This window comes from Stenotrophomonas maltophilia (assembly GCF_002799245.1).
Taxonomy (GTDB): domain Bacteria; phylum Pseudomonadota; class Gammaproteobacteria; order Xanthomonadales; family Xanthomonadaceae; genus Stenotrophomonas; species Stenotrophomonas maltophilia_S.
This window is the reverse complement of sequence record NZ_NEQV01000007.1, coordinates 114,194-169,649: the sequence shown is the minus strand read 5'-3', so window position 1 is coordinate 169,649 and position 55,456 is coordinate 114,194. Positions and strand designations below refer to the sequence as shown.

At 62.0% G+C, this 55,456-nt stretch carries 56 protein-coding genes and 1 pseudogene (2 of these 57 cut by a window edge); 32 read left to right on the top strand and 25 right to left on the bottom strand.

Translation table 11 applies throughout. The annotated features are described in order from the left end of the window. The 4 genes in view from B9Y64_RS19230 to B9Y64_RS19215 are tightly spaced (at most 8 nt apart) and all read left to right on the top strand, a layout consistent with a single transcriptional unit that may run on beyond the window. Positions 1-1,045, top strand: partial view of a TolC family protein gene (locus B9Y64_RS19230; RefSeq protein WP_043033510.1) — the 3' portion only. It extends 233 nt beyond the left edge of the window; 1,045 of the gene's 1,278 nt are visible here — the last part of the coding sequence; its start codon lies off the left edge, out of view; the stop codon is at positions 1,043-1,045. Beyond that, positions 1,042-1,992 (top strand): efflux RND transporter periplasmic adaptor subunit, encoded by a 951-nt coding sequence (locus tag B9Y64_RS19225; RefSeq protein WP_021201906.1) that lies wholly within the window; start codon positions 1,042-1,044, stop codon positions 1,990-1,992. The genes B9Y64_RS19230 and B9Y64_RS19225 overlap by 4 nt, the downstream gene beginning before the upstream one ends. Before the next feature lie 8 nt (positions 1,993-2,000). Beyond that, complete coding sequence (locus B9Y64_RS19220; RefSeq protein WP_049402758.1) at positions 2,001-5,192, top strand: efflux RND transporter permease subunit; 3,192 nt, start codon at positions 2,001-2,003, stop codon at positions 5,190-5,192. Then, positions 5,189-5,464: a hypothetical protein gene (locus B9Y64_RS19215; RefSeq protein WP_019184735.1), complete on the top strand. Its 276-nt coding sequence runs from the start codon at positions 5,189-5,191 to the stop codon at positions 5,462-5,464. The genes B9Y64_RS19220 and B9Y64_RS19215 overlap by 4 nt, the downstream gene beginning before the upstream one ends. A gap of 15 nt (positions 5,465-5,479) precedes the next feature. On the opposite strand, the gene B9Y64_RS19210 is transcribed toward B9Y64_RS19215, so the two are convergent. Further along, positions 5,480-6,577: a UvrD-helicase domain-containing protein gene (locus B9Y64_RS19210; protein ID WP_043033512.1), complete on the bottom strand. Its 1,098-nt coding sequence runs from the start codon at positions 6,575-6,577 to the stop codon at positions 5,480-5,482. Next, the gene (locus tag B9Y64_RS19205; RefSeq protein ID WP_026070029.1) at positions 6,555-8,135 is read right to left on the bottom strand and encodes an ATP-dependent nuclease; all 1,581 of its coding nucleotides are present in this window, start codon (positions 8,133-8,135) and stop codon (positions 6,555-6,557) included. The genes B9Y64_RS19210 and B9Y64_RS19205 overlap by 23 nt, the downstream gene beginning before the upstream one ends. A 274-nt stretch (positions 8,136-8,409) precedes the next feature. On the opposite strand from B9Y64_RS19205, the gene B9Y64_RS19200 reads away from it, so the two are divergent. Further along, positions 8,410-9,462 carry a DNA-binding protein gene (locus tag B9Y64_RS19200; protein ID WP_021201903.1) on the top strand — a complete coding sequence of 351 codons (1,053 nt, stop codon included), beginning with the start codon at positions 8,410-8,412 and terminating at the stop codon, positions 9,460-9,462. 20 nt (positions 9,463-9,482) lie between these two features. Here B9Y64_RS19200 and B9Y64_RS19195 read toward each other — a convergent pair whose 3' ends face one another. Further along, a complete protein-coding gene (locus B9Y64_RS19195) occupies positions 9,483-10,241 on the bottom strand; it encodes a hypothetical protein (protein ID WP_238379941.1) in 759 nt (252 codons plus the stop codon). A gap of 121 nt (positions 10,242-10,362) precedes the next feature. Here B9Y64_RS19195 and B9Y64_RS19190 point away from each other — a divergent pair, with 121 nt between their 5' ends. From B9Y64_RS19190 to B9Y64_RS19130, 14 genes are all read left to right on the top strand, one after another. After that, positions 10,363-10,713, top strand: coding sequence for a helix-turn-helix domain-containing protein (locus tag B9Y64_RS19190; RefSeq protein ID WP_043033515.1), 351 nt, complete (start codon positions 10,363-10,365; stop codon positions 10,711-10,713). A 174-nt stretch (positions 10,714-10,887) separates the two neighbouring features. Continuing rightward, entirely contained in the window at positions 10,888-11,307 is a 420-nt protein-coding gene (gene copL / locus B9Y64_RS19185) for a transcriptional regulator CopL (protein ID WP_012480218.1), read from the top strand. A 113-nt stretch (positions 11,308-11,420) separates the two neighbouring features. Then, positions 11,421-13,289, top strand: coding sequence for a copper resistance system multicopper oxidase (locus B9Y64_RS19180; protein ID WP_012480217.1), 1,869 nt, complete (start codon positions 11,421-11,423; stop codon positions 13,287-13,289). After that, positions 13,286-14,554: a copper-binding protein CopB gene (locus B9Y64_RS19175; RefSeq protein ID WP_005413421.1), complete on the top strand. Its 1,269-nt coding sequence runs from the start codon at positions 13,286-13,288 to the stop codon at positions 14,552-14,554. The genes B9Y64_RS19180 and B9Y64_RS19175 overlap by 4 nt, the downstream gene beginning before the upstream one ends. Positions 14,555-14,566: 12 nt before the next feature. Further along, complete coding sequence (locus B9Y64_RS22340) at positions 14,567-14,995, top strand: c-type cytochrome (protein WP_238379940.1); 429 nt, start codon at positions 14,567-14,569, stop codon at positions 14,993-14,995. Continuing rightward, positions 14,985-15,338 carry a hypothetical protein gene (locus B9Y64_RS22335; protein ID WP_235651439.1) on the top strand — a complete coding sequence of 118 codons (354 nt, stop codon included), beginning with the start codon at positions 14,985-14,987 and terminating at the stop codon, positions 15,336-15,338. The genes B9Y64_RS22340 and B9Y64_RS22335 overlap by 11 nt, the downstream gene beginning before the upstream one ends. Beyond that, positions 15,322-15,867: a nuclear transport factor 2 family protein gene (locus B9Y64_RS19165; RefSeq protein WP_223224792.1), complete on the top strand. Its 546-nt coding sequence runs from the start codon at positions 15,322-15,324 to the stop codon at positions 15,865-15,867. Before B9Y64_RS22335 ends, B9Y64_RS19165 begins: the two co-directional genes overlap by 17 nt. 14 nt (positions 15,868-15,881) lie before the next feature. Then, positions 15,882-16,406 carry a DUF411 domain-containing protein gene (locus B9Y64_RS19160; RefSeq protein WP_012480214.1) on the top strand — a complete coding sequence of 175 codons (525 nt, stop codon included), beginning with the start codon at positions 15,882-15,884 and terminating at the stop codon, positions 16,404-16,406. 70 nt (positions 16,407-16,476) lie between these two features. Beyond that, positions 16,477-16,827 carry a four-helix bundle copper-binding protein gene (locus B9Y64_RS19155; protein ID WP_012480213.1) on the top strand — a complete coding sequence of 117 codons (351 nt, stop codon included), beginning with the start codon at positions 16,477-16,479 and terminating at the stop codon, positions 16,825-16,827. Positions 16,828-17,005: 178 nt separating this feature from the next. Continuing rightward, entirely contained in the window at positions 17,006-17,389 is a 384-nt protein-coding gene (gene copC, locus B9Y64_RS19150; RefSeq protein WP_005413416.1) for a copper homeostasis periplasmic binding protein CopC, read from the top strand. Positions 17,390-17,399: 10 nt separating this feature from the next. After that, positions 17,400-18,329, top strand: coding sequence for a copper homeostasis membrane protein CopD (gene copD, locus B9Y64_RS19145; RefSeq protein WP_017354978.1), 930 nt, complete (start codon positions 17,400-17,402; stop codon positions 18,327-18,329). Positions 18,330-18,576: 247 nt separating this feature from the next. Next, complete coding sequence (locus B9Y64_RS19140) at positions 18,577-20,712, top strand: copper-transporting P-type ATPase (protein ID WP_024957401.1); 2,136 nt, start codon at positions 18,577-18,579, stop codon at positions 20,710-20,712. Then, entirely contained in the window at positions 20,681-21,016 is a 336-nt protein-coding gene (locus B9Y64_RS19135; RefSeq protein WP_232528349.1) for an EF-hand domain-containing protein, read from the top strand. The genes B9Y64_RS19140 and B9Y64_RS19135 overlap by 32 nt, the downstream gene beginning before the upstream one ends. A gap of 74 nt (positions 21,017-21,090) precedes the next feature. Continuing rightward, positions 21,091-21,642 carry a DUF305 domain-containing protein gene (locus B9Y64_RS19130; RefSeq protein ID WP_031269107.1) on the top strand — a complete coding sequence of 184 codons (552 nt, stop codon included), beginning with the start codon at positions 21,091-21,093 and terminating at the stop codon, positions 21,640-21,642. Positions 21,643-21,671: 29 nt separating this feature from the next. Here the strand turns inward: B9Y64_RS19130 and B9Y64_RS19125 are convergent, their stop codons facing one another. After that, positions 21,672-21,860, bottom strand: a complete 189-nt coding sequence (locus B9Y64_RS19125) for an arginase family protein (protein ID WP_187756563.1) — start codon at positions 21,858-21,860, stop codon at positions 21,672-21,674. Positions 21,861-21,933: 73 nt separating this feature from the next. Between B9Y64_RS19125 and B9Y64_RS19120 the strand changes: the two genes are divergently transcribed. Together B9Y64_RS19120 and B9Y64_RS19115 are read left to right on the top strand one after the other, a co-directional pair. Beyond that, positions 21,934-22,236, top strand: coding sequence for a TonB-dependent receptor (locus B9Y64_RS19120; RefSeq protein ID WP_223224793.1), 303 nt, complete (start codon positions 21,934-21,936; stop codon positions 22,234-22,236). 26 nt (positions 22,237-22,262) lie between these two features. After that, positions 22,263-23,093 (top strand): DUF4198 domain-containing protein, encoded by an 831-nt coding sequence (locus B9Y64_RS19115; protein ID WP_005413408.1) that lies wholly within the window; start codon positions 22,263-22,265, stop codon positions 23,091-23,093. 104 nt (positions 23,094-23,197) lie between these two features. On the opposite strand, the gene B9Y64_RS19110 is transcribed toward B9Y64_RS19115, so the two are convergent. From B9Y64_RS19110 to B9Y64_RS19090, 5 genes are all read right to left on the bottom strand, one after another. Then, positions 23,198-26,338, bottom strand: coding sequence for an efflux RND transporter permease subunit (locus B9Y64_RS19110; protein ID WP_005413407.1), 3,141 nt, complete (start codon positions 26,336-26,338; stop codon positions 23,198-23,200). Continuing rightward, the gene (locus tag B9Y64_RS22435; RefSeq protein WP_005413406.1) at positions 26,335-27,849 is read right to left on the bottom strand and encodes an efflux RND transporter periplasmic adaptor subunit; all 1,515 of its coding nucleotides are present in this window, start codon (positions 27,847-27,849) and stop codon (positions 26,335-26,337) included. The genes B9Y64_RS19110 and B9Y64_RS22435 overlap by 4 nt, the downstream gene beginning before the upstream one ends. Further along, a complete protein-coding gene (locus B9Y64_RS19100; RefSeq protein WP_170935783.1) occupies positions 27,846-29,150 on the bottom strand; it encodes a TolC family protein in 1,305 nt (434 codons plus the stop codon). The genes B9Y64_RS22435 and B9Y64_RS19100 overlap by 4 nt, the downstream gene beginning before the upstream one ends. 73 nt (positions 29,151-29,223) lie before the next feature. Next, on the bottom strand, positions 29,224-29,619 hold the full coding sequence (locus B9Y64_RS19095; RefSeq protein WP_005413404.1) for a hypothetical protein: 396 nt from the start codon (positions 29,617-29,619) through the stop codon (positions 29,224-29,226). A 137-nt stretch (positions 29,620-29,756) separates the two neighbouring features. Then, positions 29,757-29,999 carry a heavy-metal-associated domain-containing protein gene (locus tag B9Y64_RS19090; RefSeq protein WP_224482004.1) on the bottom strand — a complete coding sequence of 81 codons (243 nt, stop codon included), beginning with the start codon at positions 29,997-29,999 and terminating at the stop codon, positions 29,757-29,759. A 315-nt stretch (positions 30,000-30,314) separates the two neighbouring features. Here B9Y64_RS19090 and B9Y64_RS19085 point away from each other — a divergent pair, with 315 nt between their 5' ends. The 5 genes from B9Y64_RS19085 (at position 30,315) to B9Y64_RS19065 (ending at position 34,605) form a co-directional block, all read left to right on the top strand. Further along, positions 30,315-30,608 (top strand): BPSL0761 family protein, encoded by a 294-nt coding sequence (locus B9Y64_RS19085; RefSeq protein ID WP_223224794.1) that lies wholly within the window; start codon positions 30,315-30,317, stop codon positions 30,606-30,608. Positions 30,609-30,610: 2 nt separating this feature from the next. Then, positions 30,611-31,552: an SseB family protein gene (locus tag B9Y64_RS19080; protein WP_049401588.1), complete on the top strand. Its 942-nt coding sequence runs from the start codon at positions 30,611-30,613 to the stop codon at positions 31,550-31,552. Positions 31,553-31,724: 172 nt separating this feature from the next. Then, positions 31,725-32,357 carry a hypothetical protein gene (locus B9Y64_RS19075; RefSeq protein WP_021201832.1) on the top strand — a complete coding sequence of 211 codons (633 nt, stop codon included), beginning with the start codon at positions 31,725-31,727 and terminating at the stop codon, positions 32,355-32,357. Between the two features lie 88 nt (positions 32,358-32,445). Then, positions 32,446-32,877 carry an NIF family HAD-type phosphatase gene (locus B9Y64_RS19070; protein WP_031269101.1) on the top strand — a complete coding sequence of 144 codons (432 nt, stop codon included), beginning with the start codon at positions 32,446-32,448 and terminating at the stop codon, positions 32,875-32,877. A 1,098-nt stretch (positions 32,878-33,975) separates the two neighbouring features. Next, on the top strand, positions 33,976-34,605 hold the full coding sequence (locus B9Y64_RS19065; RefSeq protein WP_306341171.1) for a cyclin-dependent kinase inhibitor 3 family protein: 630 nt from the start codon (positions 33,976-33,978) through the stop codon (positions 34,603-34,605). Between the two features lie 314 nt (positions 34,606-34,919). On the opposite strand, the gene B9Y64_RS19060 is transcribed toward B9Y64_RS19065, so the two are convergent. From B9Y64_RS19060 to B9Y64_RS22060, 3 genes are all read right to left on the bottom strand, one after another. Beyond that, the gene (locus tag B9Y64_RS19060; RefSeq protein WP_005413401.1) at positions 34,920-35,594 is read right to left on the bottom strand and encodes a helix-turn-helix domain-containing protein; all 675 of its coding nucleotides are present in this window, start codon (positions 35,592-35,594) and stop codon (positions 34,920-34,922) included. A 242-nt stretch (positions 35,595-35,836) separates the two neighbouring features. Further along, positions 35,837-36,364, bottom strand: a complete 528-nt coding sequence (locus B9Y64_RS22595) for a DUF6988 family protein (RefSeq protein WP_395760189.1) — start codon at positions 36,362-36,364, stop codon at positions 35,837-35,839. A gap of 436 nt (positions 36,365-36,800) precedes the next feature. After that, entirely contained in the window at positions 36,801-37,061 is a 261-nt protein-coding gene (locus tag B9Y64_RS22060; RefSeq protein WP_049401600.1) for a hypothetical protein, read from the bottom strand. Between the two features lie 61 nt (positions 37,062-37,122). Between B9Y64_RS22060 and B9Y64_RS19055 the strand changes: the two genes are divergently transcribed. Next, positions 37,123-37,323: a hypothetical protein gene (locus B9Y64_RS19055; RefSeq protein ID WP_032966765.1), complete on the top strand. Its 201-nt coding sequence runs from the start codon at positions 37,123-37,125 to the stop codon at positions 37,321-37,323. Here B9Y64_RS19055 and B9Y64_RS19050 read toward each other — a convergent pair. The 8 genes from B9Y64_RS19050 to merT all read right to left on the bottom strand — a co-directional run bounded on the left by B9Y64_RS19050 (position 37,320) and on the right by merT (position 45,023). Then, positions 37,320-40,286 carry a Tn3-like element TnAs1 family transposase gene (locus tag B9Y64_RS19050; RefSeq protein WP_005413400.1) on the bottom strand — a complete coding sequence of 989 codons (2,967 nt, stop codon included), beginning with the start codon at positions 40,284-40,286 and terminating at the stop codon, positions 37,320-37,322. The genes B9Y64_RS19055 and B9Y64_RS19050 overlap by 4 nt on opposite strands. 3 nt (positions 40,287-40,289) lie before the next feature. After that, positions 40,290-40,850 (bottom strand): recombinase family protein, encoded by a 561-nt coding sequence (locus tag B9Y64_RS19045; protein WP_010921730.1) that lies wholly within the window; start codon positions 40,848-40,850, stop codon positions 40,290-40,292. Between the two features lie 175 nt (positions 40,851-41,025). Further along, positions 41,026-42,015, bottom strand: a complete 990-nt coding sequence (locus B9Y64_RS22315) for a DUF3330 domain-containing protein (protein ID WP_003132006.1) — start codon at positions 42,013-42,015, stop codon at positions 41,026-41,028. Then, a complete protein-coding gene (gene merE, locus B9Y64_RS19035; protein WP_003132004.1) occupies positions 42,012-42,248 on the bottom strand; it encodes a broad-spectrum mercury transporter MerE in 237 nt (78 codons plus the stop codon). The genes B9Y64_RS22315 and merE overlap by 4 nt, the downstream gene beginning before the upstream one ends. After that, the gene (merD, locus tag B9Y64_RS19030; RefSeq protein WP_000995360.1) at positions 42,245-42,610 is read right to left on the bottom strand and encodes a mercury resistance co-regulator MerD; all 366 of its coding nucleotides are present in this window, start codon (positions 42,608-42,610) and stop codon (positions 42,245-42,247) included. The genes merE and merD overlap by 4 nt, the downstream gene beginning before the upstream one ends. A gap of 17 nt (positions 42,611-42,627) precedes the next feature. Beyond that, positions 42,628-44,313 (bottom strand): mercury(II) reductase, encoded by a 1,686-nt coding sequence (gene merA, locus B9Y64_RS19025; RefSeq protein ID WP_003156770.1) that lies wholly within the window; start codon positions 44,311-44,313, stop codon positions 42,628-42,630. 71 nt (positions 44,314-44,384) lie between these two features. Then, complete coding sequence (merP, locus tag B9Y64_RS19020) at positions 44,385-44,660, bottom strand: mercury resistance system periplasmic binding protein MerP (RefSeq protein ID WP_003131987.1); 276 nt, start codon at positions 44,658-44,660, stop codon at positions 44,385-44,387. 12 nt (positions 44,661-44,672) lie between these two features. Beyond that, positions 44,673-45,023 carry a mercuric ion transporter MerT gene (merT, locus tag B9Y64_RS19015; protein ID WP_003131974.1) on the bottom strand — a complete coding sequence of 117 codons (351 nt, stop codon included), beginning with the start codon at positions 45,021-45,023 and terminating at the stop codon, positions 44,673-44,675. A gap of 71 nt (positions 45,024-45,094) precedes the next feature. Between merT and merR the strand changes: the two genes are divergently transcribed. Both merR and B9Y64_RS19000 read left to right on the top strand, forming a co-directional pair. Continuing rightward, a complete protein-coding gene (gene merR / locus B9Y64_RS19010; RefSeq protein WP_005413387.1) occupies positions 45,095-45,529 on the top strand; it encodes an Hg(II)-responsive transcriptional regulator in 435 nt (144 codons plus the stop codon). Between the two features lie 2,453 nt (positions 45,530-47,982). Continuing rightward, positions 47,983-48,759 carry a hypothetical protein gene (locus tag B9Y64_RS19000; protein WP_032966761.1) on the top strand — a complete coding sequence of 259 codons (777 nt, stop codon included), beginning with the start codon at positions 47,983-47,985 and terminating at the stop codon, positions 48,757-48,759. Here the strand turns inward: B9Y64_RS19000 and B9Y64_RS22490 are convergent. From B9Y64_RS22490 to B9Y64_RS22310, 3 genes and pseudogenes are all read right to left on the bottom strand, one after another. Continuing rightward, positions 48,756-49,082 carry an HNH endonuclease gene (locus B9Y64_RS22490; protein ID WP_323162603.1) on the bottom strand — a complete coding sequence of 109 codons (327 nt, stop codon included), beginning with the start codon at positions 49,080-49,082 and terminating at the stop codon, positions 48,756-48,758. The two genes, B9Y64_RS19000 and B9Y64_RS22490, sit on opposite strands and share 4 nt — an antisense overlap. Before the next feature lie 253 nt (positions 49,083-49,335). Then, positions 49,336-49,518, bottom strand: a pseudogene (locus tag B9Y64_RS22485) (hypothetical protein); the annotation flags it as partial. Positions 49,519-50,370: 852 nt separating this feature from the next. Then, a complete protein-coding gene (locus B9Y64_RS22310; RefSeq protein WP_238379939.1) occupies positions 50,371-50,640 on the bottom strand; it encodes a hypothetical protein in 270 nt (89 codons plus the stop codon). A 551-nt stretch (positions 50,641-51,191) separates the two neighbouring features. Here B9Y64_RS22310 and B9Y64_RS18980 point away from each other — a divergent pair. Together B9Y64_RS18980 and B9Y64_RS22055 are read left to right on the top strand one after the other, a co-directional pair. Continuing rightward, positions 51,192-52,124, top strand: a complete 933-nt coding sequence (locus B9Y64_RS18980) for an RHS repeat-associated core domain-containing protein (protein ID WP_238379938.1) — start codon at positions 51,192-51,194, stop codon at positions 52,122-52,124. A 64-nt stretch (positions 52,125-52,188) separates the two neighbouring features. Beyond that, positions 52,189-52,728: a hypothetical protein gene (locus B9Y64_RS22055; protein ID WP_155029538.1), complete on the top strand. Its 540-nt coding sequence runs from the start codon at positions 52,189-52,191 to the stop codon at positions 52,726-52,728. A gap of 280 nt (positions 52,729-53,008) precedes the next feature. Here B9Y64_RS22055 and B9Y64_RS18975 read toward each other — a convergent pair whose 3' ends face one another. Both B9Y64_RS18975 and B9Y64_RS18970 read right to left on the bottom strand, forming a co-directional pair. Continuing rightward, positions 53,009-53,968: an SDR family NAD(P)-dependent oxidoreductase gene (locus B9Y64_RS18975; RefSeq protein WP_100442037.1), complete on the bottom strand. Its 960-nt coding sequence runs from the start codon at positions 53,966-53,968 to the stop codon at positions 53,009-53,011. A 255-nt stretch (positions 53,969-54,223) separates the two neighbouring features. Continuing rightward, on the bottom strand, positions 54,224-55,228 hold the full coding sequence (locus B9Y64_RS18970) for a LysR family transcriptional regulator (protein WP_100442036.1): 1,005 nt from the start codon (positions 55,226-55,228) through the stop codon (positions 54,224-54,226). A 121-nt stretch (positions 55,229-55,349) separates the two neighbouring features. On the opposite strand from B9Y64_RS18970, the gene B9Y64_RS18965 reads away from it, so the two are divergent. Continuing rightward, on the top strand, positions 55,350-55,456 hold the 5' end (the start) of the coding sequence (locus B9Y64_RS18965) for an alpha/beta hydrolase (protein ID WP_100442035.1). Its footprint extends 811 nt past the window's final position; 107 of the gene's 918 nt are visible here — the first part of the coding sequence; the start codon lies at positions 55,350-55,352; its stop codon lies beyond the right edge, outside the window.

Here is a 55,456-nt window from a genome sequence, read left to right as displayed (position 1 = left end):
GGGCGCGGCCCGTGGCCTGGACAGCGCGGAGTTGACCTTGAGCCTGAGCTCGGTCCTGGAGCGCGGCGGCAAGCTCGACGCCCGCCGCACCTTGGCCCAAAGCCGGATTGATGCACTGGCCGTGCAGCGCGAGACCAGGCGGCTGGACCTGCTCGCCGAGACGGCGCAGCGCTATTTGGCCGTTGTCGGTGCCGACCGGCAACGCAGCCTGACGAACATGGATGTCGGCCAGCGCCAGCGGACCGTCGCCGCTGCCCGGCAGCGCCTGCAGGCTGGCGCGTCTCCCGAATCGGTGATGCTCACCGCACAAGCAGCACTGGCGAGAGCAGAGTTGACCCGTGATCGGGCCGAGCAGCAGCGCATTGCCGCCCGGCAGCACCTTGCTGCCCTCTGGGGCGAACGTGCTCCGAGCTTCGAGGTGGCCGCGGCGGATCCCATGACCCTGCCGGCGATCGCGTCCATGCAGTCGCTGGCCGAGGAATTGGAGCGCACTCCCGAGTTGGCGCAGTTTGCCGATGCCCGCCGGATCGCGCAGGCACGACTGCAGCTGGCGCGTTCGGCGGCCTCGCCGGACTTGTCGTGGCAGCTGGGCGTGCGCCGCCTGCAGGAGACTGACGACACCGCGCTGGTGGCCAGCCTGTCCATGCCACTGGGCAGCCGCAGCCGCGCGCAGCCGGAGATCCGCGCCGGCGAAGCCGAGCTGGAGGTTCTGACGATCGAGCGCGAGGCCAAGGGCCTGTCGCTGTATTCCACGCTGGTCGAAGCCCATGGTCGCTACACCGTGGCGCAGGCCGAGGTGGCACGGCTGCAAGGCGAGGTGCTGCCGAAGTTGGCCCGGGCTGAGAAGGCCGCCGAGCGCGCCTATCGCGCCGGCGCGATCAGCTACCTGGAATGGGCACAGCTGCAGTCCGAACGCACGGCCATGGCCCAGCAGCAGCTGGACGTGGCGCTCGATGCGCAGCGCGCCCTGATCGAAATTCAACGCCTGACCGGCCAAGCGCTTGTCGCGCCGCCGGCGGCTGCTTCCACCGGAGAGACCCCATGAATCGCTTTTCTTGGACCGCACTGGGCATGGCCCTGATGATGCTGGCCGCCTGCAACGCGTCGGCCCCCAACGAAGCGTCCGAAGGCGGCGCCGCCGCTGAGGGCGAAGAGCACGGCGAGCACGAGGAAGCGCCGCTGGAAACCAAGATTGCCGCCAAAGCTGCGCAGGCAGCGGGTATCCAGGTCGCACCGGCAGGCCCCGGTGAGATTGCTGACGAGCATGAGGTGCAAGGGCTGTTGACCCCGATTGACGGTCGCATCGCGCAGGTCACGGCACGCTTCCCCGGACCGGTCCGCTCCGTGCGTGCGGGCGTGGGTGATCAGGTACGGGCCGGCCAGGCACTGGCCACGGTAGAGAGCAACCTGAGCCTGACCACCTATACCGTCACCGCGCCGATCAGTGGCGTGGTCATGGCGCGCACGGCCGCCGTAGGCATGGCCGCCGCTGAGGGCGCGCCGCTGTTTGAGGTCGCCGACCTGTCCACGCTGTGGGTGGACCTGCACATCTTCGGCGCCGACGCCCAGCACATCGGTGCTGGCGTGCCGGTGACGGTTACCCGCTTGAGCGATGGCGTCACCGCACAGACCACCTTGGAGCGCGTCCTGCCCGGCACCGCCACCGCCAGCCAAAGCACCATTGCGCGCGGCACGGTGGCCAACACCGATGGCCTGTGGCGGCCGGGGTCGGCGGTCAAGGCGCGGGTCACCGTGGATCGCCAATCGGCAGCGTTGGTGGTGCCGATCACGGCGCTGCAGACCGCAGAAGACCAGGACGTGGTCTACGTGCAGCAGGGCGAAACCTACCACACCCGGCCGGTGAAGCTGGGGCGCCGCGACGCCGAACGCGCCGAAGTGCTGGAAGGCCTCAAGGCCGGTGAACAGGTGGTGGTGGCCCAAAGCTTCCTGATCAAGGCCGACATCGAAAAGTCCACCGTGGAAGAAGAATGAGGCCCGCCATGCTCGAACGCCTCATTGGGCTGTCCATCCGCCATCGCTGGCTGACGCTAGTGCTCACCGCTGCGCTGGTTGCGCTGGGCGTGTGGAGCTACCGTCACCTTTCCATTGACGCCACACCCGACATCACCAACGTCCAGGTCCAGATCAACACCCAGGCCCCGGGTTACTCGCCGCTGGAGGCCGAACAACGGGTCACCTTTGCCATCGAAACGGCCATGGCCGGTCTGCCCAAGCTGGACTACAGCCGCTCGCTGTCGCGCTACGGGCTTTCGCAGGTCACCGTCGTCTTCAAGGACGGCACCGACCTGTACTTTGCCCGCCAGCAGGTCGCCGAGCGCCTGCAGCAGATCGCCTCCCAGCTTCCCGAAGGGTTGGACCCGGAAATGGGGCCGATCTCCACCGGGTTGGGCGAGATCTTCATGTACACCGTGGAGGCCGAGCCCAACGCTCGCAAGCCCGACGGCACCCCGTACACGGCCACGGACCTGCGCACCCTGCAGGACTGGGTGATCCGGCCGCAGCTGCGCACCACGCCCGGCGTCACCGAGGTCAACACCATCGGCGGCTTCGAGCGGCAGATCCACATCACTCCCGATCCAGCTCAGTTGGTGGCGCTGGGCTTCACGTTGAACGACGTGGTCGCCGCGGTCATGCGCAACAACCAGAACATCGGCGCCGGCTACATCGAGCGCAACGGACAGCAGTTCCTGGTGCGCGTGCCGGGCCAGCTAGCCAATCTGGAGGCAATCGGCAACATCGTGCTGGACCGGCGCGATGGCGTGCCCATTCGGGTGCGCGACGTCGCTAGCGTGGGCGAAGGCAAGGAGCTGCGCACGGGCGCGGCCACCCAGAATGGCCACGAGGTCGTGGTCGGTACCGCCTTCATGTTGTTCGGCGCCAACAGCCGGGAAGTCTCCCAGGCGGCCGCGGCCAAGCTGGATGCCGCCAACGCCAGCCTGCCTGCCGGCGTCCATGCCAAGGCCGTCTATGACCGCACCGCGCTGGTGGATCGCACCATCGGCACGGTGTCCAAGAACCTGATCGAGGGCGCGCTGCTGGTGGTGGTGGTGCTGTTCCTGCTGCTGGGCAATGTGCGCGCCTCGTTGATCACCGCGGCGGTGATCCCGTTGGCGATGCTGTTCACCATCATCGGCATGGTGCGTGGCGGCGTGTCGGGCAACCTGATGAGCCTGGGCGCGCTGGACTTCGGCCTGATCGTGGACGGGGCGGTGATCATCATCGAGAACTGTCTGCGCCGGTTCGGCGAGGCGCAGCACGCGCTAGGCCGCCAGCTCAACGATGAAGAGCGCTATGACCTGACCGCCTCGGCCACCGCCGAGGTGATCCGTCCCAGCCTGTTTGGCCTGGGCATCATCGCCGCGGTCTACCTGCCGATCTTCTCGCTGTCCGGGGTAGAAGGAAAAATGTTCCACCCGATGGCGATCACGGTGGTGCTGGCCCTGACCGGCGCCATGGTGTTGTCGCTGACCTTCGTGCCGGCGGCGATCGCCAGCTTCCTGCGCGGCCGTGTGGCTGAGCACGACAACCGCCTGATGCGCTGGTCGCGTGCCCGTTATACGCCGCTGCTGGATTGGGCCCTGCGTCGGCGCGTGGTGGTGCTGGCCGGCGCGGCCGTGCTGGTGGTGGGCTGTGGCGTGCTGGCCACCCGCTTGGGTTCGGAGTTCGTGCCGAGCCTGGATGAGGGCGACATCACCTTGCAGCCCATGCGTATTCCCGGCACCAGCTTGGAGCAGTCGGTGGCCATGCAGGAAACGCTGGAGAAGCGCCTGGCCCAGTTCCCGGAGGTGGCCAACATCTTCTCAAAGATCGGCACCGCCGAGGTGGCCACCGATCCTATGCCGCCGTCGATGGCCGACACCTTCCTGATGCTCAAGCCCCGCGACCAGTGGCCCGACCCGCGCAAGCCCAAGGCCGAGCTGGTGGAAGAGCTGGAGGCGGCGGCCAAGGAAATCCCGGGCAGCAACTACGAGTTCACCCAGCCCATCCAGATGCGCACCAACGAGTTGATCTCCGGCGTCCGTTCGGACGTGGCGGTCAAGGTCTACGGCGACAACCTTGACCAGTTGACGCGCCTGGCCAGCCGGGTCGAGCGGGTCATGCGTAGCGTCCCCGGCGCCGAAGACGTCAAGGCCGAGCAGGTCTCCGGCCTGCCGCTGCTGACCATCACGCCAGATCCGGCGGCATTGGCACGGTATGGCCTGAACCCGGGCGATGTGCAGGAAACGGTGGCCACCGCCATTGGGGGCAGTGTTGCCGGCCAGTTGATCGAGGGCGACCGCCGCTTCGACCTGGTCGTGCGCCTGCCCGAAGCGCAGCGCCAAGACCCCGCTGTGCTGGCAGATCTGCCCATTCCGCTGCCGGCAAGCACCAGTGTCGATGAGTCCAGCCGTCTGGCCGCCGGCGCCAATGGGGGGCCTCGCACGGTGCCGCTGCGGGAAGTGGCGAAGATCCAGGTAGAGCGCGGGCCCAATCAGATCAACCGCGAGAACGGCAAGCGCCGCGTGGTGATCACCGCCAACGTGCGCGAGCGCGATCTGGGCGGGTTCGTCGGCGAGTTGCGCACACGCATCGGCCAGGATGTCGCGCTTCCAGAGGGCTACTGGATCGATTACGGCGGCACCTTCGAGCAGCTGATCTCGGCCACCCAACGCCTGGGCGTGGTCGTTCCGGTGACACTGGCGTTGATCTTCGCTCTGCTATTCATGGCCTTCGGCTCGGCCAAGGATGCGGCCATTGTGTTCAGTGGCGTGCCGCTGGCGCTGACCGGCGGTGTGCTGGCACTGGCTCTGCGCGGGATTCCGTTGTCGATCTCTGCCGGCGTGGGCTTCATCGCGCTGTCGGGCGTGGCCGTACTCAACGGGCTGGTCATGATCGCCTTCATCCGCCGTCTGCGCGAACAGGGCGATCCGCTAGACGACGCTGTGCGCGACGGCGCCCTTGGACGCCTGCGACCGGTGTTGATGACCGCCCTGGTAGCCTCGCTGGGCTTCCTACCCATGGCCTTGAATGTCGGTGCTGGCTCGGAAGTGCAGCGGCCGCTGGCCACTGTCGTCATCGGCGGCATCGTCTCATCCACCGCATTGACCTTGTTGGTGCTGCCGGTGCTCTATCGTTGGCTGCATCGCGACCGAGCTCCCCGCGCCGGTAGCACTGCTTTGGAGTCCCCATGAACGAGCTCAACCTGGAACAGGTCCGTGCGGCGATGTTTACCGACCCGGGCGTGAAAGCGGTGGACGACCTGCGCCTGGTCGCCGGTGAGCATGGCCGTGCGATCGCGGCCACCATCACGGTCGCGGCGCCCTCGGTCGACCTGGACCTGGTGCATGCTGTGATTGCCCAGGTCCTGGCCGATCAATTCGGCATCGATCAGATCATGCTGTGTTTCAACGACCCGGGCCCGGTACCGCCGCCGCCCACCGCGGCGCCGTTAAAGAAGATGTGATCGCAGCCCCTGGCTCTATGCGTCTGCGCTGGCAGGCGCATAGAGCTGATGACCCGGCAACGCGCACGCGCCGGCATACACAAAGGCCACGCTTTGCCGCGCCCGGGTGAAGGCCACGTAGTATTTCGGCGGCGCGGTGATACGCGCTGCATCGGCCGTGCGCAGGTACTGCGTCAACGGCCCGTTCGGAAAGATGAGGACCCGACTGTAGGTGCGGCCCTTGCACTGCCCAAAGTTCACCGCCGGCAGTCCGTCGCACGCCTGCCGCCGGTCATGCCGGAGCACGGTGGGGGCGAACTCCTGCATGTACGCGGCCACATCCCCTGGAGCGACGAGGTAGATGCCATCGTGTCCGGTGACCTCGCCATTGCCTGATTGGGTCCGCGGCATCTGCGGATAGAGCGTGTCAGCCATATCGCACAGGGCCTGGACGCAGCGCAGACTGGTGAGGCGGTGATCCAGCCGGCATAAGCCGTCGGCCTCCCAAATCTGAAACAGCGCTGCCAGATTCGGACCACGGTATTGGCTGTACCTTTGCGCATAGTTGGTCGCATACGTGGCTTGGCGCGTATCGCCTACCAACGTGATGGCAATCTCGCTCTTCAACAGCCGTTCGACCAGATCCAGATCAAAGCCGGCCAGATCCTGGACTTCGTCGATGTAGAGCTCGTCGTACATCGCCGCCAATCGCGCCACGACCTGGCCTTGGGTCAGCTCATCGCAGCGCACAGCGAAATCGGCCGCTCGGTCCGAATACATCCGGTTGCCCGCCAGGTAGTGGCGCGCCACCTGGGTGCGTGGGGCGCGGTTGTTGGTGACACCTTCTACGAACAGGATGGTCTCGATGCGAGGCTCAGGGCAAAGCGCAGCCTGGTACGGGCGAATGCACTGGCGCAGCAGAAAGCCATACCAGCTGTGCAAGGTGACATGCGCGGGGACCGCGCCTGCGTGGGCCTCAAACGAGCGCCGGATCTCTTCCAGGTTTTCCAGCGTGTAGGTGACAATCGCGATGCGGCGCTCAGGTCGCTCCAAGGCCTGCCGGACCAGCAACGTGGTCTTGCCCGAGCCGGCTGCCGAGAGCAGGACCCGGTTAGGTGATGGCACGCTGGACATAGTCCGGGAACCTGATCGAGTGCGGGCTATTGAAAATCGCCAAGGCCGTATCGGTCTTATGGCCCTTCATGTACTTGAGCAGCGCCACCTCATCGGCAAAGGCCTTGCCCAGCACGGTATTGAGTTCGGCCAGCGAGTTGGCTTTGATCAGCTGCTCTTCCAGCGAAGGGGCGCTCTCGTCGGAATCGTAATAGATCGCGTTGATGTGCTCGGCATAGCGCTCTTGCACAACTGCGATATCACCGTCGTTGTCGGTGATCACCTTGGCCTGAATCCTCAGTCGATCGGCAATCTGCAAGAAGCGTTTGAATGCCAACGACTTGACCGAAATGATGTCTACGCCGTGAGCCATCGGCGCCACGCCGTGATGGTCACTGTAGGCACGCTGCACGATCAGTTCGTCGGAAGGGCCTTCCACCAGGATCGCCTGCTTGGCCAGGATCAACCGCAGCGTGTCGTGGCCCGGCAGCTTCATGAAATAGTCGTGGGTATCGCTGGGCAGCTGGTCCAGCTTCATCTGGCCTTGCGCGCTGAACAGGATCACGTTGTCCACGCCCAGCTTGTTCAACACGAAGCTGCTGTGGGTGGCGATGATCACCTGCTGGGCGGTGGAGAGGGCCGCAATCTTGTCGATCAGCTGGGTCATGCTGGAATAGGACAGATGGTTCTCCGGCTCCTCGATCAGCAGCACGTGAGCCGCGCCGGCCGCGTGCATCGCCAGCTTCATCTTCACCGCGCTTTGCTCGCCCTTGCCGGCCTGGGTGAACGGGAGCTCATCCAGGTAGGGTGACAGGCTGGTTTCCCACGTTGAGCGCGGCGATGTGTCCACGCCTACCGTCAATGCCCTGTGGCTGATGTCCCCGGTGTGCTCGGTCAAGTAGGCATTGATCGCTGCCACATCCGCTTCTTCGGAAAAGCTCTGCCGCATGCGGCGGAAGCTCAGCGACAGCGAGACGCGCTGCGCAGGCGTCAGTGCCTGCTCGATGATGCCGGCGATATAGCGATCGGCACCGGACAAGGTCTTGATGCCGTGCGTGTCGATGATGGTCGAGTCGAACGGAATACTACGGGCGGTGACGCCATTGTTGGCGAAGGAGTACCAGCGCACCGTGTAGTACTCCACCGGCAGGCTGACCGCGCCCTGGTGCTGCTGCAGGTAGGCGTTGAACTCCTCGCGGTAGTCGTCGTTGAGCTCGACCAGCAGCCGGATGCCGGCGGTATCCAGACGCAGGGAGTTGTTGGTGCCGCGTAACGACGCCAGCGCGGCGTCGGCGCCCAGATAGGCTTCGATGGAGATCCGTGGCGGCGAGGCCGGCGTGCCCGTGGCAAGCGCTCCCAAGTACTCCTGCACCGTGGGCTGGTGGAACAGGTAGGGCGTGAGCTCGTAGGCAAGATTGCGCCCATGCAGCTGGCCGGTGACCACCGCGTGGATGGCCTCCAGCAGGGTGGATTTACCGACCTCGTTGTCGCCCACCACCAGGTTCATGTGGGCATTGAGGGGCAGGTCCAGATGGCGAAACGACTTGAAGTTGTCGATGACGATACGTTCGATCGGCATGCACAGTCCTATGATGGCCAACGGGCTCGGTGGCGGAGCCTGCCTGCACCCTGGCTGGCCTCCTTTCCGCTCTGGGCCATACTACCCAGCGATCGCCGGCCCTGGGCGGTTTCGTACTGCTTGGGACGCCGGGAAGGGTCAGAATCCGCCTTACGCGGGATAATTCAATATTATCCCGTATAACTATTTTCGCCGACGAGCGGTCGTCTACCTGCTTTAATAGTATGTAATTACATGGTATGTAATACATTACGAAATAAAGTGAGGTGGCACGATGGCGCGCGCAGGACTCTATAAGAGTGACGTCCAGAAGGCGCGCGACGCGCTGCTGGCCCAACGCAAGAAGCCGTCAGTCGACGCGGTGCGAGTGGCCTTGGGCAACACGGGCTCCAAGACCACGATCCACCGCTACTTGCGTGAACTGGAAGGAGAGGAAGGCGGCGGTCCGGCGAGGACGGTAGCCGTTAGTGATGCTTTGCAGGACTTGGTTGCGCGCTTGGCCTCGCGGCTCCAGGAGGAAGCAGAGGCCATCCTCACCCAGGAGCGTGAGCGCCATCAGGCTGAGCTCCACAGTCGGCAACAGGCGCTTTCCGGTGCCCAAGAGGAGGCTGCCGCCTTGAGCAGTCGGCTGCAGCGCACCGAAGCAAGCCTGCACCAAGAGCAAGCTGCTCACGCCCTCCTTCAACAGAATCTAGGTGACAGGATCGCGGAAATCGCCCAGTTGAACGAGCGCATCGCTGGCATGACGGTGCGGCTGGCTGATCATGAGGCGCATACGCGTTCTCTGGAGGACAAGCATGCCCATGCCCGGGAAGCGCTTGAGCACTACCGCACTTCAACCAAAGAGCAGCGTGAGCAAGAGCTTCGCCGTCACGAGCATCAGGTCCAAGAGCTGCAAGTAGCCTTACGTCAGGCCAATGAAGCCTTGGGCGCGAAGAATCAGGAGCTGTTGGTGCTGAACCGCGACAATGGTCAATGGCTGGAGCGCCACGGGCGGATTGAGCGTGAGCTTGCCCAGCTACGACAGGCCCACGAAGGCCAACACAGCGAGGTCGTGGCGTTGCGCCAGACCGCGACGGACTATTTGGCACTGCAGGAGCGCTGGAAGACTGACGCCAAGACCTTGGATACCATGCGCAACGAGCTAGCTCAAGTTCAAGACACCCTTGCGCGGGAGCGTGAGCGCCGCGAGAGCGCTGAAGCCGATGCGTTGCGTGCCAATGCACGTCTTGAAGCGCTAGAGCCTCTACTGAATCAACTGACGCCAGCACAAAATGCGGTGAAGAAAACTCGGCGCGGCCATGCGCAAGATGGGGGAGCCGACTGACGAGGCTGCTCGTTTGTCTGCTAGCGGCTGGGGTGGCGCTCACCTGTCCAGTACGCCCATTCCATAGGGACGACCCAATCTACAAACAGTTTGGCTACTGAGGACTCCGGTGCCAAATGATAGGGCTTGAACATGCCTTGCTCGGGCGAACTGGTCATCAGGTAGCGCAGGCGCTTCTGGACCTCCTGAAAGATGGCTTCCCGCACATGGGCGCTGTCGTGCACGCCAAGACGCATCGCCACCGAGGCACCTTGGCGTACCGCCGCCCAGCAGCAGTAACGCCACCGCGCGATCGGCAAGCCCCGCGGTCCGGATTGAAAGACGAACCCCACATCACGTGCCCAGCCTGGGTCGAAGTGATGTTTGAGCAATTGCTGCTCCAGAAACTGCTCGGTCTCCCAGAGTGCAAGTTCATCCCACAGCTCCAGTTTCGCGTCCGCCAAGTCTACATCGTGTGCCATATCGCCGAGTTGGTCTTCCAGCACCGGGAGCAGGTGCCTGCGCTCGTGGGTAGACCAGGCGAAAGCCCATTGCAGATCTTCGATGGGCGTGACCTCGGCATCGGGGCGGATCTGCCATCGATCCGCTGGCCAGGGAACTCGGATCAAGGCCAAGTCTCGCAGCGTGTCCAGCACCAGCAAGGTGGAGCGGCGTGTGGGCGCCACCGGTAGGCGTCGTAGCTGCGCGGCTAACAGTGCGGCTAGGAAAAGGGTGCCACGAAGGCCCAACTCCTCGATGCTGGCGACCCCAGATGGCGTCATTGACGAGGTTCCGGGCATGCGGTTTCCGGGGATGAGGGAGCGGCGTGGCTCCTGGGGGGGGGCGGCGCTACCGGTGTCGCCGGTTGCCTCAAAGCTAAGAATATCTTAGTATGCAAGGCTGGGTACATCCGCCATCCTTATGGGGTCTCCATGGGGTGCGCGCGTGACTTTGTCCGTCGACTCAACACCGACCTTCGCTCGACGCCTCAAACAAGCCCGCCTGCACACGGGTTTGTCGCAGAAGGAGTTGGGCATCCGGGCCGGTCTGGATCCTCACGTGGCCAGCCCCCGAATCAACCAGTACGAGCGTGGCAAGCACGAGCCCATGCTGGAGATTGCTGAGCGGTTGGCCCAAGCGTTGGGGATCCCCGCCGCCTTCCTTTACACCGACGATGATCTGCTGGCCAAGTTGCTCCTGCGCTGGGGCTCGCTAAGCAAGCAGCAGAAGCGCGAGTTGGTGAAGCTGATCGAGGCCACGCCCGAGAAGTAAACCGAACAAGCGCTCGCCCTATGGGCAACTCTTCGCCTCAACCCGCCCTTTGGGCGCTTCTGGAGGGAGCTGCAGTGTCCGCGGCTAGTGCGACTGACAAGTCGCGACATCTCAGGCTTACTTGAGATTTTGTTCACGACCGATACACACGCGCCTTGTCTAAAGTGATATACCATGTCGCCCGTGTCAGCCTCCTCACTTCTACTGCGACTGTTCCTGATCGCCATGCTCGTGCTTAACGGCGCGTGGTCGGCGTTTGCGTCCGTCAGTATGAACCCGGTCATGGAAGAGCAGGCCAGCGAAGTGGCTGCCGCGGTGCAAGTCGACGAAGACTGCTTCGCCCATCACAGTGCTGAGCATCATCCCGATGCCACATCGATTGAAAAGGCTGGCACTGGGCATGGCGACCATGCCGGTCCCGACTGTTGCAAGTCTTCTGCGTGCCGGTGCGCCTGCGTACACGCTTGCGCGAGCGCACTTCCTGCGCGCCTGCATGTTTCGGTGCAACTGGCCTTGGGCCTGGATGTCATGCCGCTGCCCCTAGGGCATGCGGCACCTGCCTTGCCTCATCTGATCCGACCACCGATCGGCTAAGCGTCCCTAGGCGCCGCAATGGCGCCGTTGGTGTGGCTTGCATGCCTGTTTAGGCCAGCCGCCCGCTCTGTACCACCGCCCGCCGGTGGCAACACGACGCTTGGAGCATTTTCATGTCGCATGATGATTTTCGTGGTCCACGCGGTGGACCGCTGCTGCCTTCGCGGCGGCGATTTGTCCAAGGCTTGGCCTTGGGAGGCGCAGTCGCAGGATTAGGTTTCTGGCCCAAAGCCAGTTGGGCGCTCAAGGGGCCGGGACAACCCAACGTACTATCGGGCACTGAGTTTGACCTGACCATTGGCGAGACGCCGATGAACTTCACCGGCAAGACCCGCACCGCGATCACGGTCAACGGGTCCGTTCCGGCGCCGTTGCTGCGGTGGCGGGAAGGCACCACGGTCAACTTGCGCGTCTCTAATGCATTGCCCGCTAACTCCATCCATGGCGCGGACACCTCCATCCATTGGCACGGCATCATTTTGCCGGCCAACATGGACGGCGTGCCGGGTCTGAGCTTTGACGGTATCGGACGTGGTGAGACCTACCACTACCGGTTCACCCTGCATCAGGGCGGAACCTACTGGTACCACAGCCACTCAGGGTTCCAGGAACAAGCCGGGCTCTATGGCCCGATCGTCATCGACCCATTGGAGCCGGAGCCCTTCAGTTTCGATCGCGACTACGTCGTGATGCTGAGCGATTGGACAGACCTGGACCCGACGGCCCTGTTCGATCGTTTGAAGAAGATGCCGGGCCATGACAATTACTACAAGCGCACGGTCGGCGATTTTGCGCGCGATGTGAAGCGCAACGGCCTGTCGGCCACGTTGGAAGATCGCAAGATGTGGGGCGTGATGCGGATGACGCCCACGGACCTGTCCGACGTCAACGCCAACACCTACACCTACCTGATGAACGGCACGACCTCACTGGGCAACTGGACCGGTTTGTTCCGCAGTGGCGAGAAGGTGCGCCTGCGTTTCATCAATGGCTCTGCCATGACGTACTTCGATGTGCGTATTCCGGGGCTGAAGATGACCGTGGTGGCGGCAGATGGCTTGTATGTCCATCCGGTTTCCGTCGACGAGTTCCGCATCGCGGTAGCAGAAACCTTCGATGTGATCGTGGAGCCCTCCGGGCAGGACGCATTCACCATCTTTGCCCAAGACTCCGGTCGCACCGGCTACATCAGCGGCACGCTCGCTGTGCGCGAAGGATTACGCGCGCCCGTTCCGTCTGTGGATCCCCGGCCGCTGCTGACGATGGCAGACATGGGCATGGATCATGGGTCGATGGATATGTCTGGCGGCAGCAAGGGCATGGAAGGCGGCTGTGGTGCGGCCATGGGCATGCCTGGCATGACCCCACCTGTCAGCGGTAACGCGACCTCGGCCCATGCAGGCCATGCGATGCCCGCCGCCGGCGATGGTGCCATGGCAGGCATGCAGCACGGGGGCATGCAATCACACCCTGCTAGCGAGACCAACAATCCCCTGTTGGACAACCAAGCCATGAGCGTGAGTTCGCGCTTGGATGATCCGGGCAATGGCCTGCGCGATAACGGCCGTCATGTGCTGACGTATTCCATGCTCAAGAGCACCTTTGAAGACCCTGACGGACGCGACCCCGGTCGCGAGATCGAGCTGCATCTGACCGGACACATGGAGAAATTCTCCTGGGGCTTCAACGGTCAGAAGTTTTCCGATGTCGAGCCGCTGCGGCTGAACTACGGCGAGCGTATGCGCATCGTATTGGTTAACGACACGATGATGACCCATCCCATCCATTTGCACGGCATGTGGAGTGACGTGGAGGACGACAACGGCAACTTCATGGTGCGCAAGCACACGGTGGATATGCCGCCAGGTAGCCGACGCACGTATCGCGTGCGTGCCGATGCGTTGGGCAGCTGGGCGTTCCATTGCCACCTGCTTTATCACATGGAAGCCGGAATGATGCGCACGGTGAGGGTCGACGAATGAACATCAATAGACGCGATACCACCCTGACTGCGCTGACGGCTATCTCGCTGGCCCTGGCCAATGCGGCCAGCGCCCAATCTATGCAGCACGGCTCCATGCAGATGGAGCAGGGCGCGCAGACCCAGACTCAGGATCACTCTGCACATCAGGCACCGACATCAAAACCTGCGCCAGCCCAAAAGCCTGCAACACCGGCCAAGACGAGCGAAGCGACGATCGATCATGCGGCGATGGGCCACGCCGAGCCGCAGGCTAACGCAGCCGAGCCTGCCATGCAGGGCATGGACCATTCGCAGATGGGGCACGGCTCGCCCGCGAGCACACCTGCGGCGCCCACAGCGCAGGCGCAGTCGATGCAGGGCATGGATCACAGTCAGATGGCACAGCCCGCTGCAGCCGACACCTCCGGCACGGCCACGCCTGCGATGCAGGGGATGGACCATTCGCAGATGGGCCATGATTCGCCCGCGCCCGCTACACCAGAAGCGGGAATGCAATCGATGGAGGGCATGGACCACAGTCAGATGGGACACGGGCCTGCAGCGCCAACGCAGCCGCGCACCCCGATTCCCGCGGTGACGGACGCGGATCGCAAGGCGGCCATCGCGCCGGAACACGCGCATCCGGTGCATGACAACTCGATCAAGAGCTACGTGCTGCTCAATCGCCTGGAAACCTGGGATGCCGATCCGGGCACCGGGCTGGGCTGGGAGGGCCAGGGCTGGATCGGTACGGACCTCAATCGCGTCTGGCTCCGCAGTGAAGGCGAACGCACGGATGGTCAGACCGAGTCGGCTGATCTGGAAGTGCTTTACGGCCGCAGTATCTCCACGTGGTGGGATGTGGTGGCCGGTGTGCGTCATGACTTCAAGCCTGGGGCATCGCAGAACTTCGCCGCTATCGGTGTACAGGGCTTGGCGCCGATGAAGTTCGAAGTGTCCGCCACAGCCTATCTCGGCGAAGGGGGCCAGACTGCCGCCAATGTCGAGGCCGAGTACGAATTGCTGCTAACCAACCGGCTGATCTTGCAGCCGCTGGTGGAAGTCACCGCCTATGGCAAGAACGATCCATTGCGCGGGATAGGTTCGGGTCTGAGTGCCGCTGAGGCGGGGCTACGACTTCGCTATGAGTTCACCCGAAAGTTCGCTCCCTACATCGGCGTGGTGTACGAGCGCGCGTTTGGCAATACCGCAGACATGCGACGCGAGCATGGCGAGTCCTTTGAAGACACGCGCTTGGTCATCGGCCTTCGTACCTGGTTCTAAGGGGAACTGACAATGAAATCCAACAAAAAGATGTGGGTATGGCTCGGTGCCGGCGTGGCATTGGTTGCGGTGGTCGCAACCGCCACGCTCTCTCTGGGCGTGTACAACGTGGCCGCCGACGATCCGCATAGTCGCCCGGTGTATGCGCTACTTGAAACGGCGCGCGAGCGTTCCATTGAGGTGCGCGCCGCCAAGCTTCAGCTACCCACGAACCTTGATGATCCTGAGCGTATCCGCCAGGGTGCGGGCAACTACAACGCCATGTGCGTGACCTGCCATCTTTCACCAGACGCGGCGGCCACCGAGATGAGCAAGGGCCTGTACCCCGCGCCACCGAACCTAAGCAAACAGCCGGTCGCTCCAGCTGAGGCGTTCTGGGTGATCAAGCACGGCATCAAGGCCAGCGGCATGCCCGCTTGGGGCGGCAAGCATGGACGATGAGTTCATATGGAACATGTCGGCCTTCCTGCAGAAGTTGCCCACGCTGGACGCGACTGCGTACAAGGAACTTGTCGACAGCAGCGAGGGCCATTCGCATGGCGGCGGCGAGACGCAAGGCCACCATGACGACGAAAAGGCCGAGGATCACCCTGCCTTATTCGAGCCGGGCAACAACTCCATGCCGCATGCGCACCCGCCGGGCGTGGACGACGATCACCACGGCCCGACACCCAGCGACACGGAAGTCGGGTTGGTGAGCCACGGCCATCCCGACGGCAAGGTGGAGTCGCACCCTGCACCACACACGCCCGTGGCCGATGACGGCCATGCGCACCCCCATTGATCTTCTTGGAGCCCACGCAATGAACGCAACAGCAATCTCGTTCACCCTCGCACTGGCACTGGCCGTCGTGTCCCCCGCAATGGCGCAGGCGACACAGCCGCACGCACATCACCCCGCTGCCGCGGCATCTGCGGACGTCGACGTCCCAGTCACTGCAGAGGCCGCGGTCGCCGTAGCGGAGCGTTTCAACAGGGCCCTGTCTAGCGGCGATCTGGCCACGGTCGAAGCCCTGCTCGCTGCCGACGTTCTCATCCTCGAGTCCGGGGGCGCCGAACGCAGCCGCGAGGAATACATGGGCCATCACGCAGTCAGCGATGCGGCGTTCCTCAAGGGCGCCCATCGCCAGCTGCTCCGTCAGCGCGCACGAGCCGCTGGCGAGTTCGCGTGGGTCGGAACCGAAAGCGAGTTGCATGCCCAGAAGGACGGCCAGCCACTGACCGTCCAGAGCGACGAGACGATGGTGCTGAAGGAGACCGCGGACGGCTGGCGGATCGTCCACATCCACTGGTCCTCGCGGACCAAGCGCTGAGTCGAGAGATTGAAATGACTACGCTCACATTGCACCGTCTGACTTTTGTGGTCCTTGCCGTGGCTGGTCTGGGTGCTTGCACCCAGGATGCTTCATCCGCGCAACCCACAACCTCGCCCTCCGCACAGGTTGTCGTCCAATCAGCCGACGCGACTCCAGCAGCCCTGCCACGCATGACCGTCCACAAGACCCCGACCTGCGGGTGCTGCGGTGTCTGGATCGACCACGTGCAGAAGGCGGGATTCACCGTGGATGTGCACGACATGGATGACCTGGGTCTGGTCAAGGAGCGGTTGGGTGTCCCCTATGCAAAGGGCTCCTGCCACACGGCCGAGATCGGCGGATACGTCATCGAAGGCCACGTTCCGGCCGCGGACATCAAGCGTCTCCTCGAAGAAAAGCCGAACGCACGCGGCCTGGTCCTCCCAGGGATGCCGCTTGGTTCTCCGGGCATGGAGGTCCCGGAGGGACGCCAGCAGCCGTTCACGGTCGAGCTGATACATCGCGACGGAACCACTGAACCGTTCGCACAGCACTGATCCGTCGCAGCAACAGGGGACGGTGTTGCGGGCGCGCCGATTCTCGCCCGCGAGGAAGAAGGAGAACTACATGACTCACCATTCCGCAGCACACCGGCCCCAGGCCATGAACGAGTGCATCGACAACTGCACGCAATGCCATGCGATCTGCCTGGAGACCATCAACTACTGCCTGACCAAAGGAGGTGTTCACGCGGCCCCGGAGCACATCGCCCTGTTGGCGACGTGTGCCGATACCTGCGCAACCAGTGCCGACGCGATGCTGCGCGGTGCCAGCGTTCACGACGTGGTTTGCGGTGCCTGCGCGGAGATCTGCCGCCAGTGCGCCGATGCATGCGACGCCATGAACGACCCTGAGATGACGCGCTGCGCCGAAGTTTGTCGCCGCTGCGCGGAAAGCTGCAGCGCCATGGCAGCGTAATGCGTCGAGGATCCCGCCTGAGCCGGTGGGATCCTCGTCTCGCGAAAGCGGAAGTATCAAGAAAATCCGACAAATCGTGGTTTCAGTGACAGTCCGACATCTAACGCTTGTCGCATCGAACACAGCGCGGCCCCTCCCGAACGGGCTTTGCATCACATTCCAATGAGGATTTATCCATATGAAGTCGTCCAACGTCATTCGCTCCTTCGCGCTCGTCCTCGCAATCGCGGCCGGGCAGTTTTCGCTGCAGGTCGCGCACGCCCACGCCGCGCTGCAGCAGTCCACACCGGCGGCAAATGCGGTGGTGGCCTCGCCAGGCCAGATCGATCTCGTGTTCAACGAGACATTGATTCCGCGGGCGTCGCGTCTCAAGTTGCTCATGAAGCACGGCAGTTCCACCATGCCGATCGAGAATTTCACGACCGAGATCGTCAACAACGGCAAGACCCTGCGTGCCAAGTTGCCTGGACCGCTGGCTCCGGGCGTCTATACCGTGGAATACCGCGCCGTCGGTGGTGACAACCACCCCATGCCGGGCAGCTTCAGCTTCACGGTGCGCTGAGGAGTCGCGAATGTTCGACCTGTCGGCTTATGCACTGAGATTCTTGGAATACCTTGTCATCATGGTTCTTTTCGGGGTTCCACTCTTCGGTTGGTACGGGTCGCGTCGATCGGCACTCGCCGACGCCTTGGCCGGGTGGTCACTCATGGGCGTTCTATTGGCGGGTGCCGTAGCCGGTCTCGTGCTCACCGGGCTCGATGTCGTCTTCAAGACCGCGGGCATCATGGGAATGCCGCTTGCCGAGGTTGATCGCGCATCGCTTGGCTGGTATCTGCTCGAGACGTCCGCGGGCCGGGCAGCCATGGCGAGAGGCGCGCTGCTGGTCGCCCTGATGTTCGTGCTCGGATGGCATCGTCGCCGCGGGAAGGTGGAGACCGCCTTCCCGCTGGGGGCGATGCTGGCGGGCGGCGCACTCGCTTCGCTGGCATGGAACGGCCACGCCGCCGCTGGCGAGGGCTTGGCAGGCGCGGTCCGGCTTGCTGCAGGCATCGTCCATCTTCTCGCGGCAGGCGGCTGGATCGCAGCGGTCCTGATGTTCCTTGCCATGCTGCTGCGCGGCAAAGAGACGAACGGCAGCGGGCGTCTGCGATCAACGCATGACTTTCTGCATGGTTTTTCGACGCTGGGAACGATCTTCGTTGGTGCGCTCATCGTGTCCGGCATCGCGCACTACGGGGATCTCACCGCGTGGTCGTTTTCGGCCCTGTTCCAGAGCACCTACGGGAAGTTGCTGCTTTTCAAACTGGCCCTGTTCGCTGGAATGCTGGGTTTGGGAGCGCTGCACCGATGGACGCTGGTGCCGCGCTTGGAACGAGCGCTGACCAGCGGAGATCCCGCGCAGGAGGTGCGGGCTTTGCGGCAGAGTGTTACGGCTGAGGCCGCGCTGGCCATCTTGATCCTGATTGTTGTTTCAGTGCTCGGGACGCTCAGCCCCGAATAGCTGTGTAACCCGCAATGGCACACTGCCTTGGCAGTCCATCCCCACTAAAGCGAGCATCGGCATGAACTCACCGTCGTCCCATGACCATCACCATTCTGCAGGCGCAGCCCCTGTCGAGGCTGCGGATGGACGGGTCATCACCAATCCCGTCCGCTATACGGACGATGCTCCCCAGCAAGTTGAAGTGACCGCCCCAGCAGCGGTGGCCCAACCCAGCGGTACCCACGCCACGGTCTACACCTGCCCGATGCATCCGCAGATTCGTCAGCCAGGTCCCGGCACCTGTCCGATCTGCGGCATGGCGCTGGAGCCGGAGATGCCCTCGCTGGAGGAGGACGACAATCCAGAGTTACGCGATTTCACCCGAAGGTTCTGGTGGACGTTGCCTTTGACGTTGATCGTCCTGGTCTTGGCCATGCTGGGACACCGTCTGCCCGGCTTGTCCACGCAGGCGCGCACCTGGATTGAGCTCGTGCTGAGCGCCCCGGTGGTGCTCTGGGCGGGGTGGCCTTTCTTTGAGCGCTGCCTACAGTCCATCGGCAATCGCAGCCCCAACATGTGGACGCTGATCGGCATCGGCGTGGCCGCCGCGTTTGGCTACAGCGTGGTGGCCACCGTGGCACCGGACCTGTTTCCGGACTCTTTCCGCGAGCATGGACGGGTAGGGGTCTACTTCGAGGCGGCAGCGGTCATCGTCTCGCTCACCCTGCTCGGACAGCTGCTGGAACTGCGGGCGCGTTCCAAAACCTCGGCGGCCATCAAGTCCCTGCTGGGATTGGCGCCCAAGACGGCTCGCCGCGTCAAACCCGATGGGGGCGAAGAGGACGTTGCGCTGGATCACGTGCACGTGGGTGATCTGCTTCGCGTACGACCGGGCGAGAAGGTGCCGGTCGATGGGGAAGTCATCGAAGGCCGCGCCAGTGTCGATGAGTCGATGCTGACCGGTGAACCCATTCCGGTGGAGAAGGCTGTCGGTGATCACGTTATAGGCGCCACGCTCAACGGGACGGGCGCCTTAGTCATCCGGGCGGACAAAGTCGGATCCGGGACGGTACTGGCGCAGATTGTGCAGTTGGTAGCCCAAGCCCAGCGCTCCCGCGCGCCGATGCAGCGTATGGCGGACAAGGTGGCGTACTGGTTTGTCCTGGCCGTGCTGGCCACGGCGGTGCTCACGTTCTTCGGATGGGGTCTGTTTGGACCCGAACCGTCCTGGACCTTTGCCGTCCTCAATGCCGTATCGGTTCTGATCATTGCTTGCCCGTGTGCCTTGGGTTTGGCTACCCCCATGTCGATCATGGTCGCCACTGGCCGCGCTGCGCAGGTCGGGGTCCTGTTCCGCGATGCTCAGGCGATCGAGCAGCTACGTCTGATCGACACGTTGATCGTGGACAAGACCGGTACGTTGACCGAGGGGCGTCCAGCCTTTCGCGACACGCTCTCCAACGCCGGCTTCGACGCCGATCAGATCCTTTGTTTGGCCGGCAGCTTGGAGCAGGGCAGTGAGCACCCCTTGGCCGAGGCCATCGTGGCTGAAGCCCAGCGACGTGGCTTGAACCTGGTGGCCGCCCAAGATTTTGATTCGCTCACCGGCCAAGGCGTCCGCGGGCGCGTGTCCGATCAGGATGTCGTGCTCGGCAACCAAAGCCTGATGGCGTCGGTTGGCGCCGATGTAGCACCTTTGCAAAGCAGCGCCGAGCGTCTTCGGAAAGAAGGCGCTAGCGTGATGTTCCTGGCGGTCAATGGTCGGTTGGCCGGCGCCATTGCGGTGGCTGATCCCATCAAAGCCACGACCTTGCCTGCCTTGAACCTGCTACGTGCCGATGGCCTGCACGTGGTGATGGCCTCCGGTGACGCACAGGCGACGGCCGAGGCCGTGGGGCGCACGCTGGGCATCGAGGATGTGCGTGGTGGCGTCAAGCCGCAGGACAAGGCCGACCTGGTCCAGCAACTCAAAGCCCAGGGTCGTCGCGTGGCCATGGCTGGCGATGGCATCAACGATGCGCCGGCCCTGGCGGCAGCCGATGTGGGCATCGCGATGGGGACGGGCACGGATGTGGCCATGTCCAGCGCCCAGCTCACCCTGGTCAAGGGTGATTTGAGGCGCATCGTGCAAGCCCGTGCCATCTCGTCTTTGACGGTGGCCAATATGAAGCAGAACCTGGGCTTCGCCTTCGTCTACAACGCCATCGGCGTGCCTATCGCCGCCGGCTTGCTGTATCCCAGCTTCGGCCTTTTGCTCAGTCCGATGATGGCGGCCCTGGCCATGAGCCTGAGCTCGGTTTCGGTGGTCACCAATGCCCTGCGTTTGTCCGGCTCCACCGTTGTTGCCACCCCCCACCCTGACCGCGCCGATGAGCCTGCGCGCGGCCATTCCTGTCACTGATGGCTCATATCCCACAAGGAGTACTGCAATGAAGCGTTATGCCTCCCTCTCGATGATGGCCTTGTTCCTGATGGCGGGCGCGGCCTTCGCCGGCGGCCAGACCACCACGCCCACCACCGACCACGGTCAGCACAAGCCGGCGGCGGCCGATGCCGATTTCACCAAGCTCGATGCCAACAAGGACGGCTCGCTGTCCAAGGAAGAACTGGCCAAGCACAAGCTGGCGCCGCACTTTGGCATGCTCGATAGCAACAAAGATGGCAAGCTGAGCCCGCAGGAATTCGCTGCCGGCAAGGGTATGTAAGTGTTCTCAGCCCGGGAGCTGTTCCAACAGTTCGCGGGTTCTTCCGCCGTTCTGCCATTCCCACGGAGATTGTTATGTCCTCTTCGCACGGTACGCACGAAAACGCGCAAGACCCGCAGTCCCAGCACGCAAAACCGCACGCCTCACACCAACCTGCCCACCAGGCACAACAAGGGCATCAAGGCCATTACGGCCGCCTGTTGTTGATGATGGGCCTGTCTTTCGTGGCCATGTACGCATTGATGTACGCAATGGTCGATCAGTGGGCTAACGTCTATAACAACGTGAACCAGTTCTACATGGCGGGCCTGATGGCCGCTCCCATGCTGCTGATCGAGCTGTGGCTAATGTCCAGCATGTACCCCGATCGCCGACGCAATCTGATTCTGGCTGGTCTGACGGTGGCGTTCATGCTGTTCTGCTGGTGGGGCATTCGCACTCAAGCAGCGGTCACTGACAAACAGTTCATCCGTTCGATGATTCCCCACCACGCTGGCGCCATCCTGATGTGTGAGGAGAATCGTCTGAAGGATCCTGAGTTGGTGAAGCTCTGCCAGGACATTATTACCTCGCAGACACAGGAGATCGCGCAAATGAAGCAGTTGCTGGCTGAGCGTTCCCATTAGCTCACTGCCTTTTGCCAGCCGATATCACTTCACTGAGCCTGCGCACTGACCATTCGGTGGATCAAACGCGCGGCCACACGTGCGGTGGCTTGATCCGGATCCAGGGGCGGACACAGTTCCGCCACGTCGACCACACGTACCTTGCCCGAGGCCATGACCAGATCCAGCAGGGCTTCCAGGACCTCCAGACTCACCCCGCGTGGGTTGGGGGCGCTCACGCCCGGGGCCACCACCATTGAGTACGCCGGCAAGATCACCAGCGGCTTGGGTAGCTACACCCAGTGGCGTGGCTTGGGCTCACTGCGTATGGGCAAGAACCGTTGGACCGGCGTCTATTCGGCGCAGTACATCGGCAGCGCGGACGACATCATCGCCGTGCCCGACACGATCGGCTCGCATGTGTCCAGCGTGGTGTACCACAGCCTGCAACTGAGCTACGGCATCAAGAAGAAGTGGGATATCTCCGCCGGCGTTGAAAAAGTGCTCGATAAGAAGGCGCCGTTCGTGAAGAACAACCCCAACACCGACACCGACACCATGACGTACGACTTGCTGGGTCGTCGCTGGAATGTCCGCTTTGGTTACCACTGGTAAGCCACGATCACGAGGAGCTACACATCATGAGAAACACGCAACTATCCGCCACACTACTGCTGTTCGCTGTGGCCGGCAGTGCCGGTGCGCACGACCTGTTTGTCGCTTTCTCCAAGCCTGGCACCGCAGCGGGCGAGGCGAACACAGCGTTGGTGAACAATGGCACCTTCGATGAAAGTGCAGGTGCAGTCACCCGAGCGCGTCTACAGGACGTTTCGCTGAGTCAGGGCGGCGCTAAGGCTGCACCGGACTTGGCCAGTTGGAAAGAGGTCGGCAAGCAGAGCCAGCTCACCGTGCATCCGGCGGGCGAGGGCACCTATCTGCTGGGGGTCTCGACGATGGCCTCCACCAGCACGCGTACGGCCAGCGAGTTCGGCAAGTACCTGGAGTTGGAAGACTTGCCCGATACCCTGGCCACCTATGATGCGAGCAAGTTTCCCAAAGGGGTCACCTATAGCTATACCAAGCATGCTCGTACCATTGGACAGGTGGGCACAAAACTGACCGACGATTTCGCTGCCTCGCTGGGCTATCCGCTGGAGATCCGCTTGGCCCGCAATCCTGGAAGCGTGAAGGTCGGCGAACAGCTGTCGTTCCAGGTGCTGCAGCAGGGCACGCCAGTGCCCAACCTACGCGTGTACGTCGGTCATCGTGCTGACGCACCGGTCAAGGGTGGGCACGGTAGCGCTACGCTCCTGCGCACCGATGCCCAAGGCCAAGCCAGTTTCCAGGTGACCACCGCCAAGACCTGGTACATCCACACCAATCACATTGTGCCCTCTACACAAAAGGGTTTGGATTTTGTGTCGGATCGGGCGTCGCTGAGCTTTGAGATTTCCCCGCACGCCGGGCACTGATAAGTAAGCATGTAGGCGGTACTCTCCCCTTTGACGCCAGTCATGACTTCTTCCATGACTGGCGTCTTTTTGTGGGGACTTACCTCAAGTGCTCAGTCTGTCTCTCATTGGTCGCCCCGCGCCGCGCGCAATCCACGTCGCCGCACTAGATAGAACGCTGCGGGAATCACCACCATAGAGAGCACCGGTGCGGTGAGCATGCCACCCAGCATCGGCGCGGCGATACGTTGCATGACCTCCGAGCCGGCACCGGCACCGACGAAAAGCGGAAACAACCCGGCCAGGATGACGGCTACCGTCATCGCCTTCGGGCGCACCCGTTGCACGGCGCCTTCGTAGATAGCCTCTTGCAGGGTAGACACATCTTCCGGCGCACCGCTGGCCAAGCGCTGCTCCCAGGCATGACGCAGGTACAGCAGCATGATGACGCCGAACTCAGCCGCAACGCCGCCCAGGGCGATGAATCCGATCATGCTGGCCACCGAAATCGCATGGCCCAGCCCCCAGATCAACCAGAAACCGCCCACCAACGCCAAGGGCAAGCTGAGCAGGATGATGGATACATCGCTAAGCCGGCGAAACACCATCCAGATGACCAGGAAGATGATCGCCAACGCCGCGGGCACCACCCATTGCAGGCGTGCCAAAGCCCGTTGCAGATACTCGTACTGCCCCGACCACGCCAGACCATAGCCGGCAGGCAAACTCACCTGGGTCTGCACCGCGGCTTGCAGGTCCTGGACCACCGATCCCAAGTCGCGATCGGCCACATCCACGTAGATGTAGCCCACCAACCGGCCGTTATCGCTCTTGAGCATCGGCGGGCCTGGGCTGATTGACAGCTCCGCCACCTGGCTCAAGGTCAGTTGCACACCGCCTGGCGCGATCAGCGGCAGATCCTGCAAGGCCTGCAACGAGTCACGCTGGCCACGGGGGTAGCGCAAGACGATGGGATAGCGTTCGCGCCCCTCGATCGTTTCCCCGATTGGATCACCGCCAACGACCGTGGCAATCAGTTGCTGGAGTTGGCCTTGAGTGAATCCGTAACGTGCAGCGATTTCCGGGCGCACCTGTACATCGACATAGCGCCCACCCGTGACGCGTTCGGCCAGTGCCGAACTCACGCCGGGCACAGTCTTGGCCACCTGCTCGATCTGCTGGCTCAGGCGCTCGATCTGCTCCACATCGGGTCCGGAGACCTTGATCCCAATCGGGCTCTTGATGCCGGTGGCCAACATATCGATGCGATTGCGAATGGGCGGGACCCATAGGTTGGTCAGACCGGGAATCTTGACCGCTGCGTCCAACTCCTGGCGTAGCTTCTGGGGGGTCATGCCCGGGCGCCATTGATCCCGCGGCTTGAAGGTCACGGTGGTCTCAAACATTTCGATCGGTGCCGGATCGGTCGCACTTTCGGCACGGCCCGCCTTGCCGAACACGTGCTCAACCTCCGGTACGGTCTTGATCATCCGGCCCGAGAGCTGGAGCAACTGACGGGCCTTGTCGGCGGACAGGCCGGGCAGGGCCGTGGGCATGTACAACAGGCTGCCTTCTTCCAAGGGCGGCATGAACTCACTGCCCAACCGGCTAAAGGGGATCAAGGTGAGCACTAGCAGCAGGCCGCTGAGCAGCAAGGTGACACCGGGATGTTTGAGGACCCACAGCAGGATGGGCCGATAGCCAGCGATCAGGATGCGATTGATGGGGTTCTGCTGTTCCGGGCGGATGCGGCCGCGGATCAGGTAGCCCATCAAGACGGGGATCAAGGTCACCGACAACCCTGCTGCGGCGGCCATCGCGTAGGTCTTGGTGTAGGCCAGAGGCGAGAACAATCGCCCTTCCTGCGCCTGCAGGGCAAAAACCGGCACGAAAGACAGGGTGATGACCAGCAAGCTGGCGAACAGGGCCGGTCCGACCTCGGCCGCCGAGCGGGCCATCAGCTGCCAGCGCTCCTCACCCTGAGGTTCCCGGCCGTGCGCCTCCCGCCAGTGCTCCAGATGCTTGTGTGCATTTTCGATCATCACCACCGCTGCATCGACCATCGCACCAATGGCGATGGCGATGCCGCCTAATGACAGCAAGTTGGCGGAGATCCCCTGGGCGTGCATCACGATGAAGGCCGCCAGGATACCCAAAGGCAGGGTGATGACGGCCACCAACGCCGAGCGTAGGTGCCACAGGAACAGCAGGCATACCAGCGCTACGACCAGAAACTCTTCGCCAAGCTTGTGGGTGAGGTTGCGTACCGCATCCTGGATCAGCTCGGAGCGGTCGTACACCGGCACCACTTCCACGCCCTCGGGCAAGCTGGATTGCAACGCCTGCAGTCGCGCTTTGACGTTCCGAATGGCCCCCAAGGCATCCTTGCCGGTCCGCAGGACGATCACGCCGCCGGCCACCTCACCTTGACCATCCAACTCTGCGATACCACGACGGAAGACCGGCCCGCGACTGATCGTGGCCACCTCGCCGAGCAGGACGGGGATGCCGTCGTTGCCGGTTACCGGCACCTGTTCGAACGCCTCCTGTGTGCGCAGGTAGCCTTCGCTGCGCACCATCAGTTCGGCTTCGCCTTGTTCGATCACCGAGCCCCCGGTAGCGCCGTTGGCCGCATCCACCGCCTCGATGAGCTCGGCCACCGTCAGTCCACGGGCCGCCAACGCCTGCGGATCGGGCTGGATCTGCCAGGCGCGCACCGCACCGCCCACACTGGCTACTTCAGCCACGTCCGGCACGGTTTTTAGCTCATAACGAAGAAACCAGTCCTGCAACGCACGCAGCTGCCCCACATCACGTTGACCTGTCCGATCCACCAAGGCGTACTGGTAGATCCAGCCCAGTCCTGTCGCATCAGGACCCAGCGCCGGATTCACATTCGGCGGAAGTCGATCGCGTACCTGGCTCAAGTACTCGAGCACTCGAGAGCGCGCCCAGTAAAGATCAGTGGCATCGTCAAACAGGATGTAGACGAATGAATCACCGAAGAAGGAGAAGCCGCGTACCGCCTTCACGCCCGGCACGGACAACATCGTGGTGGCCAACGGGTAGGTGACCTGGTCTTCGATGATGCGCGGGGTTTGCCCCGCCCATTGCGTGCGGATGATGACCTGGGTATCGGACAGGTCCGGCAGCGCATCCAGCGGCGTGTTCTTTACCGACCAGATACCGACCACCGCCAGCAGCGCGGCGGCAACCAGCACCAGCACGCGATTGGCGATGCAAGCATGGATCAGGCGCGCGATCATGGTGTGCCCTCCATCGCTTCGGACATGACCTCGCTTGCCTGGCAATCAGCGGCTGCGGCGGGGCCGAACTTGGGTACCAACTGCATATCCATGAACGGTGACTTGCCCGGCTTGTCGAAATGCTTCTCCGGCACCATCGGGTCATACCAGTACTGCACCGGGCAGCGCGGCGGCGTAGAGGTGGAGGTGTCTGGCGCGACAGGCGCCGGCTGTCTGGACGGTGACGGCACGACAGTGCGTGGTTCGTGCCCGGCGTCATGGCGCTCGTGCACACCTGATGCGCTGGCAGGGCGTGTCGGTTGTGCAGCACCCAGGCGCTCCAACGCACCGGAGAGACTGGCTTCGGAGTCGAGCAAGAACTGACCCGAGACGACCACGCGTTCACCACCGGCCAAGCCTGCCACGATCTGCGTGCGCCCTTGCACGCTACGTCCCACACTCACCCGCACTGGCCGGAAGCTCCCGTCCGGATCCTGCACGATGACCCGGCTGTCCCGCCCGGTGGCGATCAGCGCCTCCGTGGGAACGACTGGCAGGGCCTGCTCGGCGTCGGGCTGCACCAGAACCTCGGCGAACATGCCCGGCACCAGCCGACGCTGCGGGTTGCGCAGCACAATTCGCGCCCGCTGCGTGCGACTAGCCATGTCGACCTGGGGAAGCAACGCCTGGATCTGTCCGGCAAAGCGCTCTGCCGGCCAGGCACTGACCGTGGCCTGCACTGAGGTCCCCGGCCGCAAGGTGCCCAGCGCTGCCTGGGGTACCGAGGCCTCCAGCCACAACGTGTCCAGCCCATTGATCTTGAACAGTGGCGTACCGGGCATCACCGTCTGTCCCTCGCGTGCCAGGATCTCGGTCACGACACCACTGTGGTCTGCGCTAAGCACGACGCCACTTCTGGCCGAGGCGCCAGAAGGAACACCCAACGAACGCAACCGTTGTTGCGCCGCACCCTGCAGCTCACGCGCGCCCGCGGACTGAGCTTGGCTCAGGGCATGTGCTTCGGCGATGGCCGCGTTCCATGCCGGGGCCTGCACGGTGGCCAGCGTTTGACCACGACGAACCTCGGTAAACGGCGCCTTTACCTGCACGTGGGTGATCAAGCCTTCCATGCGCGCACTGATCACGCTTTCCTGGGTCAGATCCCACGTCAGTGTGCCCGGCACGCGTACGGCAGTCCCTAGTAACTCTACCGTCACTTCCTGAGTGCGTATGCCCACGTTCTGCTGCAGGCGCGGATCGATCTGCGTTCCGCCCCCTATGGCCTCATCTGCGTATTTGGGCAGCAACTCCATATCCATGAACGGAGATTTGCCCGGCTTGTCGAATCGCTGCTCCGGCGCCATGGGGTCGTACCAGTACAGCACCTTGCGTGCTTGATCTGCGACGCTCGTGCCGGGGGGCGGGGTGGTATCAGAGGTTCGAGTCATCCAGGCGTAGCCGCCGGCAAAGCCGAGCGCCAGCAACCCGAGGGCCACGGCGAGCTGTGTGAGACGCGTCTTGGTCGGGCTCATGGCGTGTTCTCCTCATGGGGTAGCAGATAGGCCAGTGCCGCCCAGGCACGGCCCTGTTCGCCCAGCAGACGGGCGTTCTCCAGGTGCAATTCGATCTCATCGCGCCGCGCTTCCAGCCACGGCTGCAGGTCGGCACCGGCGCCGTAGGCGGCCAACGCCGTGCGTGCACGATCGCGCGCCAAAGGCAGGCTCTGCGTGTTCTGGCGCTCCAACTGGCCGGTTAACCCGCGCCATCGCGCTATCGCGCGTTGCACCGACTCGGCTTGGATGCGCCGGGCCTCATCGCGCTCTGCGGACACCGCCTCCAGCTCGGCCCGCCGTGCCGCGATGCCTCGTGCTTGGCGGTTCTTCTGGAACAGCGGCAGGCCCACACCCACTTCCACCATGAGCATGTCGCTGCGCGCCATGCCGTCGGGTGCGCGCTCGCGACGTCCGTAGGTGAGCTCCACACTCCAATCCGGGCGGGTTTCGGCCACGGCCGCATCCACCTGGGCCTGGGCTAAGCTCTCGCGTGCCTCCCAGCCCAGTAGTGGCGTGTGTTGGTCCAGTTTGGCCAGCAGTTGGGTGGGCTCCAATGGCAACTGCGAAAAATCCGGTGCCGCACCACTGGCCAAGATCGCCTCTGGTGCAATACCCAACCACCGCGCCAGGCCGGCCTGCGCGGCGGCGTGCTCCGCATGTACCTGCTCCAGGCGATTGTCCAACTGCAGTAGGGCGGCCTGGGCGGCAAGCACATCACTGGCCCCGGCCGTGCCGCCTGCCAAGCGAGCACGCGCCGCACGCTCGGCTATACGGGCCGGCTCGCGCAGACCTTCCAACGCATCTACGGCTTGCTGCGTACTCCACAGCTCGATCCAGGCCAGCGCGGCCGCTTGGGCCACCATCTGCTGTTCGGCCATCGACAGTGAGCGCGCTTGCGCCAGCGTCGCTTGCGCCAACGCGTGCTCGGCACGTCGTTTCGCACGCGCAGGAAACTCCTGCATCAGACCGATTTGCTGGGTGGTCATCTCATCGGCCCGCAAGCTGAAGGCATCGGGTCCGCTGACGGGCCAGTTCGCCAGCCCCACGATCAAACGTGGGTCGGGAAGCGCGCCAGCACGCGCGGCTTCTTCGGTACTGGCATCGATCTGCGATCGGCGCACCTGCAGGGTTGGGGCGTTAGCAAGCGCCCGTTGTAGGGCTTCTGTGTAGCTGATCGGGATAGCGGGCGATGCCGCCAGCACAGGACCACTGAGCGCCAGGGCAAACACGAACCCACACGCCATCTTGCGCCTTGCACGCAAGAAGAAAGACATCTCCATAAGACCTCCGGGAAACGACAACGAGCGCGCTGCAACGCATGCAGCACGAGCACGGGTCAATCCAGGAGGGGGCTTAAATCAGCAGGCTACAGAAGCGCTGCAGGGGAGGCGGATCGGACACGCACACCGGAACATCCCGATACAACTGCGCGTGTACCGGTGGCAACAGAGCCTGCACCAGCGCGAAGGCGGCCAGCGCGGGCTGGTAAGGCACTTGAGGGGCCTTCGCATCGGCCGTGGCGATGTGATCGCGCTGGCAATGCTGGTCGCACAACGCCGGAGCATCGGGATCCGGCGTGGACATCTCTTCGCAACCGACCATCAGGGTCGCTTGTCCAGCTTCCACCGATTCCAGCGGACAGGCGTAAGCCACCAGCGCGAGTTGCTGCAGCAGCAGCGCCCACAGTCCCAGCCATGCCAGTCGGGCACGAGAACGGGGTCGCCGCCATCGCCTCAGCAGCCTCACCATGACAGCTCCCGCACGCCCGAAGCAGCGCCTGCGGACGCTGGGCAGATCAGGGCAGGGGACGTGCGAGCTCTCATGATGGCCAGTCTAGCCCTCTTGGGGCCGACTGTCATTGATCAGGATCAAGCCCTCGCGCGGACTCAGCGGTGGCATCCGCCGCAGCAGGAGGATGCGACGGCCGGGGCGGCCGGCGTACCAGCCTCAGAAGGGAGCACCGCAGCGATCACATAGCCTTGCCGCTGGATAGCCTCAACCGCCTGTTCTACGGCAAGCAGGCCCTCGATCTTGACCACGCCACTGCCCAGATCGACGTCCACCTGGGCGTGGGGGTCAAGGGCCTGAATGGCTTGGGTGACCGTTCGGACACAGTGACCACAGGTCATACCTTCAACAACGAGATTCATGGACAACCCTCCAAAAGCATCGGCGGTTTGCCGACGGCGTGACGATGAGCCTTCCCACGGTGGGAAGGTCAAACGACAGGCAAGTTGAGTGGTAATCCGTCCCGCGTTGTTGACCTTCCCATCATGGGAAGGCTCAGGCTACCTGCTCGTTCCTATTGGCCCTCACTCCATGGACATAACGCTCACTTATGCGAATTAAGTTATTGATTATATTACATTAATACAGGAATCGCAAGGTCTGTAGTTGCACCGTGCCCTGGCCGGCCACAAACGCGATAAGCTAAGCATTCCTTAGTGCTAGTCATTCTTGATGTCATGACGATGCCATCTGAGCGCACCCGCAATGTGCTGCAGGCGGGCGCGTTCCTCAGGCAGCTAGCGGCCAGCCAAGCCGTGCCTAAAGAGGTGCGGCAAGAGGCATATCGACTGCTGCGGCACTATCCAACCGTCAGCGACATCGAGGCGATTGCTGAGCACGAAGAGCGGCTGCGAGCGCTGACCCAGTCGGCCTTCGTACGACCCTACCTGAGCAGCGAGATCGAGGCGGATTGGTTCTCCGGGTACCCGCTCGGCCCTCATCGCATCTGACCATGAAGCAACCGAGCAGGCCGCGTGGAAGAGGGACTACGTCTGCGGAGACAGCGCTGGAGGCTTCCTTTGAACGGGCCCGCGACAGTGCGGCCGAGGAACGCGCATTCTTCAAGCGACTGATGGATGCGATCGTGTACGTGCATGCGCCCATCTCGGACGACGCGCAGACACTGCGGCTGGTCCAGTTCCGCCATCCTGACGGTTTCGATGCGATCCCTTTCTTTACCTCGCTCGACAAGGCGCAGGCGGCCAGCTCGTCTGCTGTCAGAATTCTGGGAGTTTCAGGCCGTGAGCTGCTAACCGGTACTCGCGGCGCGACGTTGATGCTCAATCCCAACTACGGCGGCGTTGTCCTGTACCCGGAAGAGGTTGCGACATTGTTGGATACGGGCTTTCTGGCCAGGGTGGAACGTCTGGCGCCGGCGGAGTTCGCGGTGAGACCTGCCCAGGCCGCGCCGGCTTGGCTCGCTCCGGCCATCAGCGGCAGCCTTGAGCACGCCGACTTCGTCTCGTCGGCCTATCTCCTGGAAACTCACTCGTCAGGGGGCGTCGAACAGCCTCCCGGTCTGTTGATCTGGCTGGTGGTGGACCTGGCTTTCGCCGAGCGGGCGGCTCGTCTGGTGACCACCGCCATACAGCCCTTATGCTCAGATTTGGACGTCATCATCGACTTGGCGGTCCACGACGTATCGCTGCCTTTGCCGGCGGGCTTGGATGATCCCCAGATCCTGCCCATATTTTTTCACGAGAATCAAGCCAACTTGAGCACAGCTCATCGGCCTATGAGCCCTGAAGATAAGCTACTAGCACTCCTTCCGGGATTGACCGAGGAAGAGAAGGAACGGCGGACCCGCGAGGGTATGGCCGACGTCGACGCTGGACGTACGATCCCGCACGAGGAACTACTGCAATGGATCAGGCGACGGTCAGAGCCTTCTTGAAGGTTTCCGTTGGGTCAGGAGCGTGGAAACTCTTGAATCCAATATTCAAGAAGGGCACGCGTGCCTGAGCAGTACTCCAGGAATGCCTGTGTCACGCGGCTTCTGGTTCAATCAAGCCTAGGTCTGTAATCCACGAACTGCCTGACGTCGAGGGGTGTTTCCTCGTTGAATCATGGTGTTAGAGACGATTCGGCTGTTTTTCTCACGAATCCCTGCCGACCTTCTTGAAAAACTGAACCAGACCTACCCAAACGCTTCCGTAAGGCAGGTGGTGAGAGGGCAGGTTAAGCACATCAGGGATAGCAATCCCAAGGAGATAGAAGCGCTACGACAGGAGGCCAACGATCAACTTCCTACTATCGCCGAGCTAAAGAGGGTCAGTGCGGTTGATCCAGAGTTCCGGATGGAAAACAGCTTCTTTGGGCCCAAGCCAGTCATCACCGCCCGCATCATCAACCGCTCAACACTGCCATTGAGCGAAGCGAGCTGGAATGCGGCGCTGTACATCAATGGCGATGTACAGCCTGTAGCCACGTCGAAGGTGCGCAGCGATTTCCGTTCCATCGAAGGCCTCAAGCCCGAACACCATGTTACGGCTCGATTCACTGTCGGATTCGTCAAGGGCGATAAGGCCTGGACCACCTTGGCGATTCGTCAAGCTACATCCACACGCGTCGAGCTGGAGATGATCCCTGAGACAGCAATGGACTTTACGGACAAAGCCTATCTAAGTGCCGATCTTCAGAAGCGCATTGATTTCCTTGAGAACCAACTCAAGCAAGCGAGCGAGTTCGAAGATGTCTGATGCTACCAAGCCCCGCCGGCGGATCACCCTCCGGCGGGGCTTGGTAGCGGTACCGACGTTCACCCCCGCCAAAGAGGACCATTACACAATGCGCCCGTCCATCCTCGCCTTGGACTTAGAAGGAACGCTGATTTCCAACGCTGTAAGCCAGATCCCGCGCCCGGGCCTCTACGAATTTCTGGAGTCGGCAAAGTCGCTCTTTGAGGGTCTAGTCATCTTCACCACAGTTCCGGAGCCTAGATTTCGCGAGATTGCCGACCTATTGGCTTGCGAAGGAGCGGCCCCGGGTTGGTTTGCCCGCTTGCCATACATAGACTGGACTGGGCCGACGAAGGATCTTGCCAACGTTTCCCAGCCCATCGGCTCTGCATGGCTACTAGATGATTACGCCCCCTATGTACAACCGGGACAGGAACATTGCTGGGTCCCGGTTCAACTGTTTTGTTCTCCTTACCCCGAGGACGACGCGGGACTGGACGATGCCATCGAGGCAATCCGTAAGCGACTGAACGAGTACTAGAGGGCCATCTCTTGGCCAGCGTCCAATGGGCCACAGGCTCGCCGGTCAACCAAGGTCCAGCGCTTCGTTGGAGAACCGTCGATATAGACCTGGGGGGGCGTTTACCGCGATAGAGTCCTGAGCCCCCTCAAACCATCTCATGGACCCGTGGCAGCTGGTCGGTCTACTCAGACTAGAAGCTAAAGCTGCCAACTGCCGCTAGGTTCCAGCCAGTACGCCATGCCCAGCGGCAGGAAAGTCTCCATTGCAACGTCCAGGATCAACGGCTGACGCCAACCCTGACCAGGCTAGAAGCAAAAATCCTTCCGGGCGAGGGTTCCAGCTTGCTCGCGTCCAGCTAACCAGATGCATCTGCGTTTTATCTCGCGATCAAGTGCTCGCCTCGCGGCATGCTCATCCAAACCGCTTTGTATGAACTCCGAGGCAGAATTTCGCATGCTCGCCCACAGCACGTAGCGCTTACGCCCCAAGCTGAGCGCATTCCATTCAGGCGATCCAATCGACTGAAGCCCGTCGCCTAGCTTCGGGTCCAACCGATGCTTCCGCAGAAGGTTTGCCAAGTACGCTCGAGCTTCGGTGGATGCCAGTGAAATTCCGAGATTCCGCCTCGCACTGGGCGTGCACTCAGCCGCCCACTGGGTGAGCGACCGGGTCAATGCCGACTCAAGGTTCAAGTCACTGCGAGACCACGGAGATTTGTAGGACCAAGCCAGGGGCTCATACAGAGATCTTGCGGCAAGCCGAGAACATTCGACTGGTTCGCGATGGAGGACGCGCAGCGTCGCAAGCGTGTCAAGTGCCTGCGAGGCCAACCCCTCAGCAGCTACCGGCGAACTAGCCGTTCTTGAGCGCTCTAGCGCGCACCACGCGCACGCAAGAAAGGGACCTATTGAACGAACGAAATTGTCCAGTTCTGGCCAGGGCGCGATGAGGGTCGGTTGGCTAACGACATAGGCCACACAGCCCTCAAATCGCGATACCAGTTGTCAGGATATCAACCTGCCCACAGACTGTCTATCTGACTTTCCGATATTGACCCTTAGGTGTTCTCTCCAGTTCAACGATATCTGAACATCCGATATCCTAGCCGTGCAGCGAATGAGCGGGGAGCGCCCCGGCGCACGACGCAGAACGTTACCGCATGTTGGGAGAGCCGAAATGATGCGCACCAGCGCTAGCCACCCGTTACTGATTGCAGAGTTGCCTGTTGGAGCCCATGGAGGCGGCATAGGGGTGACATTTGCGCCAGGCAAGTACCAGGAAGTCGCCATGACTGGAGCATGGGCGAGAGACCTAGATGTGGACGTCTCGGCTATTCAGGACTGGGGTGCCACTCACCTAGTCACCTTGCTTGAGCCTTGGGAGCTCAAGGACCTTCGAATCGAGAGCTTACCGGCGATAGTGGCGGGGAAGGGCATCTCTTGGCATGGACTGCCAATCACTGATGGAGCCGCACCAGACGACAGACTCCTCAAAGATTGGCTACAGCTAAGTGCTGAGCTCGTCGCTGACATGCTGAGCGGTCAAAGGATCGTGGTCCACTGCAAGGGGGGGTTGGGACGCGCGGGAACGGTCGCTGCCATGCTTTTGCTGCAGTCTGGCGAGGCCAAGCGGGCATCGGATGCCATCCACATGGTGCGGCATGCCAGGCCAGGCGCAATCGAAACGATTGCTCAAGAGGAGTTCCTAGAGTACTGGGCGCAGAGCCTTCACCCGGGCGGAGCTTGACCACTCAGGTGCGCAGTCAGGAACTCAAGGACGAGTTGCCTGTGGATCCAGAACTCGAGGGCTTCTTAGGTCTGGATCCAGAAATCGACGGCGTCTCCATAGTGGATCTTCGCGAGGGTTCAGGGCACATCAAAAATTCGCTGCCTCGAAAGCTAAGAACCTTGCTGTCGCACGAATCAGGGTCTTGTGCTGGGGCCGGACCAGCGCTATCGCTGACTAAGGCAGGGCAACCTCCAGGGACTGTACTGCGACGGCGCGATCAATAGACATCTGTCAGATGTATCGCCACCACTATCGATCTAATGAATGCTGACTCAGCCGATGCGTGCTGCCTTAGGAGTTACGATCTGACTGCACTCGTGGCCGAGGCGAAACGCCACGACGTACAGGACCGTGGCATCCATCGGCATACCTGAGCCCATCCGAATGACGACCTTACGCTGACCGTGCGACAGTGATACTCCCAGTTCCCGCAGGACCTCAATGCGCTGCTGCAGCCCGTCGTAGATGTCTAGCTTGTCGACTTCTGAATACAGGTCTTGGCAGTCGCGATACTCACGGTAGTAGTCGACCAGTGCAGCAAACTCGCTCGCCGCCTCGCGCGACAGCTCGAAAGCCGGTTCGGACAGATCCATGTCGCACGAAACGATCAGGCTGGCCAGCTCGCGCCCAGCAGCAAGCGGGGACACCGCCAGGGTGATGTAGTCGCGCTCAAACTGCGCTTGCGCCGCCTGCAGTTCCTCGTCTGTCGGCAGCGAGAAAGGCTTGTTGAGTGCATCGATGTCATTGAAATCGAAGGCGCGCGCCAGTGCGCGACGGGTGTCGAAACTGGCCGAGTCACCCTGCTCAACCCGCTGAACTGTTCGCACGTTCAGGCCCGAGATCTCGGCCAATTGTTCTTGCGACCAATGACGCAACTGGCGGAACTGGCGAATGCAGGCGCCAACCTCAGCAGCGGTAAGCAGGCGAGGCGGGGTCTTGGTGGTCATAGAAGATAACTCCGGAGGGGTAGGGAGCCCAGATTAGGAGGGTGCCGAACTTGGAAACATGACAGTCGCCCGACAGGCCCCCGACACAGATCAACTGCCAGGACTTGCCCCAACGAGAAATCCGGGGCAACTGCTTATGCGCCCGTGATGTTCTCCCCGTGCCCCCAGAGGGGGGCGAGGCCCAACTGCCTAGTCACTCACCACAGACCCCACCCTAGACGCGCAGGCGATCCGGGACAGCTCTATGGCGAGGGCTGATGGGGGGTCAATGGCTCCAACTCTGGCAAAACACCCCCAAATTGATGATGCAGTGCATTCATCCATGCCAGAACTGGTTCGCCTGGCCACAGGTGCGCCAGATTCAGAAGGGTTAGCATGGCAAGCGCATTGCTGTTCATGGCCACCCCCGCCAGAAGCGCGCCCGGGTAGCCATTTAACTGCCTTGCCAAGGGGTGAATCCCGGCATGGAGATAGGAGTTCAAGCCGACATAAAGGCATTGTCTGGCTCTGCCCAACAACTGTGATGCTCCTCGGGGCCCAGAGGACTCAAGCTTTACGAGCATGTCCTGAACGCCAGGGAGCCTCTTTGCCGCTTGCTGACTCTCCAGAGTCAGGGGCGCAAGAAGCTTCTCGATGTCGGTGTCGGTAGCTGCATAACATGCCCAGGTTGCACGCACGAGGGCCTCATACTGGGGCCGGACCAGCGAGATTGCTGACTGGGGCAGAGTAGCGATCAGGGACTGTACTGCCACGGCGTGATCAAGGGACATCTGGCAAAGTGCCGCCACCGCCGTCGATCTTCGGTCACGTCCATGCTCTATCTCCATCCAAGCGGCTCGAATTTCACCCAAGAGCTCTAAGGAGCCCTCCAGCACAGACGCCCGATCCTGGTCAGCCGATTGAGGCACAAGTCATCCTAGAATCGTGATCTGCAGGCAAGAGTAACGGCTCGTCCATCGGGCAAAGCCCTCAGTTGGCTGGCTGGGCTGCAGCATCTGTTAGCCGGTAATCTCTGCATTGCATCATCCGTGCATCAGCAATTTCTGCGTTGCGTCAGTCGCAAGTCAAATTTTTCTGCAATGGACCGTCTTGCACTGAAATTTTATTCCTCAAAAGCTGAAATCTCTGCAATGGCACCCTAAGAATGTCTGCGATGAACAGCGTTCTGGTCCGCGCGCGATTGCTTCCTATATTGCAACCATACGCTCAGCCAGCCAACCGCCGGGATCCATGATCGCGCGAGCGGACGATCCCGGTCGCAAATGGCTGGCTGCCGTCACTCTCGTGGCTTTGAGCGATCAAGGGGAGCAGTCTGGCCCACGTGTCGAACAGAAGCCTTGGATCTTGGTGGATCAGAAGCGAAACCCGCAGCGCATCTTCCATCGCCTTGAGGTAGCCGCGGCGTATCTCAAGTGCGTTCTCGCAAGCATTGGGGCGACCAAGAATTTGTGTGATCGCGGAGGCCATAGCAGTCTGGACAGGAGGGGAGGGGAAGGCGATAGTCTGCAAACGTCTAGACGATCCCGCAATGAGCATCCTCAACGTTCTCCTCACTCGTGACCACCTCGTCGTCGCAGCGGATACCCTGGCAGAGGATGCTCTCACAGGGGCGTATTCCGCGGGGGCAAAGCTGCTGCTGATCCCTCAGCACAACGTAGTGCTTGCTGCGCGCGGGTCTACGCAATTCTTCCTGGGGGGCTCGCAGAATTCGGAAAAAATCGTACGCTAAGGTTTTCCGGGCATCCGTAGGGGCCGAAACTTCCCGTCTTCCAGTCTGCGGCTCTGCCGCCAGACGTAATCGCCGGTGAGGTTGATGTGCTCCCAGCCCAGCGGCGACAGGAATTGCAGCAGCTCGCCGTCCACCGGCTTGCCGGCCTCGACCAACCCCTGGGTGGCGCGCTCCAGGTACACCGTGTTCCACAGCACGATAGCCGCCGTCACCAGGTTGAGGCCGCTGGCCCGGTAGCGCTGCTGCTCGAAGCTCCGATCCCTGATTTCCCCAAGGCGGTTGAAGAACACCGCCCTGGCCAGCGAGTTGCGCGCCTCACCTTTGTTCAGGCCGGCATGCACGCGGCGGCGCAGCTCAACACTTTGCAGCCAGTCTAGGATGAACAGCGTGCGTTCGATCCGGCCCAGCTCGCGCAGGGCCACGGCCAGGCCGTTCTGGCGCGGATAGCTGCCGAGCTTGCGCAGCATCAGCGAGGCAGTGACGGTGCCCTGTTTGATCGAGCTGGCCAGGCGCAGGATGTCGTCCCAATGGGCGCGGACGTGCTTGATGTTCAGGGTGCCGCCGATCAGCGGCCGCAGCGTCGGGTAGGTCTGCACGCCCTGCGGCACGTACAGCTTGGTTTCGCCGAGGTCGCGGATGCGCGGCGCGAAACGGAAGCCCAGCAGGTGCATCAGGGCGAAGACGTGATCGGTGAAGCCGGCCGTGTCGGTGTAGTGCTCCTCGATCCGCAGGTCGGACTCGTGGTACAGCAGGCCGTCGAGCACATAGGTGGAATCGCGCACGCCGACATTCACCACGCGGGTGCTGAACGGCGCGTACTGGTCGGAGATATGGGTGTAGAACAGCCGTCCCGGCTCACTGCCGTACTTCGGGTTGACGTGTCTGGTGCTCTCGCCCCGGCCGCCAGCCCGGAAACGCTGGCCATCGGAGGATGAGGTGGTGCCGTCGCCCCAGTGGGCGGCGAAGGCATGCTGGTACTGGTGGTTGACCAGCTCGGCCAGGGCCGCCGAATAGGTCTCGTCGCGGATGTGCCAGGCTTGCAGCCAGGACAGCTTGGCGTAGGTCAGACCGGGGCTCGACTCGGCCATCTTGGTCAGCCCGAGGTTGATCGCATCACCGAGGATCGCGGACAGCAGCAACGTCCGGTCTTTGGCCTCGGCCCCGTCCTTCAGGTGGGTGAAGTGGCGGCTGAAGCCCGTCCAGTCGTCCACGTCCATCAGCAGTTCGGTGATCTTGATGCGCGGCAGTAACTGACTGGTCTGGTCGATCAGCGCCTGCGCCCGATCCGGCACCGCCGCATCCAGCGGGGTGATCTTCAACCCGGACTCGGTGAGGATGGCATCGGGCAGCTCGTTGTCCTTGGCCAGGCGGGCGACAGTGGCCAACTGCTCGTCCAGCAGCTGCAAGCGCTCTTCCAGATACTGGTCGCTGTTCGGGTTGATCGCCAGCGGCAGGGCCTGTTCCCGCTTGAGCGCGGCGAACTTCTCGGCCGGCAGCAGGTAGTCGTCGAAGTCGCGGAACTGCCGCGAGCCCTTGACCCAGATGTCGCCGGAGCGCAGGGCGTTCTTCAGCTCGGACAGGGCGCAGATTTCGTAGAAGCGCCGGTCGAGGCCTTCCGGGGTGATCACCAGTGGCTTCCAGCGCGGCTTGATGAAGGCGGTGGGAGCATCGGCCGGCACCTTGCGCAGGTTGTCGGCGTTCATCTCGCGCAGCGTCTGCACGGCTGCCAGCACGCCCTGCGCGGCCGGGGCGGCGCGCAGCTCCAATACCTCCAGCAGAGCCGGCGTGTAGCGGCGCAGGGTGGCGAAGTTCTCGCCGACCAGGTGCAGGTGGTCGAAGCCCTCCGGCCGGGCCAGCAGCTCGGCTTCGCTGACGCTCTCGGTGAACTCGTCCCAGGGGATCACCGCCTCGATGGCGGCATAGGGGTCGCTGCCGGCTTCCTTGGCCTCCAGCAGCGCCTGGCCGATCTTGGAGTACAGGCGCACCTTGTCGTTGATCGCCTTGCCCTGCTTCTGGAACTGCTGCTGATGCTTGTGCTTCGCGCCGCTGAACAGCTTGACTAGGATGCGGTCGTGCAGATCCACCAGCTCATCAATCACGGTTGCAGTGCTCTCCAGCACCACGGCGGCCAGGGTCGCATAGCGCCGCTGCGGCTCGAACTTGCCGAGGTCTTTGGGCGTCATCTGCCCACCCTCGCGGGCCAGCTTGAGCAGGCGGTTCTGGTGGATGTGCCGGCCCAGGACTTCGGGCAAGTCCACCAGCTGAAATGTCTTCAGCCGCTCGATGTGCTCAAGCATGTGCCGAGAGTTGGGTTTCAGCGGTGCCTGGCGCAGCCAGGTCAACCAGGTGATGCTGCTGCCGGCCTTGAGCTTCAACAGCTCGTCCAGCTTGGCCCGATGCGAGTCCGTGAGCGGTTCAACCAGGGCGCGGTAGACCCGCCGATTGGCCCGTGCAATGGCCTCCGAGCAAGCCCGGTCGATCACGCTCAACGCCGGCAGGATGCGTCGCTTCTGCCGCAGGCTCTCCAGCGCCTGGCCGGCCAGCAGCAAGCCCTTGTCGGTCTGCTGGGCCAGTTCGGTCAGCTCGCGCACCAGGGCGCGGAAGTCGGACAGGCCGAACGGGGCCAGTTGAAGGTAGGTGCGCAGTTCCTGGGCGTGCTCGCGACGGGTCACATCGCGCTCGCCGTACTTCGTCCAACTCGCCGGATCGGTCTGGACTTGCTTGGCCACCCACAGGATGACCGGTTCGGGCAGCTCGCTGTCAGTGCCCAACGCATAGCCGGGGTAGCGCAGCAGGCAGAGTTGCACGGCGAAGCCGAGGCGGTTGGCGTCGCCGCGCCGCTGACGGATCAGCGACAGGTCGGAGTCGTTGAAGGTGTAGTAGCGGATCAGGTCATCCTGGCTTTCTGGCAACGCGAGCAGGGTGCCCCGCTCCGTGGCCGAGAGGATCAAGCGACGCGGCATGTGTCAGTCGTCCGTGCGGAGGTACTGGTAGAGGGTTTCCCGGCTGATGTTGAACTCGCGGGCAAGCTGCGCCTTGGGCTCGCCGGCCGTCGCTCGCTGCCGCAGGGTAGCAGCCTGCTCATCGGACAGGGCTTTCTTGCGGCCCCGGTACGCGCCACGCTGCTTGGCCAAGGTGATGCCCTCACGCTGCCGCTCGCGGATCAGGGCGCGCTCGAACTCAGCGAAGGCCCCCATCACCGACAGCATCAGGTTGGCCATCGGCGAGTCCTCGCCAGTGAACACCAGGCCCTCCTTCAGGAACTCGATGCGCACGCCGCGTTGAGTCAGCTTCTGTACCAAGCGACGCAGGTCATCGAGGTTGCGGGCCAGCCGGTCCATGCTGTGCACCACCACTGTATCGCCTTCGCGGACGAAGCTCAGCAGCGCTTCGAGCTGGGGGCGCTGGGTGTCCTTGCCCGATGCCTTGTCGGTGAACACCTTGCTCACCTGTGTCTGTTCCAGCTGGCGTTCCGGGTTCTGGTCGAAGCTGCTGACCCGGACGTAGCCGATGCGGTGCCCCTGCACGATGTCTCCTTGGTTGAAGGCGGCTTAAGTGCTCCTTCTGTTCCGTTGTGCCTCAAACCCCGTTTCTGTCAGGCTGAAATCTATGACCTTCGCAGGCATGTGTCAAAAAATGCGAAAGATGACTCTATTCTGACTAAGCGGCGCGGCCCTGCCTGACATCCAGTTAGGGTATGCCTCAATCTGACGGTAGCGAGTCGCAGGCGTTCGGATCGGCATCGGTTTCGTTCCCTGTCTTGGCACGCGCTTCGAAGCGTTGATAACACTCCAACCCGCAGAAGTGCTCGACGTATTCCGCGCCTTCCGGGGTGAAGGCGGCATCGAGCGGGATTTCCTTGCAGCACACGCAGCAACTGGTGGTGGTCGAGTCACTTGCATTCATGGTGGCACCCCTCCATTGACTGACGAAGACGGCGAATGCCGCCGCCGGCATTGGCTTCGCGAACAGGAAGCCTTGTCCTGTGTCGCAGTCCGCTTGTCGCAATAGATCAAGACTCGCCGATGTTTCCACGCCTTCAGCCACCACATCCATGCCCAGCCCGTGCGCAAGCTGAATCACGGTGTGCACGATGGTTTGGTCGCGGCGGTCGTTGGCGAGCCCGGCGACAAACGATTGGTCGATCTTGAGCGTGCTGATTGGGCAGCACTTCAGATGTTGCAGACAGGAATACCCCGTCCCGAAGTCATCGGCGGCGAAGCGCACACCGATCTGCCGCAAGGCGTCCAGGGCGGGGAAGATCGCCGGATCACCAAACGCGACCGATTCGGTCAGCTCGATTTCGAGATACTCGGCGGGCAACTCGGCATCAGCCAGCACGCCCTTTACCCACCCGTCGAAGTCCGGTCCCACTTGGCTCGCCGAAACATTGACGGCCAGCCGGAACGGTCGCCATGCCAGCATTCGCCAGTCACGCATCTGGCGGCAGGCTTCGCCCAGCACCCAAGCGCCGATTTCAGGCATCAGGCCGGACGATTCGACCACGGGCAGGAACTGGCCCGGTGGCAATAGTCCAAGCGTCGGATGACGCCAGCGCAACAGGGCTTCCGCGCCGACAATCCCACCACTGCGCAGATCGACGACGGGCTGGTAGTGCAGTTCAAGCTGCCCGCGCTCGACCGCTTGGGCCAGTTCCGGCGTCGTCCATCCATCCGGCCGGAAAGCGCTCATTCTCTTTCCCTGAATGCCCGCAACGCCCGCGACAGGGACAGAAGGAACAGGCCGGTCAAACCGAGCGCCGCGATGACCCAATGCTCGCCGAGGAAAGCACCGGCGGTTGTGCCGGCCAGCACGACAGCGAGGATGGGCAGGTGGCAGGGGCAAGTCAGCACAGCCAGTCCGCCCCACAGGTAGCCGGTGATCGGTTTGTGCGTCTCGGACGGCAAGCGCTCGGGGTTGTTCATGGCAGACTCTCCGCGTGCTGTGCCGGCTCGGTCGGCAGGGTGGCCAACTGCACTTCCAGATCGGCCAACGCTTCGCGCCGACGCTCGACGAACTGACGCAGCAGGGCAAGCTGCGCGGCCGCTTCGTCGCCGTCCGCCGCATCCAGCGCCCGGCACAGCCGCGCCAGCGCGTCGAGGCCGATGCCCGCCTCGAAGGCCGCCCGCACGAAGCACAGCCGTTGCAAGGCGGCGTCATCGAACAAGCCGTAGCCGCCTGGTGTGCACGCCACCGGGCGCAGCAATCCGCGCAGCAGGTAGTCGCGCACGATATGCACGCTCACCCCGGCATCAAGAGCCAGCCGGGACACCGTGTAGGCGTTCATTGAACACCTCCTTTTTCTCACCCGGCGCAGCAGGAAAGCTGCTTCACATCCTTGTTGAAGGTCTGCGCCGCGAGCTTCAACCCCTCGACCATCGTCAGGTAGGGGAACAACTGGTCGGCCAGTTCCTGCACCGTCATGCGGTTGCGAATGGCCAGAGCCGCCGTCTGGATCAGTTCACCCGCTTCCGGCGCGACCGCCTGTACGCCGATCAGCCGATGGCTGCCTTCCTCGATAACCAACTTGATGAAGCCGCGTGTGTCGAAGTTGGCGAGCGCACGCGGCACGTTGTCCAAGGTCAAGGTGCGGCTGTCGGTCTCGATCCCGTCGTGGTGGGCTTCCGCCTCGCTGTAGCCCACGGTCGCCACTTGCGGATCGGTGAACACCACGGCCGGCATTGCGGTCAGGTCGAGCGCCGCATCGCCGCCGGTCATGTTGATCGCGGCACGGGTGCCGGCCGCTGCCGCCACATAGACGAACTGCGGCTGGTCGGTGCAGTCGCCGGCCGCGTAGATGTTCGGGTTGCTCGTGCGCATGCCTTGGTCGATGACGATGGCACCTTGCGCATTGACAGTGACCCCCGCTGCGTCCAGCGCGAGGCTGCGCGTGTTCGGTGTCCGACCGGTGGCAACCAGCAGTTTGTCGGCGCGCAATTCACCGTGCGTGGTGGTCAGCACGAATTCACCGTCCATATGGGCGACCTGGCTGGCTTGCGTGTGCTCCAGCACCTCGATGCCCTCGGCACGGAAAGCGGCTGTCACCGCCTCGCCGATGGCCGGGTCTTCACGGAAGAACAAGGTATTGCGCGCCAGGACCGTGACCTTGCTGCCCAGCCGGGCAAAGGCTTGCGCCAGCTCCAGCGCCACCACCGACGAGCCGATTACGGCAAGGCGTTCGGGAATGGTGTCGCTCGCCAGGGCCTCGGTGGAAGTCCAGTAGGGTGACTCTTTCAAGCCCGGAATCGGCGGGACCGCCGGGCTGGCACCCGTGGCGACCAGGCAGCGGTCGAACATCACGACGCGCTCGCCACCCTCGTTCAAACGGACGGTAAGGCTCTGGTCGTCCTTGAAGCGCGCCTCACCGTGCACAACGGTGATGGCCGGATTACCGCCCAGGATGCCTTCGTACTTGGCGTGCCGCAGTTCGTCGACGCGGGCCTGCTGCTGGGCCAGCAGCTTACTGCGGTCAATCGTAGGCACAGTTGCCGCAATACCGCCATCGAACGGGCTTTCCCGGCGCAGATGGGCGATGTGGGCGGCGCGGATCATGATCTTGGACGGCACACAGCCGACATTGACGCAGGTGCCGCCGATGGTGCCGCGCTCGATCAGCGTGACCTGCGCGCCTTGCTCGACGGCCTTCAGCGCCGCCGCCATCGCGGCTCCACCGCTGCCAATGACCGCTACCTGCACCGGGGGCTCGTTGCCACTGTGCTTTTCGGCGGCGGCCATCCATCCCCGCACCTTGTCGAGCAGTCCGACGCGGTTGTCCGCCAGTGGCGCATCGGCTAGCGTTGCCTTGTAGCCCAGTCCGGCCACGGCGGCAGTCAGCGCGTCCGGCGATGTGCCCGGCACGATGGCGAGTTGCGCTGTGCCCTTCGGATAGGACACCAGCGCCGACTGCACGCCTGGCACTTTTTCCAGCGCTTCCTTGACGTGCGCCGCGCACGAGTCGCAAGTCATGCCGGTGATTTTTAGATGGGTCATGCAACAGATCCTTTATCGTTTGTGGCGCCAGACAATGACGTCCGTTGTGCTGCGGTGCCGTTTTCAGTGACTCACTGCTTGACGCTGGACGGATAGCCCGCGTCTGCGGTTGCCTTGGTCAGCTTCTGCACGCTGGTCTTGGCATCGTCGAAGGTGACGACCGCTTGGCGTGTCTCGAAAGTCACGTCAACTTTGCTGACGCCTTCGACCTTGGAAATCGCCTTCTTGACAGTGATCGGGCAGGCGGAGCAGGTCATGCCCGGTACGGACAGCGTGACGGTCTGGGTGGCGGCCCAGACGGGGGCAACAACGGCGGCGAGGGCGAGGGAGGCAAACAGTTTCTTCATGGTGAACTCCGATCAGTAGAAAAATGGCATGACGTAGGGAAATCCGAGCGCGACCAGAACCAGCGCGGCCACGATCCAGAAAATGAGCTTGTAAGTAGCTCGCACTTGGGGAATCGCGCAGACCTCACCCGGTTTGCAGGCCGCTGCCTGCCGGTAGATGCGCCGCCAGGCGAAGAACAACGCCACCAGCGCCACGCCGATAAAGATGGGGCGATAGGGTTCCAACACCGCCAAGTTGCCGATCCAAGCGCCGCTGAACCCCAAGGCGATCAGAACCAACGGCCCGAGGCAGCAAGCCGAGGCGAGGATGGCGGCAAGCCCTCCAGTGAAGAGCGCGCCGCGCCCGGTTTTTGGTTCAGACATGCGCTTGTCCTTTCGAATTGAAATTGGATAGCGTAACCTTACTTCCGTACTCATGTACGGAGTCAAGCGATATGGAAAACAATTTGGAGAACCTGACCATTGGCGTTTTCGCCAAGGCGGCCGGGGTCAATGTGGAGACCATCCGTTTCTATCAGCGCAAGGGCTTGTTGCTGGAGCCTGACAAGCCCTATGGCAGCATCCGCCGCTATGGCGAGGCGAATGTAACGCGGGTGCGCTTCGTGAAATCAGCCCAGCGGCTGGGCTTCAGCCTGGATGAGATCGCCGAGCTGCTGCGGCTGGAGGATGGCACCCATTGCGAGGAAGCCAGCAGTCTGGCCGAGCACAAGCTCAAGGACGTGCGCGAGAAAATGGCTGACCTGGCGCGCATGGAGGCCGTGCTGTCTGAGTTGGTGCGCGCCTGCCATGCGCGAAGGGGGAACGTTTCCTGCCCGCTGATCGCGTCACTACAGGGTGGAGCAAGCTTGGCAGGTTCGGCTATGCCTTAGCGTGCTTTATTTTCCGTTTTCTGAGACGACCCCTTAGAAAGCCTAGTCAAAGAGCTGTCACGAGAACACCGTTAGCTTAGCGTACGATTTTTTCCGAATTCTGCGGTTCCCCCTTCCTCCGCATCTACGAGCTTGCACTGCAGGCCAGCTTCCGCGCAGATTTCACAATAGAACAGCTATCTGCCGAGCTAGGGCTGGTGGTGGACCAACTCTGGCCGAACTTTGAGAAAGCGGTTAGCGAAGCGGGATTGCCGATCGAGCAACTCGGGACCGAGTTGGTGCTTGGTGGATGGTCGTTGAAGAACGGCCGGATGATGGCCACGGCGTATGCGAAGAGTGACAGCCGGCGCCCTTGCGTTGTCCAGCCGATCGGGGGGCAGATGGCGTCGCCGGGCGAACCGCTCCAGGCCGCGACCCCTAGCATGGCCCAGGTGGATCTGCTGGCCCATGCGCGTCTCCAGGTCAGCTACCTCAATGGGCAATTGGGCCGGAAAGTAGCAGGAGGTCGACTGCTAGTTGGGTTTCTGCAGAAGGGGCAAGCCCTGCTCAAGGATCTAGGAGAGATCTAGGTCGCGGGAGTCAAATACGCTAGGGGCTGAAATCGAAGTTCAGGTCTGGCCCTAAGGCAGAAGGCCAAAGCAGACCAAGGTCGTCCGTGGATTTGGGATGTTTATCGAGGGCAGGGTGGATGTCCGCTTCTGGCCGGAAGCGGACATTGGGCGGCGACCGGCCCGGTGATGGCATCCGCCTTCGACCCAAAGCGGGCATCGTTCTCGACACACCTGAGTTGATCCGTACTCCAAAGCCTGTTTCCGCTACCCCTTGTAGTGCTCGACGTAGAGCCCCAAAGCTGCCAACGACGCATACACGGCGGACCCAGCGTTGGTCGCGTACAAGGCAAAGGGAACCGGAGGATCGCAGGGAACTGTTGCGATGAACCACGGAGCTGAGCTCGTCAAGCTCGTCCTAGGTGATGTGAGGAATCCTAGCTCCCTACGCATACCTAGCGCCTCGCGGACGTACGCCTTGTTCCAGCCGCCAGTCTTGCACGAGACCCCAAGAAGTAACTCCGTAAATGCGGGATAGCGACGGGTCTTAATCGGACGATATACACCGACGTCAATCTCGTGACGGTCAGCCGCTTTGACCACCGTCGTGCCTTTCCAGCTATGGCTTAGTGTGGTGACCTGCACTGAAATCCTAATCTCGAGCTTCTCAGTAGACGTAGATCCACTGATGTAATCGTGATCCGGATGGTTTGCTTTGCATGGAGATCCTCCAAACGTCAGGACGCCTGCCATCTTGGGGGTACACGTGAGCTTGTAGCCCGCACTATCGATGATTCGCAGAAGCCTAAGCAGCACCCGAAGTTCGTAAGCCTTTCCTTGCGCGTAGGGAGACCCGCTCGCCTTAGCACGCGAAATGGCTGCTTTCACAGCGTTGAGGATTGCTAACTTACTGATCGTCACAGTCGCGGTCCTCGTGGCGCGTGTTCCTCGCGAGGGTCGTCCGGTGGCAGATATCGAGCGATATAGGCCTCAAGATCTGCCTGCTCGTGATCCGTCAAACGCTGGGGTGATACAGTTGGTAGATGTGACCGGATTGAGCGAACTCGGCGACCTTCTGGTGTCTCAACAGTGTAATGAACGTCCTCCAGTCCGGTGAGACCTTGGACCAGCTTCCCGATCTCACCCAAGGTTTGCGAGAGGGCGTCTTGGGTCGTCACAGGTCTAAAATCGAGAACCGCCGCAAGTGCGGCTGCAGCTTGTGCATTCGTGTCGTCCTCGTAATCAGACATCGCCTGAACAATCGCGGAGCGAAGCGATCTAACAATTTGTGGATCAAGCTCAGACGCAAGGGCTAGCGCCTTCCCTATCTCCCTAATTACCTCTTCACCACCTTGATCTTCTGCCATTCACAACTCCACAGCTGTAGACATTAACGGGCCGCGCGGGATGAACCGCCCGGATTCTCTAAATTCAATTGCCGAAGGTTGCCGTTGGCAATGTTCCTTAAGAGTAAGGCACAGTGCGGTTTGGTTCCATAAGCGGATCGCGCTGGCTGTATCCCGAAGTGTGCGATGACGCCGAAGCTGGATAGTGTCGCTGAATTGGACCATCAGGCACTTAGGTCTGAGCCCTGATACAGATTGATGATATGACTCCAAGTCGCGTACGGGCTGCGAAGAGCACCGGCTACTTTGGTCCGCTTCTGACCGAAAGCGGACATTCGTTTAACCAAGGGTGAAGGAAACTTTTAGGGCCAGGATGGACTTCAACTCTCTCGTTCGCTCGCTTCTATCCGATGCGAAGATGCGCCGTAACAAGCCTCTGCGAGACTAGTGCGCGAGCCAGGTCGCTGACATTGCTCCATGGCCTATGACGTGCCCCGCACCCGCTGGTCAAATGGAACCGCCCTCGGCACCATGGGCACGACCATCTAAGGAGTTCTTCATGCTCTACCAAGATAAGTACGTCGCCTTCATCGACATGCTCGGGTTCTCCGCACTTGTCCAAGAGTCGGCAGCCGACATGAGCAAGCTTGATGAAATAGCAGAGGCCATCGACAGACTAAAGAACACAGCGTGCTGCAACCCAGCAACAGGACTTTTGTTCACTTACTTCAGCGACTGCATCGTCATATCAAGCAGCCGCTCTCCTGCTGGCCTTGCCGACATCCTGAGCTGCATCAGAATGTTGGCCGAGAACCTGCTAGTGGTTGATATATTGATACGTGGAGGGCTCACAGTTGGAAGCATTCATCATGATTCTCAGATGATCTTCGGACCGGCGATGCTGGACGCCTATCGCATGGAATGTAAGGAAGCACGCAATCCCATGGTGCTCGTGAGCGAAGAGGTGCGATCGGATGCTCGCGCTGCGGGGTTAAGCAACCTGTTGACGTGGGATGACGAAGAGCCAGACCGCCACTATGTCCACTATCTGATCTCGTACAGCGCTTATGACTCTAATCCAAGGGCGGGCGTCGTGATTCTCGATAGCCAGGCCGCTCTCATCCGGCATTTCATCGCCAAGAGGCTGCTAGGCGCTCCGGGTAAGATCCTGGATAAAGCCGAGTGGATGGAACGATATTGGAACGAGAAGGTGGCGACAGGTGGAATTCTCGGACGTGTTGACAGGGTCGCAGACCTTGTTAGGCCCAATGCGCGACCATTTCGCAGCAGACTCGCCGTTCTAGCACCGCAACCGGGCGCCACTAGTGTGGACTAGCGAATCAGGCAAGCAGCTGCCGATTCCTTGCAAAGATTCAATTCAATTGGCCATACGGAAGCACGTGCAATCCCTGATGGCAGTCGGGACCACCATCTCCCCATTGCCAGCCGCGTCTGAACCAGCGCCCGGAACGCTTCAGCGGAAGGGGCTGGTCCCTTCCGCTGGTGCCTGCCCTGGTTGCACCGGCTATGCGCGGCCACCACGTTCCCGGACACGTCTCTGCCCCCGTCCTGTTGGGCCACCAGGTGCTCGGCGGTGCATTGAAAGGCTCGGGCCTTACTGGCCTTCAGCCCGAGCTCTGAGGGTGCGGTGAGCCACATCGGCAGGCCGCAATAGAAGCAACGGCCCGATTGGGCGTAGAAGGCAGAAGTGCGAAGGGATCTGCGGCGTTTGGCGGTCATGGATGGCTCCGGAATCGAAGGATTCCCGTGCCCCCATTGGGTGGACCTCGGGCACCCGGAGCCTATTGGCTATGCGGGCACAACACCGGCGCTTTATAGCGACTGGCTAAGGCGTTATAGCTCAGCGCTTGAGCCGCTACAAGGCCCAGATGCCGACCAGAACGGGAGGGAGTCACCGACGCCCAGTTAAGGTCAAAGCTTGGTCAGGGGGCGAGCGACGCGCTTGAGCAGGTGGAGCGGGGCGTGGCGCGTCACCCAGGGAAGTCGCGGTGTTGTAGTCCTGCTCAACCCGCTGAACTGTTCGCACGTTCAGGCCCGAGATCTCGTCTAATTGTTCTTGCGACCAATGTCGCGACTGGCGGAACTGGGAAGTGCAGGCGACAAGCTCTGACCGATCAGGTGCGCAGTTGGGAACTCAAGGGCGAGCTGGATGTGGAGCCAGAAATCGAGGGCGTCTTAGGTGCGGATCCAGGAATCAAGGGCATCTTTGGGGGAGATCTGGAAATCGCGGGCGTCCTTGTGGGGAAATACGGGCGGACAGCTGTGGGATCTGGGGCGTTTCCGTTGTGGCAGTCAGTACCTCTGACAGACGAGCGTCGTCCATTGAGCCAAGAGCGTCATCCAACGAGCCGTGGCCGAACAGAGCGTCAGCATGGGCATAGAGGCTCTCAATGTGCCGGAGCTTCTTGATCAAGCTGGATCGAGCGAGTGATGAGCCATCCATGAGGGCCCAGACGGTCGCCCAGTACCGAGGAAGTCCGTGAGCGTCATCCACGAGTAGTGGGCCGTGGAGCACGCTGGGCACTTGAGCACCGCTAAGCTGCTGGAGCAAGACGTAGTCCTCGCTGCACTGGCTAGGGAATTTGTACCATTGATCAGGTTTGCGTTGCGGTACCTAAGCCCTGAACAGGGGCTTCAACGCAACAGAAGTAAAAGTACCAGCTTTTCGCATAATGTATATTATGTTCAGCGCATCTTGGCACGCTTGGCACGCCGCTTGCTGTCGGTGTCCCTAATTGATGGCATTTGTGCCTAGATCGCGCCCCTTCTTGATTTCTAAGGGATTCTTGAGGTCCCCAGTCCATCCAGTGACAACAATTAGGGCCAAATTCGCTTCAAATTTGACCCTAGTTCGTGTCAAACGGGCCGGCCAAACAGCCAGATTTGGCCCTTATTCGTGTCACTAGCCGGGATCGCAGCCAGGCGGTCATTGCTTCGACCGCTTGCGTTTCGGCCTGGCATCCGTAGCGACGCGAACTTCTTTGGACCGCTTGAGCGCCACTTCCAGCTGAGCTGGCAAATCTCGAAGCCCTGAAAGTTGCCCCTCGAGCGCGTCACATCTGCCGCGCAGGATATCGGCAGACTGACTGGCCGTGGCGGCCGCTGATTGGGCGGCCTGGATTTCCTGACGCAGCTGCTTCTCAAGGGCCCTGTGTTGTTCGGATGCCTTGCTTTGCTGCGCCTGGAGTTCCTTCACCTCCTGGCGGGCTCGATCAACATCGCTGAGCGCTCGATTCTCGACAGATCTGACGTACTCGGTCCAGTCCTCCCCCTCAGATTTCGCCGTCTCTAGGGCATCGTGAAGCCGGGCATCGAGTTGCTGTCTCGCTGTCTCGGTTCGGTCGGCTCTTCGACGCTCGAGATCGCGCTGCTCTGCAAGGGTCGCGGCGATGGCAGCTATGCATATCGGGTCGCCGCATGCAATCAGGGGGGATGCAGCGGCTACAGCGGCTCAGTTGTGGTGGCAGTGAATGTTCCGCCCGTAACGCCAACTGGACTGACCGCGCGCTTCGTAGTCACCAATGCATTCCCACCGTGGCAAGTGCGCTACTTCGTCAGCTGGAACGCAGTGGCCGGTGCTGCCTGGTACGAAGTCACAGGAAGGGGAACCTATTCGGGACCTGCCACGTCGGTGCAGATCGACTACACGGGCGTTCCTGCAGGTGCCACGTTCCAAGTGAGAGCATGCAAGCCCATAGGGTGCTCGGCTTGGACCCCCGCTGTTTCTGCAACTGGAGGGTAGTGCAAATGAAACGAGCCAGCGTAGCTACCCGTCACTTGATCTCGCTGATGCTGATCTGTGGGGCGCTCAGCCCTGATGTGCATGCACAGACGATAGTCACGTACGTGCACACCGATGCTTTGGGAACCCCAGTGGCAGAGACGGACGCATCTGGAAATCTGATAGCTGAATCATTCTATGACCCATACGGGGCCATTCTCGTTGCAGGTAGCGATGATCAGCCAGGCTTTACCGGCCAAGTGTCAGATGCGCAGACGGGACTCAACTACATGCAGCAGCGCTACTATGATCCGACAATCGGGCGCTTTCTGTCGGTCGATCCCGTGGCTGCTCGACCACGCGGGGACAATTTCAATCGCTATTGGTACGCCAACAGCAATCCCTACACAAACCGTGATCCCGACGGTCGCGAGTGTAGCGGCAAGGGCTGCTGGGTCACTGCTGAGGAAAGAGCGGCCGCCGTATCGGGCGATTGGAAGGCGTATTATCAGTTGGCGGGATCGGGTGGCGATAGATATGCGGTACGCGCGGGCGAAGTGGCTAGCAACAGTGGTGCTACCCCTCTGAATGGTCGGCTTTCAGAGCTTACTAACAAATTTCTCGCAGATTCCATTGCTAGAAACATGGGCGCCGACCCCAGGACTATGACAAGCACGCAGGCAATTGCAGTCGCGTTTAGAATGGAGGCGATAAGAGTTGGTCTTGCAAAGGCGCATGTGCAGGCGCTGGATCAGGCGGGCGCCACCGAGAAGAACCCGGTGATGTTAGACAGGAGTGTCATCGGAGAATTCCACGAGCGAGTCTTCGAGAGAAATGGAGCTGATCCCAAGGCGTTTGGCGGATACAAGACGGGTGCCTTGGAGGCCGTAATCAATGTTCTTGGCTCAACGACGCGAGACGTATATGACTATTGCCCTCAACCGAGTTGCAGCAACTAGATTCTTGGTGTGTGTCGCGGCAGTTCTTGGATCCGGGTGTGTAGATTCGCCAACTTCATATCGCGTGGAAGGTGCGAAGACCGATTTTTGTGTCCCTAGCGATCTGGATGCGACGCCGTCCCGGCGGGGTCACGAGGATCCTGTGGTCGGCGGCTTTACGCTGCATGGCTGCTACTCTGCCCATAGCGAAGCTTGTATCGGCCCCGATAATTTGGTCTCGATAGCGGTGGTGGCCAAATCGTACTTTCCTGGGAGAAGGTTTGGCGACCTCCCCGAGGGATCCCATCTGCGTACGAGCGCTATTGAAGGCTGGCAAGAAGCGAAGATGCTGGAGAAGGGACTGCTTGCCGTTCCCGACGATGGCGACAAGAGCCACTTTTTCGTATGGCGTCCGAGTGCTCGTGCAGCCACAGAACCGTTGGATGACGACGAACTAATGGCATCCTGTGACACGTTGGGCAATGTGTCCTGCAGTCGCGTACTTCACGGGGACGACTTTGCTGTCACCTATTCCTTCGTCACAGAGAAGGAATTTCCGAACGACTTCGGTTCATTAGACAAGCAAGTCATGAATGAGGTCGAGCGGATGAGATGTAGAAGATAGAAATCTCACTCGATCACCTCGCCAGTATTGAGTTTCCTGACCTTGGCAGTATTTTATGCGACTGGCGGCTGCACGCCGAGATGTTGCAGCGGCAGTCCTTTCGTGTCGTTCGTCTCGATCCACATCCAGGCTCGGGCAATGGCGTGGGAGAGTGAGAGGGAACTGCTAAGGGCAGGAGCGAAACCTTCCAACCAGAAGCGGGCACCTGCCCTACCCCTGATAAATCTTCCTAATCCTAAAACTGAATGGCAGCCCCCCCCTGCGCTACCTTCAGGAGACATCAGGCAGGGAACGTCTCCCCAACCAGTTCCTCGCTCCTCTCCCAAAGCCTACGCGCATTGTCCGCATCAAGCGCATAAGCAAAAGCGCCATATCGAACACTGGCACCTTCAGTAATGGGCGCAACACCGCAATCTTCACAGTACTGTCCACCGATCTCCTCAGGCGGGGCCGTGACGGCAGCCCATACAGTGGTGGCCGCACCCTGTGGGATCGTCTTGTAGACCAGGTCGGGAGCGCCCACCTGCTTCATGTCATCCAGCAAGGCCTGGAACACGCCCTCTTCGGCATACCGCCCAAGTTCCGTGGCGATGGAGCCTGGCATCAACGCACAGGCACGGACACCGCGATGCTTATGGCGCCGGTCAAATTCCACCGCGAACAGCACGTTGGCAGTCTTGGCCCGGCCGTAGGCAACCCAGGGGTCATAGGCAGTCCGTTCGAAGTTCGGATCATCGATATCAACGTCACTCAAGCGGTGACCTGCGGACGACAGACTCACCAGTCGTCCGCCATCAACGATCAGGGAGGCGATGCGATTGACCAGAACGAAGTGACCCAGATGATTGGTGCCGAACTGAGTCTCGAAGCCATCGACGGTGTACCCAAGGGGCGTCACCATCACCCCGGCGTTGGCGATGACCGCATCGAACATCTGACCGTCGGCAAGGAGCTTGTCGGCACACGCCCTGACCGAAGCCAGTGATGCCAGATCAACTTCGATCAGGCTGAAGCGCCTCCCAGCTGCATCAGCGGCTGCGCGAACGACGGCGGTAGCCGCCTCCGCCTTCGCAAGATTGCGAACGGCGCCGACTACGTCCGCGCCGCGGGCGACCAGCGCACGCGCGGTTTCGACCCCCAGGCCCGCGGATGTACCCGTGATGAGGTAGCGCTTTCCACGCAGGTCCTTTCCATCGAGCGCCTCGTCGGCAGTCGTCTGTGCATCAAACCTTCCGGTCATTGTCCTGTTCCTGCTGCATTGCCCATAGGGCGAATCTGTGGCCATGGGCGGCGAGGATCCTCACGGCGTGCCTGAGGCATGTGGTCACAGTGGCCACCCAAAGAGAGCGACCAGCCTAGGCCGGACGGCATACCGGATAAATGCGCTTCCAGGTACATGAGTCGTTAGGCCAGATAAACAAACGCCGAGACCCTGCATGAGCAGGGTCGGCAATGCCCGGAGCCATCGCAACTCCGCGCGGACGTTGAATCCCAGCTACCCGGTGGGCAATGCCTTGGGTCGGCTGCCGTGCCTTCTCTTTGCGCGACGATCTTCGGCCACCACGCGTCTGCGCTGCGGTGAGGCCAGCTGCTCACGTCGTTCGACCAGGAAGTCCATCAATGCCCGGACCTTCGCCGGCATCTGGGCGCGCGATGGGACGTACAGGAAGAAGCCGGGAAATGGACGGCACCACGGCGCCAGCACGCGCACCAGTGCACCGCTGGCCAGGTGCTCGCTGACGCACAGATCGATGTGGCGAATCAGTCCCACACCCTGCAGCGCTGCCCGGAGCATGCTGTCGTCGTCGTTGAACACCGCGTTGCCCTGCGGTTCGAAGACCAGCTTTCGGCCTTGGCCATCTGGTGCAGTGAACGTCCAGTGGTCGATCGTCCCACTGGACGTGAACCGGTAGGCCAGGCAGTTGTGCCGGATCAGATCAGCGGGAGTCTCGGGTATACCGTGCTGCTCGAAGTAGGCCGGGGATCCGACGATCGCCATCTCCAAGGGGGGCGTGATCGGCACGGCCACCATGTGCTCGTCCAGGCTCTCGCCCAGGCGGATGCCGGCGTCCAGACCGTTGGCCACCAGATTGGAAAAGCCGTCATCCATGATCAGTTCAAGCCGTAGCTTGGGATAACGTGCCAGGAACTCGCCCATGTGCGGCTCCAGCAGAAGTCGTGACGCGATGCGCGAAGAGTTCATGCGGATCACACCCGAAGGCTCTGCATGGACCTCCCCCAGTTCCTCCACGGCTTTCTCGATCGCCGTCAGTGCCGGCTGCAGCACGTCCAGCAGCTGCTGTCCTTCTTCGGTCAGCGACATGTTCCGGGTGGTGCGGTGCAGCAGCCTGACATCCAGCCGCTCCTCCAGTGCTTTGAGGTGCTGGGAGAGCGCTGCCCGTGTGATCTCCATCTCGGTGGCCGCCTTGGTGAAGCTGCGATGCCGGGCGATATGGGCGAACCAGGTCAGGGACGTTACGAGCGAGGGTTCGATGGGCATTGTTTAGTTCTTCTTACGGCTCATGTATCCGGAAGACTATTTATTGGACCCAATCCGGTCAATAGGATGGGCTCTGTCGGCAGCAGAGCCGGCCACCTCACACCCACACCGGAGCACGTACATGCGCAACGTCACGTTCAAGAATCTCAATGGCCAGGGCGTCACCACGGCGGCCACCCTGTACTTCCCGGAAGGCTTTGACGAAGCCCGAAAGTACCCGGCAGTCGT

Bases quoted from the DNA above. Each gene is read 5' to 3' on its own strand.
- B9Y64_RS19050 (WP_005413400.1), bottom strand. From the start codon at position 40,286: ATGCCGCGTCGCTTGATCCTCTCGGCCACGGAGCGGGGCACCCTGCTC.
- B9Y64_RS19205 (WP_026070029.1), bottom strand. From the start codon at position 8,135: ATGCCGATCGAACGTATCGTCATCGACAACTTCAAGTCGTTTCGCCAT.
- B9Y64_RS19200 (WP_021201903.1), top strand. From the start codon at position 8,410: ATGGCGCGCGCAGGACTCTATAAGAGTGACGTCCAGAAGGCGCGCGAC.
- B9Y64_RS18975 (WP_100442037.1), bottom strand. From the start codon at position 53,968: ATGACCGGAAGGTTTGATGCACAGACGACTGCCGACGAGGCGCTCGAT.
- B9Y64_RS22340 (WP_238379940.1), top strand. From the start codon at position 14,567: ATGAAATCCAACAAAAAGATGTGGGTATGGCTCGGTGCCGGCGTGGCA.
- B9Y64_RS19210 (WP_043033512.1), bottom strand. From the start codon at position 6,577: ATGTCCAGCGTGCCATCACCTAACCGGGTCCTGCTCTCGGCAGCCGGC.
- B9Y64_RS19160 (WP_012480214.1), top strand. From the start codon at position 15,882: ATGACTACGCTCACATTGCACCGTCTGACTTTTGTGGTCCTTGCCGTG.
- B9Y64_RS22335 (WP_235651439.1), top strand. From the start codon at position 14,985: ATGGACGATGAGTTCATATGGAACATGTCGGCCTTCCTGCAGAAGTTG.
- B9Y64_RS19140 (WP_024957401.1), top strand. From the start codon at position 18,577: ATGCATCCGCAGATTCGTCAGCCAGGTCCCGGCACCTGTCCGATCTGC.
- B9Y64_RS19090 (WP_224482004.1), bottom strand. From the start codon at position 29,999: ATGACCTGTGGTCACTGTGTCCGAACGGTCACCCAAGCCATTCAGGCC.
- merD (WP_000995360.1), bottom strand. From the start codon at position 42,610: ATGAACGCCTACACGGTGTCCCGGCTGGCTCTTGATGCCGGGGTGAGC.
- merT (WP_003131974.1), bottom strand. From the start codon at position 45,023: ATGTCTGAACCAAAAACCGGGCGCGGCGCGCTCTTCACTGGAGGGCTT.
- copC (WP_005413416.1), top strand. From the start codon at position 17,006: ATGAAGTCGTCCAACGTCATTCGCTCCTTCGCGCTCGTCCTCGCAATC.
- copL (WP_012480218.1), top strand. From the start codon at position 10,888: ATGTCGCCCGTGTCAGCCTCCTCACTTCTACTGCGACTGTTCCTGATC.
- B9Y64_RS19095 (WP_005413404.1), bottom strand. From the start codon at position 29,619: ATGGTGAGGCTGCTGAGGCGATGGCGGCGACCCCGTTCTCGTGCCCGA.
- B9Y64_RS19195 (WP_238379941.1), bottom strand. From the start codon at position 10,241: ATGCCCGGAACCTCGTCAATGACGCCATCTGGGGTCGCCAGCATCGAG.
- B9Y64_RS19130 (WP_031269107.1), top strand. From the start codon at position 21,091: ATGTCCTCTTCGCACGGTACGCACGAAAACGCGCAAGACCCGCAGTCC.
- merE (WP_003132004.1), bottom strand. From the start codon at position 42,248: ATGAACAACCCCGAGCGCTTGCCGTCCGAGACGCACAAACCGATCACC.
- B9Y64_RS19065 (WP_306341171.1), top strand. From the start codon at position 33,976: ATGAGCGGGGAGCGCCCCGGCGCACGACGCAGAACGTTACCGCATGTT.
- B9Y64_RS19070 (WP_031269101.1), top strand. From the start codon at position 32,446: ATGCGCCCGTCCATCCTCGCCTTGGACTTAGAAGGAACGCTGATTTCC.
- B9Y64_RS19115 (WP_005413408.1), top strand. From the start codon at position 22,263: ATGAGAAACACGCAACTATCCGCCACACTACTGCTGTTCGCTGTGGCC.
- B9Y64_RS19110 (WP_005413407.1), bottom strand. From the start codon at position 26,338: ATGATCGCGCGCCTGATCCATGCTTGCATCGCCAATCGCGTGCTGGTG.
- copD (WP_017354978.1), top strand. From the start codon at position 17,400: ATGTTCGACCTGTCGGCTTATGCACTGAGATTCTTGGAATACCTTGTC.
- B9Y64_RS19155 (WP_012480213.1), top strand. From the start codon at position 16,477: ATGACTCACCATTCCGCAGCACACCGGCCCCAGGCCATGAACGAGTGC.
- B9Y64_RS19180 (WP_012480217.1), top strand. From the start codon at position 11,421: ATGTCGCATGATGATTTTCGTGGTCCACGCGGTGGACCGCTGCTGCCT.
- B9Y64_RS19055 (WP_032966765.1), top strand. From the start codon at position 37,123: ATGAGCATCCTCAACGTTCTCCTCACTCGTGACCACCTCGTCGTCGCA.
- merR (WP_005413387.1), top strand. From the start codon at position 45,095: ATGGAAAACAATTTGGAGAACCTGACCATTGGCGTTTTCGCCAAGGCG.
- B9Y64_RS22595 (WP_395760189.1), bottom strand. From the start codon at position 36,364: ATGTCCCTTGATCACGCCGTGGCAGTACAGTCCCTGATCGCTACTCTG.
- B9Y64_RS19225 (WP_021201906.1), top strand. From the start codon at position 1,042: ATGAATCGCTTTTCTTGGACCGCACTGGGCATGGCCCTGATGATGCTG.
- B9Y64_RS22435 (WP_005413406.1), bottom strand. From the start codon at position 27,849: ATGAGCCCGACCAAGACGCGTCTCACACAGCTCGCCGTGGCCCTCGGG.
- B9Y64_RS19165 (WP_223224792.1), top strand. From the start codon at position 15,322: ATGCGCACCCCCATTGATCTTCTTGGAGCCCACGCAATGAACGCAACA.
- B9Y64_RS19060 (WP_005413401.1), bottom strand. From the start codon at position 35,594: ATGACCACCAAGACCCCGCCTCGCCTGCTTACCGCTGCTGAGGTTGGC.
- B9Y64_RS18970 (WP_100442036.1), bottom strand. From the start codon at position 55,228: ATGCCCATCGAACCCTCGCTCGTAACGTCCCTGACCTGGTTCGCCCAT.
- B9Y64_RS19175 (WP_005413421.1), top strand. From the start codon at position 13,286: ATGAACATCAATAGACGCGATACCACCCTGACTGCGCTGACGGCTATC.
- merP (WP_003131987.1), bottom strand. From the start codon at position 44,660: ATGAAGAAACTGTTTGCCTCCCTCGCCCTCGCCGCCGTTGTTGCCCCC.
- B9Y64_RS19135 (WP_232528349.1), top strand. From the start codon at position 20,681: ATGAGCCTGCGCGCGGCCATTCCTGTCACTGATGGCTCATATCCCACA.
- B9Y64_RS19075 (WP_021201832.1), top strand. From the start codon at position 31,725: ATGGTGTTAGAGACGATTCGGCTGTTTTTCTCACGAATCCCTGCCGAC.
- B9Y64_RS22060 (WP_049401600.1), bottom strand. From the start codon at position 37,061: ATGGCCTCCGCGATCACACAAATTCTTGGTCGCCCCAATGCTTGCGAG.
- B9Y64_RS19220 (WP_049402758.1), top strand. From the start codon at position 2,001: ATGCTCGAACGCCTCATTGGGCTGTCCATCCGCCATCGCTGGCTGACG.
- B9Y64_RS18980 (WP_238379938.1), top strand. From the start codon at position 51,192: ATGAAACGAGCCAGCGTAGCTACCCGTCACTTGATCTCGCTGATGCTG.
- B9Y64_RS22490 (WP_323162603.1), bottom strand. From the start codon at position 49,082: ATGTGGCTCACCGCACCCTCAGAGCTCGGGCTGAAGGCCAGTAAGGCC.
- B9Y64_RS19000 (WP_032966761.1), top strand. From the start codon at position 47,983: ATGCTCTACCAAGATAAGTACGTCGCCTTCATCGACATGCTCGGGTTC.
- B9Y64_RS19190 (WP_043033515.1), top strand. From the start codon at position 10,363: ATGGGGTCTCCATGGGGTGCGCGCGTGACTTTGTCCGTCGACTCAACA.
- merA (WP_003156770.1), bottom strand. From the start codon at position 44,313: ATGACCCATCTAAAAATCACCGGCATGACTTGCGACTCGTGCGCGGCG.
- B9Y64_RS19080 (WP_049401588.1), top strand. From the start codon at position 30,611: ATGAAGCAACCGAGCAGGCCGCGTGGAAGAGGGACTACGTCTGCGGAG.
- B9Y64_RS19215 (WP_019184735.1), top strand. From the start codon at position 5,189: ATGAACGAGCTCAACCTGGAACAGGTCCGTGCGGCGATGTTTACCGAC.
- B9Y64_RS19100 (WP_170935783.1), bottom strand. From the start codon at position 29,150: ATGGAGATGTCTTTCTTCTTGCGTGCAAGGCGCAAGATGGCGTGTGGG.
- B9Y64_RS22315 (WP_003132006.1), bottom strand. From the start codon at position 42,015: ATGAGCGCTTTCCGGCCGGATGGATGGACGACGCCGGAACTGGCCCAA.